This is a genomic window from Pseudomonas sp. GM102, assembly GCF_000282555.1.
Taxonomy (GTDB): domain Bacteria; phylum Pseudomonadota; class Gammaproteobacteria; order Pseudomonadales; family Pseudomonadaceae; genus Aquipseudomonas.
In genome coordinates this window covers 1-44,693 of record NZ_AKJB01000149.1, presented here as the reverse complement: position 1 = coordinate 44,693, position 44,693 = coordinate 1, and the positions used below count along the sequence as shown (strand labels likewise).

34 protein-coding genes are annotated in these 44,693 nt (G+C 59.5%); 21 read left to right on the top strand and 13 right to left on the bottom strand.

Features of this window, described 5'->3' with window-relative positions:
- Nucleotides 1–2,369, bottom strand: a 2,369-nt coding sequence (gene acnA / locus PMI18_RS00485) for an aconitate hydratase AcnA (RefSeq protein WP_007907808.1), incomplete at its 3' end; no start/stop codon positions are given.
- Between the two features lie 222 nt (nucleotides 2,370–2,591).
- Here acnA and rlmM point away from each other — a divergent pair.
- Nucleotides 2,592–3,665 (top strand): 23S rRNA (cytidine(2498)-2'-O)-methyltransferase RlmM, encoded by a 1,074-nt coding sequence (gene rlmM / locus PMI18_RS00490; protein WP_007907807.1) that lies wholly within the window; start codon nucleotides 2,592–2,594, stop codon nucleotides 3,663–3,665.
- A gap of 180 nt (nucleotides 3,666–3,845) precedes the next feature.
- On the top strand, nucleotides 3,846–4,097 hold the full coding sequence (gene tusA, locus PMI18_RS00495) for a sulfurtransferase TusA (protein WP_007907805.1): 252 nt from the start codon (nucleotides 3,846–3,848) through the stop codon (nucleotides 4,095–4,097).
- Here tusA and PMI18_RS00500 read toward each other — a convergent pair.
- Nucleotides 4,094–5,503, bottom strand: a complete 1,410-nt coding sequence (locus PMI18_RS00500; RefSeq protein WP_033036920.1) for an MATE family efflux transporter — start codon at nucleotides 5,501–5,503, stop codon at nucleotides 4,094–4,096. The genes tusA and PMI18_RS00500 overlap by 4 nt on opposite strands.
- A gap of 341 nt (nucleotides 5,504–5,844) precedes the next feature.
- Here PMI18_RS00500 and pdxB point away from each other — a divergent pair, with 341 nt between their 5' ends.
- Nucleotides 5,845–6,987: a 4-phosphoerythronate dehydrogenase PdxB gene (gene pdxB / locus PMI18_RS00505; RefSeq protein ID WP_007907799.1), complete on the top strand. Its 1,143-nt coding sequence runs from the start codon at nucleotides 5,845–5,847 to the stop codon at nucleotides 6,985–6,987.
- Between the two features lie 174 nt (nucleotides 6,988–7,161).
- Here pdxB and PMI18_RS00510 read toward each other — a convergent pair whose 3' ends face one another.
- Nucleotides 7,162–7,341: a PA1571 family protein gene (locus PMI18_RS00510; protein WP_007907798.1), complete on the bottom strand. Its 180-nt coding sequence runs from the start codon at nucleotides 7,339–7,341 to the stop codon at nucleotides 7,162–7,164.
- A 258-nt stretch (nucleotides 7,342–7,599) separates the two neighbouring features.
- Between PMI18_RS00510 and PMI18_RS00515 the strand changes: the two genes are divergently transcribed.
- Nucleotides 7,600–9,387, top strand: a complete 1,788-nt coding sequence (locus PMI18_RS00515) for an ABC transporter transmembrane domain-containing protein (protein ID WP_162131380.1) — start codon at nucleotides 7,600–7,602, stop codon at nucleotides 9,385–9,387.
- Between the two features lie 214 nt (nucleotides 9,388–9,601).
- Here PMI18_RS00515 and PMI18_RS00520 read toward each other — a convergent pair whose 3' ends face one another.
- A complete protein-coding gene (locus PMI18_RS00520; RefSeq protein WP_007907794.1) occupies nucleotides 9,602–11,530 on the bottom strand; it encodes a transglycosylase SLT domain-containing protein in 1,929 nt (642 codons plus the stop codon).
- A gap of 213 nt (nucleotides 11,531–11,743) precedes the next feature.
- On the opposite strand from PMI18_RS00520, the gene PMI18_RS00525 reads away from it, so the two are divergent.
- On the top strand, nucleotides 11,744–13,663 hold the full coding sequence (locus tag PMI18_RS00525) for an ATP-binding cassette domain-containing protein (RefSeq protein WP_007907792.1): 1,920 nt from the start codon (nucleotides 11,744–11,746) through the stop codon (nucleotides 13,661–13,663).
- 191 nt (nucleotides 13,664–13,854) lie between these two features.
- On the opposite strand, the gene PMI18_RS00530 is transcribed toward PMI18_RS00525, so the two are convergent.
- Nucleotides 13,855–14,292, bottom strand: coding sequence for a universal stress protein (locus PMI18_RS00530; protein WP_007907790.1), 438 nt, complete (start codon nucleotides 14,290–14,292; stop codon nucleotides 13,855–13,857).
- A gap of 104 nt (nucleotides 14,293–14,396) precedes the next feature.
- Between PMI18_RS00530 and PMI18_RS00535 the strand changes: the two genes are divergently transcribed.
- The 7 genes from PMI18_RS00535 to PMI18_RS00565 all read left to right on the top strand — a co-directional run bounded on the left by PMI18_RS00535 (nucleotide 14,397) and on the right by PMI18_RS00565 (nucleotide 22,810).
- Nucleotides 14,397–14,834 carry a hypothetical protein gene (locus tag PMI18_RS00535; protein WP_007907788.1) on the top strand — a complete coding sequence of 146 codons (438 nt, stop codon included), beginning with the start codon at nucleotides 14,397–14,399 and terminating at the stop codon, nucleotides 14,832–14,834.
- A gap of 507 nt (nucleotides 14,835–15,341) precedes the next feature.
- Nucleotides 15,342–17,489, top strand: coding sequence for a fatty acid oxidation complex subunit alpha FadB (gene fadB, locus PMI18_RS00540; protein ID WP_007907785.1), 2,148 nt, complete (start codon nucleotides 15,342–15,344; stop codon nucleotides 17,487–17,489).
- A 30-nt stretch (nucleotides 17,490–17,519) separates the two neighbouring features.
- Entirely contained in the window at nucleotides 17,520–18,695 is a 1,176-nt protein-coding gene (gene fadA, locus PMI18_RS00545) for an acetyl-CoA C-acyltransferase FadA (protein ID WP_007907784.1), read from the top strand.
- 98 nt (nucleotides 18,696–18,793) lie between these two features.
- Nucleotides 18,794–19,030: a DUF1653 domain-containing protein gene (locus PMI18_RS00550; RefSeq protein WP_007907781.1), complete on the top strand. Its 237-nt coding sequence runs from the start codon at nucleotides 18,794–18,796 to the stop codon at nucleotides 19,028–19,030.
- Nucleotides 19,031–19,144: 114 nt separating this feature from the next.
- Nucleotides 19,145–21,772 (top strand): type I DNA topoisomerase, encoded by a 2,628-nt coding sequence (gene topA, locus PMI18_RS00555; protein WP_007907779.1) that lies wholly within the window; start codon nucleotides 19,145–19,147, stop codon nucleotides 21,770–21,772.
- Nucleotides 21,773–21,910: 138 nt separating this feature from the next.
- Nucleotides 21,911–22,435, top strand: coding sequence for a DUF6586 family protein (locus PMI18_RS00560; protein ID WP_007907778.1), 525 nt, complete (start codon nucleotides 21,911–21,913; stop codon nucleotides 22,433–22,435).
- Between the two features lie 141 nt (nucleotides 22,436–22,576).
- Nucleotides 22,577–22,810, top strand: coding sequence for a hypothetical protein (locus PMI18_RS00565; protein WP_007907774.1), 234 nt, complete (start codon nucleotides 22,577–22,579; stop codon nucleotides 22,808–22,810).
- A 93-nt stretch (nucleotides 22,811–22,903) separates the two neighbouring features.
- Here PMI18_RS00565 and sulA read toward each other — a convergent pair whose 3' ends face one another.
- Both sulA and lexA read right to left on the bottom strand, forming a co-directional pair.
- Nucleotides 22,904–23,377 carry an SOS-induced cell division inhibitor SulA gene (gene sulA, locus PMI18_RS00570; protein WP_007907772.1) on the bottom strand — a complete coding sequence of 158 codons (474 nt, stop codon included), beginning with the start codon at nucleotides 23,375–23,377 and terminating at the stop codon, nucleotides 22,904–22,906.
- Nucleotides 23,378–23,387: 10 nt separating this feature from the next.
- The gene (gene lexA, locus PMI18_RS00575) at nucleotides 23,388–23,996 is read right to left on the bottom strand and encodes a transcriptional repressor LexA (RefSeq protein WP_007907770.1); all 609 of its coding nucleotides are present in this window, start codon (nucleotides 23,994–23,996) and stop codon (nucleotides 23,388–23,390) included.
- Between the two features lie 229 nt (nucleotides 23,997–24,225).
- Here lexA and PMI18_RS00580 point away from each other — a divergent pair, with 229 nt between their 5' ends.
- The 3 genes from PMI18_RS00580 to PMI18_RS00590 all read left to right on the top strand — a co-directional run bounded on the left by PMI18_RS00580 (nucleotide 24,226) and on the right by PMI18_RS00590 (nucleotide 26,852).
- Nucleotides 24,226–24,933: a TetR/AcrR family transcriptional regulator gene (locus tag PMI18_RS00580; RefSeq protein ID WP_007907768.1), complete on the top strand. Its 708-nt coding sequence runs from the start codon at nucleotides 24,226–24,228 to the stop codon at nucleotides 24,931–24,933.
- Nucleotides 24,934–25,091: 158 nt separating this feature from the next.
- On the top strand, nucleotides 25,092–26,102 hold the full coding sequence (nagZ, locus tag PMI18_RS00585; protein WP_007907766.1) for a beta-N-acetylhexosaminidase: 1,011 nt from the start codon (nucleotides 25,092–25,094) through the stop codon (nucleotides 26,100–26,102).
- A gap of 12 nt (nucleotides 26,103–26,114) precedes the next feature.
- Nucleotides 26,115–26,852, top strand: coding sequence for an S-methyl-5'-thioinosine phosphorylase (locus PMI18_RS00590; RefSeq protein WP_007907764.1), 738 nt, complete (start codon nucleotides 26,115–26,117; stop codon nucleotides 26,850–26,852).
- 133 nt (nucleotides 26,853–26,985) lie between these two features.
- Here the strand turns inward: PMI18_RS00590 and PMI18_RS00595 are convergent, their stop codons facing one another.
- From PMI18_RS00595 to mfd, 3 genes are read right to left on the bottom strand one after another with little or no spacing between them, the layout of a single operon-like run.
- Nucleotides 26,986–29,676, bottom strand: a complete 2,691-nt coding sequence (locus PMI18_RS00595) for a DEAD/DEAH box helicase (RefSeq protein WP_007907762.1) — start codon at nucleotides 29,674–29,676, stop codon at nucleotides 26,986–26,988.
- Between the two features lie 5 nt (nucleotides 29,677–29,681).
- Nucleotides 29,682–30,257, bottom strand: a complete 576-nt coding sequence (locus PMI18_RS00600) for a CsiV family protein (RefSeq protein ID WP_007907760.1) — start codon at nucleotides 30,255–30,257, stop codon at nucleotides 29,682–29,684.
- 9 nt (nucleotides 30,258–30,266) lie between these two features.
- Nucleotides 30,267–33,716, bottom strand: a complete 3,450-nt coding sequence (gene mfd / locus PMI18_RS00605) for a transcription-repair coupling factor (protein WP_007907758.1) — start codon at nucleotides 33,714–33,716, stop codon at nucleotides 30,267–30,269.
- Between the two features lie 354 nt (nucleotides 33,717–34,070).
- On the opposite strand from mfd, the gene PMI18_RS00610 reads away from it, so the two are divergent.
- Complete coding sequence (locus PMI18_RS00610) at nucleotides 34,071–35,534, top strand: glyceraldehyde-3-phosphate dehydrogenase (protein ID WP_007907755.1); 1,464 nt, start codon at nucleotides 34,071–34,073, stop codon at nucleotides 35,532–35,534.
- Nucleotides 35,535–35,744: 210 nt separating this feature from the next.
- On the opposite strand, the gene PMI18_RS00615 is transcribed toward PMI18_RS00610, so the two are convergent.
- Nucleotides 35,745–37,043 carry an MFS transporter gene (locus PMI18_RS00615; protein WP_007907754.1) on the bottom strand — a complete coding sequence of 433 codons (1,299 nt, stop codon included), beginning with the start codon at nucleotides 37,041–37,043 and terminating at the stop codon, nucleotides 35,745–35,747.
- Nucleotides 37,044–37,242: 199 nt separating this feature from the next.
- On the opposite strand from PMI18_RS00615, the gene PMI18_RS00620 reads away from it, so the two are divergent.
- Entirely contained in the window at nucleotides 37,243–38,292 is a 1,050-nt protein-coding gene (locus tag PMI18_RS00620) for an FAD:protein FMN transferase (RefSeq protein ID WP_007907753.1), read from the top strand.
- A 206-nt stretch (nucleotides 38,293–38,498) separates the two neighbouring features.
- Nucleotides 38,499–39,893 carry a Si-specific NAD(P)(+) transhydrogenase gene (sthA, locus tag PMI18_RS00625; protein ID WP_007907752.1) on the top strand — a complete coding sequence of 465 codons (1,395 nt, stop codon included), beginning with the start codon at nucleotides 38,499–38,501 and terminating at the stop codon, nucleotides 39,891–39,893.
- A 42-nt stretch (nucleotides 39,894–39,935) separates the two neighbouring features.
- Here sthA and PMI18_RS00630 read toward each other — a convergent pair whose 3' ends face one another.
- Together PMI18_RS00630 and PMI18_RS00635 are read right to left on the bottom strand one after the other, a co-directional pair.
- Nucleotides 39,936–40,658 (bottom strand): glycerophosphodiester phosphodiesterase, encoded by a 723-nt coding sequence (locus tag PMI18_RS00630; RefSeq protein WP_007907751.1) that lies wholly within the window; start codon nucleotides 40,656–40,658, stop codon nucleotides 39,936–39,938.
- 14 nt (nucleotides 40,659–40,672) lie between these two features.
- Complete coding sequence (locus tag PMI18_RS00635) at nucleotides 40,673–41,254, bottom strand: PilZ domain-containing protein (protein WP_007907749.1); 582 nt, start codon at nucleotides 41,252–41,254, stop codon at nucleotides 40,673–40,675.
- 94 nt (nucleotides 41,255–41,348) lie between these two features.
- Here PMI18_RS00635 and PMI18_RS00640 point away from each other — a divergent pair, with 94 nt between their 5' ends.
- The 3 genes from PMI18_RS00640 to PMI18_RS00650 all read left to right on the top strand — a co-directional run bounded on the left by PMI18_RS00640 (nucleotide 41,349) and on the right by PMI18_RS00650 (nucleotide 44,599).
- Nucleotides 41,349–42,599, top strand: coding sequence for a lipoprotein-releasing ABC transporter permease subunit (locus PMI18_RS00640; RefSeq protein WP_007907747.1), 1,251 nt, complete (start codon nucleotides 41,349–41,351; stop codon nucleotides 42,597–42,599).
- Nucleotides 42,600–42,606: 7 nt separating this feature from the next.
- Complete coding sequence (gene lolD, locus PMI18_RS00645; RefSeq protein ID WP_162831701.1) at nucleotides 42,607–43,290, top strand: lipoprotein-releasing ABC transporter ATP-binding protein LolD; 684 nt, start codon at nucleotides 42,607–42,609, stop codon at nucleotides 43,288–43,290.
- A gap of 64 nt (nucleotides 43,291–43,354) precedes the next feature.
- Nucleotides 43,355–44,599, top strand: a complete 1,245-nt coding sequence (locus PMI18_RS00650; protein WP_007907744.1) for a lipoprotein-releasing ABC transporter permease subunit — start codon at nucleotides 43,355–43,357, stop codon at nucleotides 44,597–44,599.
- Nucleotides 44,600–44,693: the final 94 nt, after the last annotated feature.

Sequence of the window (44,693 nt, the reverse complement as noted above, 5' to 3'; positions counted from 1 at the left end):
TCTTGCCCGGCGATCACCACCAGCGGTGTCCCCGACGCCTGGTAACGCATGGCAGCGTCGTAGATTGGCAGCTTTTCCCCGGTCGGCATATAAATTGTGTTGCCGCCTTCTTCGCCGCCGAGCATCTCGTTGCGAATGCGGATGTTGGCGAAGGTGCCGCGCATCATCACTTGATGGTTGCCGCGACGGGAACCGTAGGAGTTGAAGTCCCGCGGTTCCACCCCTTGCTCGCGCAAATAATGGCCGGCAGGGCTGTCAGCCTTGATGTTGCCGGCCGGGGAGATGTGGTCGGTGGTCACCGAATCGCCAAGCAGTGCGAGGACTTTCGCCCCTTCGACGTCCTTGACCACCGGCGCAGGGCCACCGATGTCATCGAAAAATGGCGGATGCTGGATATACGTCGAATCGTTGTTCCAGACATAAGTCGCCGCCTGTGGCACTTCGATCGCCTGCCACTGCTCGTCGCCGGCAAACACTTCGGCGTACTCCTTGTGGAACATGGCGGTGTTCACCTGAGTTACCGCGTCGGCGATTTCTTTGGTGCTTGGCCAAATGTCTCGCAGATAAACCGGGTGACCGTCCTTGTCGTTGCCCAATGGCTCGCTGCTGATGTCGATGCGTACCGTCCCGGCCAACGCATAGGCGACGACCAGAGGCGGGGAGGCCAGCCAGTTGGTTTTCACCAGCGGATGCACGCGACCTTCAAAGTTGCGGTTGCCCGAGAGCACCGAGGCAACCGTCAAGTCGGCTTTCTGAATGGCTTTTTCGATCGGCTCCGGCAACGGCCCGGAGTTGCCGATGCAGGTGGTGCAGCCATAACCGACTAGCGCAAAACCGAGTTCCTCAAGGTATTGGGTCAGGCCCGCTGCCTTGTAGTAGTCGGTGACCACTTTCGAACCGGGAGCCAGCGAACTCTTGACCCATGGTTTGCGCTTCAGGCCTTTCTCCACGGCTTTCTTCGCTACCAGCCCGGCCGCCATCATCACGCTGGGGTTGGAGGTGTTGGTGCAGGAGGTGATCGCGGCGATCACCACCGCACCGTTTTTCAGCCGATAAGTACTCCCTTCGTGGTGGTAATCCGCTTCGCCGATCAGATCGGCGTTACCCACCGCGACGCCACCGCCACCCTCACTTTCGAGGCGACCTTCTTCCTTGCTGGGCGGTTTGAATTGCAGGCCGAGAAAGTCAGTGAACGCTTGCCCGACATTCGGCAACGAGACGCGGTCCTGCGGGCGTTTTGGCCCGGCGAGGCTGGCTTCGACGCTGCCCATGTCCAAGGCCAGGCTGTCGGTGAACTCCGGCTCCTTGCCGGGCAGGCGCCACAGGCCCTGGATCTTGCTGTAGGCCTCCACCAGTTTCACGGTTTGCGGGGTGCGGCCGGACAGGCGCAAATACTCCAGTGTCACCTCGTCCACGGGGAAGAAGCCGCAGGTGGCACCATACTCCGGGGCCATGTTGGCGATGGTGGCGCGGTCGGCCAGCGGCAGGTCGGAGAGGCCGTCGCCGTAGAACTCGACGAATTTCCCGACCACACCTTTCTTGCGCAGCATCTGGGTGACGGTCAGCACCAGATCGGTGGCGGTAATGCCTTCCTTGAGCTTGCCGGTGAGTTTGAAACCGATCACTTCCGGAATCAGCATCGACACCGGTTGGCCGAGCATCGCTGCTTCCGCTTCGATCCCGCCGACGCCCCAGCCGAGCACGCCGAGGCCGTTGATCATGGTGGTGTGAGAGTCGGTGCCAACCAGGGTGTCGGGGAAGGCATAGGTGCGACCGTCCTCGTCCTTGGTCCAGACCGTGCGGCCCAGATACTCGAGGTTGACCTGGTGGCAAATGCCGGTGCCCGGTGGCACCACGCTGAAATTGTTAAAGGCGCTCTGACCCCAGCGCAGGAAGGCGTAACGCTCGTGGTTGCGCTGCATTTCGATGTCGACGTTTTGTCCGAAGGCGCTTGCACTGGCGTATTTGTCGACCATCACCGAGTGGTCGATCACCAGGTCCACCGGCGACAGCGGATTGATTCGCTGCGGGTCGCCGCCGGCCTTGGCCATGGCGGCGCGCATGGCGGCCAGGTCGACCACGGCGGGGACGCCGGTAAAGTCCTGCATTAATACCCGCGCCGGGCGGTACTGGATTTCGCGATCGGAGCGACGCTCCTTGAGCCAGGCGGCAATCGCCTTGAGATCAGCGTCGGTGACGGTTTTTTCGTCCTCCCAGCGCAGCAGGTTTTCCAGCAACACTTTCAACGACATCGGCAGCTTGTCCAGATCGCCCAGGCTTTTGGCGGCTTCGGGCAGGCTGAAATAGTGATAGGTCTTGTCGTCGACTTGTAAGGTTTTAAGGGTTTTCAGGCTATCGAGGGACGGCATTGAAATGACTCCTTTAAATCCGCACGGCTACGGACTGACGGGAAGGACAGAGCTCTAAACCTAGCCCTGTTTATACGTTAAGGCTAATAACTGGACTCTACGGGCAAGTCCAAGGTTCCGATCTCGGCTATCATGCGCCGGTTTTCGTGACAGGCTTTGCTTCAACGCAAGTCTGGGCATCGCGCAGTGGCTGAATTTCTCGCCATCTGCCCAGGAGTAAGAATGAACACCCTCTTTATGCATTGCCGGCCGGGCTTCGAAAGCGAAGTCTGTTCCGAGATTTCCGAACATGCCGCGCGGCTGAACGTGGCCGGTTATGCCAAGGCCAAGACCGCCAGCGCCTGCGCCGAATTTATCTGCACCGAAGAAGACGGCGCCGAGCGCCTGATGCGTGGCCAGCGCTTCGCCGATCTGATCTTCCCGCGCCAGTGGGCTCGCGGGATCTTCATCGATCTGCCGGAAACCGACCGTATCAGCGTGATCCTCGCGCACATGGCGGATTTCCCTCTGTGCGGCAGCCTGTGGCTGGAAATGGTCGACACCAACGATGGCAAGGAACTGTCGAACTTCTGCAAGAAATTCGAAGGCCACCTGCGCAAGGCGCTGATGGCGGCCGGCAAACTGGTGGAAGACGCCCACAAGCCACGCCTGCTGCTGACCTTCAAGAGTGGCCGCGAAGTGTTCATGGGCCTGGCGGAATCGAACAATTCGGCGATGTGGCCAATGGGTATTCCACGCCTGAAATTCCCGCGTGAAGCGCCGAGCCGTTCGACCCTCAAGCTGGAAGAGGCCTGGCACCATTTCATCCCTCGGGATCAGTGGGACGAGCGCCTGCACAGCGACATGACCGGTGTCGACCTCGGCGCCGCACCCGGTGGCTGGACCTGGCAACTGGTCAACCGCGGCATGCTGGTGACCGCCATCGACAACGGCCCGATGGCCGAAAGCCTGATGGACACCGGTTTGGTGCAGCATTTGATGGCTGACGGTTTCACCTTCAAGCCCAAGCAACCGGTGGACTGGATGGTCTGCGACATCGTCGAGAAACCGGCGCGCAACGCGGCGATGCTGGAAGAATGGATCGGCGATGGGCATTGCCGGGAAGCAGTGGTCAACCTCAAGCTGCCGATGAAGCAGCGATATGCCGAAGTGAAGCGCTTGCTGGAACGTATTGCCGACGGGTTCAAGGCGCGGGGCATTCGGGTCGAGATCGGCTGTAAGCAGCTGTATCACGACCGTGAGGAAGTGACCTGCCACCTTCGCCGGCTCGACGTAAAGAAACCCAAGTCCCGTTAAGCTACACCACCCCCCTGTAGGAGCGAGGCTTGCCCGCGAAGGCTGCAGCGCGGTCCCATAGATACACCGCAGCGCGGCCTTCGCGGGCAAGCCTCGCTCCTACAGGGCGGCGGCGTTCTGCCACAGGTGACCGAACACCCGGCAATGCGCGACAATGCCGGCAAGTTTCAGGAGTAAACCATGAGTGAAATGATCGATACGCCGGTCGACGGCACCCTCGACGCCACTGGCCTCAATTGCCCGGAACCGGTGATGATGCTGCACCAGCACATCCGAGATCTGGTGCCAGGCGGCCTGCTGAAGGTGATCGCCACCGACCCGTCGACCCGTCGCGACATTCCGAAGTTTTGCGTGTTTCTCGACCACGAACTGGTCGCGCAGCATGAAGAGGCAGGCACCTACCTCTACTGGATCCGCAAGAAACTCGCTTAACCCGCTGAACGACTGATGCGGATCCGCTTGCGTGCACTGCGCGTCAGGCGGATCGACAGCATCAGCGCCGCGCAACTCAAGCCTACGATCAAACCCTGCCACAGCCCGCTCGGGCCGCTCGGTGCACCGAGCCAGTCGGTCAGGCCCAAGGCGTAACCCACCGGCAAACCAATCCCCCAGTACGCGAACAGCGTCAGGATCATCGTCACCCGCGTGTCCTGATAGCCACGCAGTGCGCCTGCCGCCGTCACCTGGATCGCATCGGAAAACTGGAACAGCGCCGAATACACGATCAGCATCGCGGCCACCTGAATCACTGTCGGGTCGGCGGTGTAAATCGCAGCGATGGGTTCGCGCAGCAACAACATCATGCTCGCCGACAGGCACGCATAAGCCAGGGCAGTGCCCATGCCGACACCGGCGGCGAAGCGGGCTTCGCGTGGTTCCTCACGGCCCAGTGCCTGGCCGACACGCACGGTCACGGCCATGCCCAGGGAGTAGGGGATCATGAACACCAGCGAGCTGAAGTTCAGCGCAATCTGGTGCCCGGCGACCACGGTGGCGCCGAGGCTGCCGATCAGCAGGGCGATCACGGCGAAGATGCTCGACTCGGCGAACACCGCGATACCGATTGGCAGGCCGATGCCCAGCAGACGCTTGATCACCGACCACTGCGGCCAGTCGAAACGGCTGAACAACTGGCTCGACTGATAGGCCGGCGCCCAGCGCTCCCAGCCGGCCATGCCCAACGCCATCACCCACATCACGATCGCCGTGGCCCAGCCGCAGCCGACCCCGCCCATGGCCGGCACACCAAAGTGGCCGTAGATGAAGATGTAATTGAGTGGAATGTTCAGCGCCAGCCCGCACAGGCCAAGGACCATGGCCGGGCGGGTGCGACCCAGGCCATCACTGAAACAGCGCAGCACGTGATAGAGCGCGACGGCGGGCAGGCCGCTGGCGATGCCGTGCAGATACTGCATGCATGGGCCGATCAGCTCGGGGTCGACCTTCATGATGTGCAGGATCGGTTCGGCGCTGAACAGCATGCCGGTCGCCATCAAACCCACCACCAGCGCCAACCACAACGCCTGGCGTACGATCGGGCCGATCTCGCTGTGCGTGCCGGCGCCGAAGCGCTGAGCGACTTTCGGGGTGGTGGCCAGCAGTGTGCCGGTCATCAGCAGAAACACCGGCACCCAGATCGAGTTACCCAGCGCGACGGCCGCCAGATCTCGAGGCCCGACCCGGCCGGCCATCACCGCATCGACGAAGCCCATAGCGGTGGTCGCCAGTTGCGCGATCATGATCGGCAACGCCAGGCCAAGCAGGTTTTTCAGCTCCAGGCGAACCCGGGCCGGGCGATTGAGGGAAATAGCGGCTGGGTGGTCAGTCACGGAATTCAAGGGCGAAACGTCCAGAAGATTTTGATGCGCAAGGCGGCGCATTCTACGCCTTGACGCAGTGGTCAGGAAAAGTTCTGTGTTAGGGATTTGTAATCAGCTTGTTTCGACATTCCTGTGGCGAGGGAGCTTGCTCCCGCTGGGCTGCGTAGCAGCCCCAAAATCAGCAACCCATTTCCTTCAGGCACACCGCGGCATCAGTCTTTACGACTGCTTCGCAGCCGGACGGGAGCAAGCTCCCTCGCCACAGGGCCCGTGTTGCCCTTCACATCAATACGAACAATGCCCGCTGGCCCATCACGGTCATCTACGCCTAAACTGCCGATCCGCCAAAGGAGCCTGCCATGTTGATTGTTGCCGACGAAAATATCCCGCTGCTCGATGCCTTCTTCGCAGGTTTCGGTGAAATCCGCCGGGTGCCGGGACGTGCCATCGACCGCGCCACTGTCGAGCAGGCCGATGTGCTGTTGGTGCGGTCGGTGACCAACGTCAACCGCGCATTACTTGAAGGCAGCAAGGTACGCTTTGTCGGCACCTGCACCATCGGCACTGATCACCTGGATCTGGATTACTTGCAACAGGCCGGCATTACCTGGTCCAGCGCCCCAGGCTGCAATGCCCGGGGTGTGGTCGATTACGTGCTGGGCAGTCTGTTGACCCTGGCCGAAATCGAAGGTACCGACCTGACTCAACGCACCTACGGTGTGGTCGGTGCCGGTGAAGTGGGCGGGCGGCTGGTCAAGGTTCTGCAAGGTCTGGGCTGGAACGTGCTGGTCTGCGATCCCCCAAGGCAAGCGGCCGAAGGGGGCGATTACGTCAGCCTCGAGCAGATCATCGAGCAATGCGACGTCATCAGTCTGCACACTCCGCTGGACAAGCAAGGCCCACAGGCGACCTGGCATCTGTTCGATAAAACCCGCTTGAATCAACTCAAGCCCGGCACTTGGCTGATCAACGCCAGTCGTGGCCCGGTCATCGACAATGCCGCTCTGCGCCAGGTGCTGTTGGAACGTGAAGACCTGCAAGCGGTGCTGGATGTCTGGGAGGGGGAGCCTGAGGTCGATGTGGCATTGGCCGAGTTGTGTGTGCTGGCGACGCCGCACATCGCGGGTTACAGCCTCGACGGCAGACAGCGCGGGACGGCGCAGATCTATCAGGCGCTTTGTGAGTTCCTTGGGCAACCGGAACAGGTCCACCTGAACGATTTGCTGCCGGCACCGTGGTTGTCGGCGGTGACGTTGAACGCCGACAGCGATCCAGCCTGGGCGCTGGCGATGTTGTGCCGTGGCGTATACGACCCACGCCGTGACGATGCGAATTTCCGTCGCAGCCTTGTAGGCAATGTGAGCGAGCAGCGTGCGGCGTTCGATGCACTGCGCAAGCATTACCCGCTACGGCGTGAGATCGATGGGTTGAAGGTGCGGATCGAGGGGGATTCGCCAGCGTTGCAGCGGATCGTGGCGGCGTTGGGGGCTTCGGCTGTCTGAGTACCGCGTTGGCCTTATCGCGGGCAAGCCACGCTCCCACAGGTCATGCGTCAATTTTGAAATCGCGGTAATCCTGTGGGAACGGGCTTGCCCGCGATAGGGCGCGCAGCACCCTCAAAAGGCACCCATAAAAAACCCGGCTAAAAGAGCCGGGTCAAGAAGACGGTGGCTACATCACTCTTGTTCGGCAGGCTTGACCAATCGCTTCTCCAGTTCGCGGCAAGCGTCCTGGATCATGTTTTCAGTGATCGGTACTTCGTGCCCATCCTTATCAATAATCGAGCAACCCAGAGACTGGTCTGGCTGCGTGCGGATCACTGGAATCTTGTCATCGCTGCTGTTTTGCAAGGACATGGCCTGTCTCCTCATCAGGTTGTGTGCTTACTGTAGAACCGCCAGGTGACCGGGCTGTGACAACTCCCTGCGATCTTTCAGGTCGGCATCTTCAGTCCATCAGAAATACCCTGACGTTTCCACCCGGACTTTAGACCAATAATCTCTAGCCACTAGTCTTGGCGGTCATAATTAACCTGACTCATTATGATTTACCGCGTTCAATCCCGTTGGGCGGTGTAGGCTTGGTCGAGTTAAAGCCATTGGTTGCGCCATCGGATGATCTTCATGCTCTCTTCCCGTCACCGCCGCGCCATTCGTCTGGCCAGCCGTTTCCTCGCGCCTTATCGCTGGCCGGCCTTGGGGGCCTTGCTGGCGTTGATCGTCACTGCCGGCATCACCTTGTCCATGGGGCAGGGGATTCGCCTGTTGGTGGACCAGGGTTTCATGACCCAGTCGCCGCATTTGCTCAACCGATCCATCGGTGTGTTCATGCTGCTGGTGGTCGGTCTGGCGATTGGCACCTTTGCGCGGTTTTACCTGGTGTCGTGGATCGGCGAGCGCGTCGTCGCCGACATCCGCCGACGGGTGTTCAACCATCTGGTCTACCTGCATCCGGGGTTCTATGAAGACAACCGCAGCTCCGAGATCCAGTCGCGGCTGACCGCCGACACCACGCTGTTGCAATCGGTAATCGGCTCTTCGCTGTCGCTGTTCCTGCGTAATGGGCTGATGGTGATCGGCGGGATAGTCTTGCTGTTTATCACCAACCCCAAACTCACCAGCATCGTGGTGGTCGCGTTGCCGCTGGTGGTCGCGCCGATCCTGATTTTTGGTCGCCGGGTGCGCACCCTGTCGCGTCTGAGCCAAGACCGGATTGCCGATATCGGCAGCTATGTCTCTGAAACCCTGAGTCAGATCAAAACCGTGCAGGCCTACAACCATCAGGTTCAGGACGAGCAGCGTTTTGCCACGACCGTGGAAGAGGCGTTCAACACTGCCCGCAAGCGCATCTTCCAGCGAGCCTGGTTGATTACCCTGGTGATCCTGCTGGTGTTGGGCGCGGTCGGGGTGATGCTCTGGGTCGGGGGCATGGATGTCATCGCCGGCCGGATTTCCGCGGGCGAGCTGGCAGCGTTTGTCTTTTACAGCCTGATCGTCGGCGGTGCCTTCGGCACGTTGAGTGAAGTGATTGGTGAACTGCAGCGAGCGGCGGGGGCGGCGGAGCGGATTGCCGAGTTGTTACGCTCGGAAAACATCATCCAGCCACCGACCCAGGGCCTGGTGACTTTGCCTGAACGGGTAAAGGGCGATCTGGTACTGCACGATGTGCGCTTTTCCTACCCGTCGCGTCCGCAAAGCTATGCTGTCGATGGTTTGAATCTGACGATCAACGCCGGCGAAACCCTGGCATTGGTCGGACCGTCCGGTGCTGGCAAGTCGACGGTGTATGACCTGCTGTTGCGCTTTTACGACCCAGCCGAAGGACGCATCCTGCTGGACGGTGTGCCGCTGACCCAACTCGATCCTCTGGACCTGCGTCGCTGCTTCGCCCTTGTCTCGCAAACCCCGGCGTTGTTCTTCGGCAGTATCGAAGAGAACATTCGCTACGGTCACCCGACGGCGACGTTGGCCCAAGTCCAGGAAGCCGCGAAAATCGCCTACGCCCACGACTTCATCGAGCAAATGCCCAACGGCTACCAGACTCACCTCGGCGACGCGGGTCTCGGTTTATCCGGCGGGCAACGCCAACGCCTGGCCATCGCCCGGGCGCTACTGGTGGACGCGCCGATCCTGCTGCTGGACGAAGCCACCAGCGCCCTTGACGCCCAAAGCGAGCACCTGATCCAGCAAGCCCTGCCCAGCCTGATGAAAAACCGCACCACGCTGGTCATCGCCCATCGGTTAGCCACAGTGAAAAACGCTGACAGGATCGCGGTGATGGACCAAGGAAAACTGGTGGCAGTGGGGACGCATCAGGAGTTGATTGCAAGTAATGCACTGTATGCACGGCTGGCGGCGTTGCAGTTCAATGACGGCAAAGTCGAAACCGATCTGCGAGCGTAGACACTGTTGGTTCGGGACGATCTTTTCGATTCCCATCAAAGAAGAGCGACCCAGTAACCGATCAAGTAGCGAAATTGCTTCGGGCTCTCGAAGGGATCGGTCCGGTGAAAATCAGTGAGTGCTTTGAGCTGCAAACAAAAATGCCCGCCTTGAAAGAGGCGGGCATTTTTTACAGCGACGGAAAAAGATCGCAGCCTGCGACAGCGCCTACAGATTATTGATCGTCGAAATACCGCTCATGCCAATCCACCAGCGGCTGTGGTGAGTTGAGCTTCTGGCCGTAGATCACCGAGTACGACAGCACGTTTTGCACGTACTGTCGGGTTTCGTCGAACGGGATGCTTTCCACCCACACATCGAAGCTCAGGTGATCGGCGCCACGCAGCCATTGACGTACGCGGCCGGGGCCGGCGTTGTAGGCGGCGGAGGCGAGGACACGGTTGCCATTGAACTGGCTGTGGACCTGGCTCAGGTAAGCGGCGCCGAGCTGGATGTTCTTGTCTGGATCGAACACTTGCTGCGGCGATGCGAGGGGAATGTTGAACTTGCGCGCGGTTTCCTTGGCGGTGCCGGGCATCAGTTGCATCAGGCCGCTAGCACCGACGCCGGAGCGTGCATCGGCCATGAAAGCGCTTTCCTGGCGGGTGATGGCGAATACCCAACTCGAATGCAGGCCACGGACCTTGGCTTCACGGACCAGGGTTTCGCGGTGGGCCATCGGGAAGCGAATATCCAGGTCGTCCCAGTATTTCGCCTGACTGATGGTGCGGATCGCCGGGAAATACCATTTCAGGTCGTAAGCCAGTTTCGCCTGGGCGACCATTTCGTCACGGCTGAAGTGCCGGCTGACGTGGTACCACTCGCGACGACCGTCGACGATCTGCCCGCGGGCATGGAATTCCAGGGCGCGTCGGACGCCCGGAGTATTGCGCACCTTGTTGATCAGCGCCTGGCTGAGTACCAGCGGTTTGTTGTTCAGCGAATAAGGGGATTGAGAGCGATCAGCCGCCAGGAAACCGTAGAAGTCGCGCTCGCGAGCCAGGCCCTTATACAGCGTCTGCGCTTGCGGATTCTGTGGCTGCGCCAGCTCCAGGCTGCGAGCTTGCCAGTAACGCCAGCGGTTGGTGGTGGCCAAGTCCTGAGGCAGGCGGCGGGTCAGCTCATAGGCATCGTCCCAACGGGCCAGGCGCAACAGCAGGCGTAAACGCCATTCGGAAACGGTGTTGTCCCGCAGCTCCGGGTCGTATTTGGTCATTACGTCCAGCGCGCGGCTGTCGAAACGTCGAGCGAGGGTCAGCCCGATTTCCCGGGCAATCGCGACTTTTTCGTCGCGGGAGAAGTGCATGCTGCTGGCGTAACCGTCGAGCAGGGCCATGGCCTTGTCCGGATCCTGACGGGCCAGGCGGCGCAGGCCGAGGCTGACGATGTCGGACATCGGTTCATCCGCCGGGGTGAAGCGCGACGGCTGATTGAGCAGCTCGGGTTTCTGCGCCACATCCACCAGCAATCGACCGCGCGGGGCGAGTGTCGTCAGGCCATTGATCAGGCTGTTGGCCAGCGGATAGTTGCGTGCCTGGGCGGCGAGCTTGGTGCGTTCCCAGCGTTTCTGTTCAGTCAGTTGACCATCGGCGGCCCACATGCCGAACACAGCATCGCAAGCGTCGGGTTGTGTTTTACCGGTCAGCCAGAGTTTATCGGCGTTGGCGTAGCCTTCAGCCTTGCGGTTATGGCTGATCTGATACTGCGCGTTCAGGCAGTCCAGCTCGGTGAAATTGAGCTTGGGGTCATAATATTTAACGAAGGTTGCCCAATCGCCGCGTTCGGTCAGCCAGCGCAGCCAGCGTAACTTCATCCAGTTGGCTTGGGGCAGGTCACCGTGTTCGGCGAGGAATTTCTCGATTTCGGCGTTGCTTGCGGTTTTCAGGCGTGCGGTCAGTTCGTCATAAGCCAGATAGGGCTCCAGCGGATAATCGCTCAGAGCCTGGCTGTAACGGAAATAAGGTCCGGAATCGCCTTTGGCCAAGGCGCGCTTGGCTTCATCGTAGTACTGGCGTTGGGTGGACAGGTCCACCGCCTGGGCGGATTGAGCGGCAGCGGCTGTAAGAAGCAAACACGAAAAAAGATTGAAAAGGCGACTGCGCATGAGACGTCCGGGCAGAGAAATCATGACAAGTGCCGGCGAGAGCGGCACTGAATTGTCTGTAGCTTAGCCTTTTGCCAGCAGCGGGCGAAAGCTTTGCCGAGCTGTCGGCACAAGTTCGCAACAATTGTTGTGCAGAGTGCTTCGACATTGAAATTGCCGGCCTTCTGAAGCCTCAAGTCAGGTAGAATGCGCGCCCGGTTTTTGGAGAAGCTCATGACCCTGCTCAAATTCAGCGATGTGTCCCTTGCTTTCGGCGCTATGCCGTTGTTGGACAAGGTGTCCTGGCAGATCGCCCGTGGTGAGCGGGTGTGCATCATCGGCCGCAACGGCACTGGAAAGTCCAGCATGATGAAGCTCGTCAAGGGCGACCAGAAGCCTGATGACGGCTCTGTTTGGCGCGCACCTGGCCTGAAAATTGGCGAATTGCCGCAAGAATTGCCGGTAGCCGACGAGCGGACCGTGTTCGACGTGGTTGCCGAAGGCCTGGACGGTGTTGGCGAGCTGCTCGCGCAGTATCACCACCTGAGCCAGAATATCGTCACCGACGCCGACCTGGACAAGCTGATGCACGTCCAGCACGACCTCGAAGCCCGCGACGGCTGGCGCTTGCAGCAATTGGTCGATAGCACCTTGAGCCGCTTGCAACTGCCGGCCGACAAGACCCTCGCCGAATTGTCCGGCGGCTGGCGTCGCCGCGTCCTGCTGGCTCAGGCCCTGGTTTCCGAACCGGATCTGCTGTTGCTCGACGAACCGACCAACCACTTGGACATTGGCGCCATTGCCTGGCTCGAAGAAGCGCTGAAGGATTTCCAGGGCGCCGTGCTGTTCATCACGCACGACCGTTCATTCCTGCAGAACCTTGCGACCCGCATCCTGGAACTGGATCGTGGCGGTCTGATCGACTGGAACGGCGACTACGCCAGTTTCCTCGTGCACAAAGAGGCGACTCTGGCTGCTGAAGAAACTGCCAATGCGCTGTTCGACAAGAAACTGGCCCAGGAAGAAGTCTGGATCCGCCAGGGCATCAAGGCTCGCCGCACCCGTAACGAAGGCCGCGTCCGCGCCCTGAAAGCCCTGCGCGTTGAGCGTAGCGAGCGTCGTGAGCGCACCGGCAAGGCCAACATTCAGCTGGACACTGCTGACAAGTCCGGCAAGCAGGTGATGGTCCTCGAGAACGTGAGCTTCGCTCATCCGGGTGGCCCGTTCCTGATCAAGGATTTCTCGATGGTCCTGACGCGCGGCGACCGTATCGGTCTGCTTGGCGCCAACGGTACCGGCAAGACCACGCTGCTGAAACTGATGCTCAGCGGTCTGCAACCGACCAGCGGCAAAGTGGAAGAGGGGACGCGCATCGACGTGGCCTACTTCGACCAGTTGCGCCATCAGTTGGACCTGGAAAAGACCGTGATCGACAACGTGGCCGAAGGTCGCGACTTTATCGATATCGATGGTCAGAGCCGCCATGTGCTGAGCTACCTCGGCGACTTCCTGTTCAGCCCGCAGCGTGCCCGCACGCCGGTCAAGGCGCTGTCCGGTGGTGAGCGTGCCCGTCTGTTGCTGGCCAAACTGTTCAGTAAGCCGGCGAACCTGCTGGTACTCGACGAACCGACCAACGACCTGGACGTGGAAACCCTCGAGTTGCTGGAAGAGGTCCTGTTGACCTTCAACGGTACTGTCCTGATGGTCAGCCACGACCGGGCATTCCTCGACAACGTGGTCACCAGCACCCTGGTCTTCGAAGGCGAGGGCAAGGTTCGCGAATACGTCGGTGGTTATCAGGACTGGCTGCGTCAGGGCGGCTCGCCGCGCCTGTTGGGCGTGACCGAGAGCAAGTCCGGCAAGGCCGACCTGAACTCGGCTGTCGTCACTGCTGAACCAGCGCCAGTCGCTGCGGTAGTAGAGGCGCCGGTGGCAAAGAAGAAGCTCAGCTACAAGTTGCAGCGTGAGCTGGAAATGTTGCCGAGTCAGATCGAAGCCATGGAGCAGCAGATCGCGGTGGTTGAAGCGCAGATGGCGGATGCCGGTTTCTATCAGCGCCCTGCTACGGAGACAGCAGCAGTGATCACTCAGTTGGAGCAGTTGCAGGCTGAACTCGACGTGATGGTCGAGCGCTGGGCCGAGCTGGATGCCTGATTGATCCGGCGATAAAAAAGCCCGGCGTTCAGTGATGAGCGCCGGGCTTTTCGTATGAAATGCGATCTACTGGCCGACATAGATTCACTGTGGGAGCGGGCTTGCTCGCGAAGGCTGCTTAACATTCAACAAAGATGTCGACTGTCACGCCGCTTTCGCGAGCAAGCCCGCTCCCACATTGTTCCGTGTTATCAGCTTTTGATCAGGCGCACTGCCAGCACATCGCAGGGCGCACCATGCAGCACGTCATTGGCAGTCGAGCCCAGCAGCAGTGCCAAGCCGTGTCGGCCATGACTGCCCACCACGATCAGGTCGCACGTTTGCTCCTTGGCGAGGTGGTGAATCTCCTGGCGCGGCTGGCCGTAGGTCAAGTGACTGTATTCCTTGGAGAGTTCCGGGTATTTCACGATCAATCGTTCAAGGCGCTCTTTGGCCTGATCGAATTGTTGCTGCTGCAACTGGGAAAGGTCCATCGGCACGTCGCCGCCAAAGGCCATGGCCATCGGTTCGACGATATGCACCAGGGACAGCTTTGCGCCATTGCTCACCGAGAGCTCGCGAGCCCGGTGGATGACAGGATCGCACTCTTCCGTTAGGTCTACAGCGACCAGAATGTGGTTGTAGGGCATGAGGTGCTCCTCCTGAGGATTGCAATATTGGTAAGTATGGCTGGTTTCAAGCGCATTGGTTTCAAAGTGACTCAATGGGCTCATCAAGAATCGGGAGTACAGATATGACGGTCTGGATAGTGGTGTCAATCCTGCTGGTGGTCTTGAGCCCGCTGGCCTGGTTACGACCCTCTCGTACTCAGAGCGGGCGCATGGCCCTGCGCATGGAGGCGCGGCGCATTGGCCTGGCCATGCAGCTGGCGCCCCAGGAATGGCCGCACTGGCTGAGCGAGGAGCCGCCGAGCCCTTGCGCGCAGTACCATCGGCCGCGCCGTGGCACGCGACCGGCGTGCTGGAGTTACTGGCAGAAGGCGCCGGGTGTGTGGGTCAATCAGTGGCAGGAGATCTGTGAGGATGGAATGCTGCTGAATCATTTAGAAAAATTGCCTGCCAACGTCTACAAGGTCGAAGCAGACAAGCAAATGATTGCCTTGTATTGGGGCGAGAAGGGCGAGGCCGAGGTTCTGCAACAGATCGATGCCACGCTCAAAGCGCTCGCCTGAAACCCGATCCGTAGCAGGCAATAAAAAGCCCGACATCATCATCGGGCTGAGGTTGGCCAGGCAGGCCGGTAATTCTGTGTGGCTGATCTTACGCTGGGCATTCGTCAAAGCGTTCAAATTTTTTCTTCAGGGTCCCGCCAGCGTAGCTTGTTAAACACAGGCTGCCGGTAATTAGGGCGACTTTTCTAACTATTGATTCTATGAATGGCCTCACATGCATGAGCGTGTTGCAGGGCTTCGTGGTACGGAAGTGACCGGAAAGTCGCGTTTCAACCAGTATTTTGGGCGATTGACAATTGCCGGAAATTCCGTGAAGGTGACATACCCAAATCAAACGGGCGTATGAATTGAGCGTTTGTATTACAGAGCGCTCCTACAGAATCCCGACTATCGCGTTGGCGGGTGTGCCGGGTGAATTGGCGTAGCATCGACGATAAACGTCCTTGCCGAGCCAGTCGCCTGCGTCCGACGTGTACTGTTCAGCTTCCATATCGTGGAGATCAGTTGATGATTTACGAAGGTAAAGCCATCACGGTTAAGGCTCTTGAAAGTGGCATCGTCGAATTGAAATTCGACCTCAAGGGTGAGTCCGTCAACAAGTTCAACCGTCTTACCCTGAACGAACTGCGTCAGGCCGTAGACACCATCAAGGCAGATGCTTCGATCAAGGGTGTGATCGTCAGCAGTGGCAAGGACGTGTTCATCGTCGGCGCCGACATCACCGAATTCGTCGACAACTTCAAGCTGCCGGATGCAGAGCTTGTCGCTGGTAACCTCGAAGCCAACAAGATTTTCAGCGATTTCGAAGACCTCAACGTCCCGACTGTCGCCGCTATCAATGGCATCGCACTGGGTGGCGGTCTGGAGATGTGTCTGGCGGCAGATTTTCGCGTCATGGCCAATACCGCCAAAATCGGTCTGCCGGAAGTCAAGCTGGGCATCTACCCAGGCTTCGGCGGTACTGTGCGTTTGCCGCGCATCATCGGTGCCGACAACGCCATTGAGTGGATTGCCGCCGGTAAGGAAAACCGCGCTGAAGACGCGCTGAAAGTCGGTGCTGTCGACGCCGTGGTCGCCCCGGAGAAACTGCAGGAAGCGGCTCTGAACCTGCTCAAGGGCGCCATCTCTGGCGAATTTGACTACAAGGCCAAGCGTCAGCCGAAGCTCGAAAAACTCAAGCTCAACGCCATCGAACAAATGATGTCGTTCGAAACCGCCAAAGGTTTCGTGGCCGGTCAAGCAGGCCCGAACTATCCGGCACCGGTCGAAGCGATCAAGACCATCCAGAAAGCCGCGAACTTCGGTCGCGACAAGGCACTGGAAGTCGAAGCCGCCGGTTTCGTCAAACTGGCCAAGACCTCTGCCGCGCAGAGTTTGATCGGTCTGTTCCTGAACGATCAGGAGCTGAAGAAAAAGGCCAAGGCCTACGACGAAATCGCCAAAGACGTGAAGCAGGCCGCCGTATTGGGCGCCGGCATCATGGGTGGCGGTATCGCTTATCAGTCGGCCTCCAAAGGTACGCCGATCCTGATGAAAGACATCAACGAGCACGGCATCGAGCAAGGTCTGGCCGAAGCCGCCAAGTTGCTGGTGGGCCGCGTTGATAAAGGCCGCATGACCCCGGCGAAAATGGCCGAAGTGCTCAATGGCATTCGTCCGACCCTGTCCTACGGCGATTTCGGTCACGTCGACCTGGTCGTCGAAGCCGTTGTCGAGAACCCGAAGGTCAAGCAAGCCGTTCTGGCCGAAGTTGAAGACAAGGTCAAAGAGGACACCATCCTCGCGTCCAACACTTCGACCATTTCCATCACCTTGCTGGCCAAAGCCCTCAAGCGTCCGGAAAACTTCGTCGGCATGCACTTCTTCAACCCGGTGCACATGATGCCGCTGGTTGAAGTGATCCGTGGCGAGAAGTCCAGCGAAGTGGCCGTTGCCACCACCGTTGCCTACGCCAAGAAAATGGGCAAGAACCCGATCGTCGTCAATGACTGCCCGGGCTTCCTGGTCAACCGCGTACTGTTCCCGTACTTCGGCGGTTTCGCCAAACTGGTCAGCGCCGGCGTGGACTTCGTCCGCATCGACAAGGTCATGGAAAAATTCGGCTGGCCGATGGGCCCAGCGTACCTGATGGACGTGGTCGGCATCGACACCGGTCACCACGGTCGTGACGTCATGGCTGAAGGCTTCCCGGACCGCATGAAGGACGATCGCCGTTCGGCCGTCGACGTGCTCTACGAAGCCAAGCGCCTGGGCCAGAAGAATGGCAAAGGCTTCTACGGCTATGAGACCGACAAGCGCGGCAAGCAGAAGAAAGTTGCCGATCCTTCGGTACTGGAAGTGCTCAAGCCAATCGTGTTCGAACAGCGCGAAGTCACTGACGAAGACATCATCAACTGGATGATGATCCCGCTGTGCCTGGAAACCGTGCGTTGCCTGGAAGACGGCATCGTCGAAACCGCCGCCGAAGCCGACATGGGCCTGGTCTACGGTATTGGTTTCCCTCCATTCCGTGGCGGTGCGCTGCGCTACATCGACTCGATCGGTGTTGCAGAGTTCGTTGCCCTGGCTGACCAGTACGCTGATTTGGGCGCGCTGTACCACCCGACCGCGAAGCTGCGTGAAATGGCCAAAAACGGTCAGAGCTTCTTCGGTTAAGCGCCCACACTAGAGCGAGAGTGAAAGTATATGAGCTTGAATCCTAGAGACGTCGTGATTGTCGACTTCGGTCGTACGCCGATGGGCCGCTCCAAGGGCGGCATGCACCGCAACACCCGTGCCGAAGACATGTCGGCGCACCTGATCAGTAAATTGCTGGAACGCAACGTCAAGATCGACCCGAGCGAAGTTGAAGACGTGATCTGGGGCTGTGTGAACCAGACCCTGGAACAGGGCTGGAACATCGCCCGCATGGCGTCCCTGATGACGCAGATCCCGCACACCGCGGCCGGCCAGACCGTCAGCCGTCTGTGTGGCTCGTCGATGAGTGCTCTGCACACCGCTGCGCAAGCGATCATGACCGGTAACGGTGACGTGTTCGTGGTGGGGGGCGTCGAGCATATGGGCCACGTGAGCATGATGCACGGTGTCGATCCTAACCCGCACATGTCCCTGTATGCGGCGAAAGCCTCGGGCATGATGGGCCTGACCGCGGAAATGCTCGGCAAAATGCACGGCATTACTCGCGAACAACAGGACGCCTTTGGCGTGCGCTCCCACCAGCTCGCCCACAAGGCGACTCTGGAAGGCAAGTTCAAAGACGAAATCATCCCGATGCAGGGCTACGACGAGAACGGTTTCCTGAAACTGTTCGACTACGACGAAACCATTCGTCCGGAAACCACCCTGGAAAGCCTGGCGGCTCTGAAGCCAGCGTTTAACCCGAAGGGCGGCACCGTGACAGCCGGTACTTCGTCGCAGATCACCGACGGTGCTTCGTGCATGATCGTGATGTCGGCGCAGCGTGCCCAAGACCTGGGTATCCAGCCGATGGCGGTGATTCGCTCGATGGCAGTGGCAGGTGTGGACCCGGCGATCATGGGCTATGGTCCAGTACCGGCAACGCAGAAAGCACTGAAGCGCGCGGGTCTTGGTATCAACGATATCGACTTCTTCGAGCTCAACGAAGCTTTCGCCGCACAGGCGCTGCCAGTGCTGAAAGATTTGAAAGTGCTCGACAAGATGAACGAGAAGGTTAACCTGCACGGCGGCGCGATCGCCCTGGGTCACCCGTTCGGTTGCTCCGGTGCCCGTATCTCCGGCACTTTGCTGAACGTGATGAAGCAGAATGGCGGCACCTTCGGGGTAGCCACCATGTGCATTGGTCTTGGCCAAGGCATCTCCACCGTCTTCGAACGCGTTTAAGCGTTTCGCTGATGGAAGCCGGGGCCAAGTGCCCCGGTTTTTGTTTTTCCGGATTTATTTTGTTTTTATTTTGAAAAAATTTGAGTGAGGGCCAAACCATGCCGATACAACCTGGGCTCTACGAACATTACAAAGGTCCGCAGTACCGCGTATTCGCTGTTGCGCGGCATTCGGAAACCGAAGAAGAAGTGGTCTTCTACCAAGCCCTGTATGGCGATTACGGCTTTTGGGTGCGCCCCTTGAGCATGTTCCTGGAGTCGGTCGAGGTTGACGGCGAACAGGTGCCACGCTTTGCTTTGGTGCAAGCCGAACCGAGCGTTTTTCCGCAGCCATAAGGGGAGTGCGCGCAGAACCCTGCGCTTGACCTCACCTTGTAGCCACTATATATAGCGGTGCCGCGTCAGGCGCCAACCGCCTTTCACTTCTAGAATTCAGGAATTTTCTGATCCATGGGCAAATCGCTGGTCATTGTGGAATCCCCGGCTAAGGCCAAGACCATCAACAAGTATCTGGGTAACCAATACGTGGTGAAGTCGAGTATCGGCCATATCCGAGACCTGCCCACCAGCGGTTCGGCTAGCGCCAGCAAAGAGCCTGCCGCCAAGCGCGGCAAGGCCGCCGCAGGTGAAGGTCCGGTGCTCACGCCGAAAGAGAAAGCGCGCAAGCAGCTGGTCTCGCGCATGGGTGTCGATCCCGATCATGGCTGGAAAGCCAAGTACGAGATCCTCCCGGGCAAGGAAAAAGTCATCGAAGAGCTGCGCCGACTCGCCAAAGATGCTGACACCATCTATCTCGCAACCGACTTGGATCGCGAGGGGGAAGCCATTGCCTGGCACCTGCGCGAAGCCATCGGTGGTGACGACAGCCGCTACAAGCGCGTGGTGTTCAACGAAATCACCAAGAAGGCCATCCAGGAAGCCTTCTCCAAACCGGGCGAGCTGGACATTGATCGAGTAAACGCCCAGCAGGCGCGTCGCTTCCTCGACCGCGTGGTGGGTTACATGGTTTCGCCGCTGCTGTGGGCCAAGGTCGCCCGTGGCCTGTCCGCCGGTCGCGTGCAATCGGTTGCCGTGAAGCTGGTGGTCGAGCGTGAGCGTGAAATCCGCGCGTTTAACCCGGAAGAGTACTGGGAAGTTCATGCCGACCTCGGCACCGCCAAGGGCGCGACTGTTCGTTTTGACGTGGCCCGTGAGAAAGGTGAAGCCTTCAAGCCGCTCAACGAAGCCCAGGCCATGGCCGCGCTGGAAAAGCTCAAGGCTTCCAGCTACAGCATCGTCAAGCGCGAAGACAAACCGACCAGCAGCAAGCCGTCGGCACCGTTCATCACTTCCACCCTGCAGCAGGCCGCGAGTAACCGCCTGGGCTTCGGTGTGAAGAAAACCATGATGATGGCCCAGCGTTTGTACGAAGCCGGCTACATCACGTATATGCGTACCGACTCCACCAACCTCTCGGTTGATGCCGTGGCGATGGCGCGTACCTATATTGAAGGTGAGTTCGGCAAGAAGTACCTGCCGGAAAACCCGAATGTCTACAGCAGCAAGGAAGGCGCACAAGAGGCTCACGAAGCAATTCGTCCCTCCGACGCCAATACCGAGCCAAGCAAGCTGTCGGGCATGGAACGTGATGCAGAACGGCTTTACGAGCTGATCTGGCGCCAGTTCCTGGCCTGCCAGATGTTGCCAGCGCAATACCTGTCGACCACGGTCACCGTCGGTGCCGGCGACTTCGAGCTGCGTGCCAAGGGCCGCATCCTGAAGTTCGACGGTTACACCCGCGTCATGCCGCAAATTGCCAAGCCTGGCGATGACGACGTGCTGCCGGACATGGCCCAGGGCGACGCGATGAAGCTGATCAAGCTTGATCCGACCCAGCACTTCACCAAGCCGCCGGCGCGTTACTCGGAAGCGAGCCTGGTTAAAGAAATGGAAAAACGCGGCATCGGTCGTCCTTCGACCTACGCGGCGATCATTTCGACCATCCAGGATCGCGGCTACGTGGCGCTGCACAACCGTCGTTTCTATTCGGAAAAGATGGGCGACATCGTCACCGAGCGTCTGGCCGAGAGCTTCTCCAATCTCATGGACTACGGCTTCACCGCCGGCATGGAAGAGAACCTCGATGACGTGGCTCAGGGCGAACGCGACTGGAAAAACGTGCTCGACGAGTTCTATGGCGACTTCAAGAAGAAACTTGAAGTAGCCGAAAGTCCCGAAGGTGGCATGCGCGCCAACCAGCCGGTGATGACTGACATTCCGTGCGTGTTGTGCGGTCGTCCGATGCAGATCCGTACTGCTTCGACAGGCGTATTCCTCGGTTGCTCGGGCTACAGCCTGCCACCGAAAGAGCGCTGCAAAGCCACCGTCAACCTGGTACCGGGTGATGAAATCGCCGCGGACGACGAGGGTGAGTCCGAATCGCTGGTCCTGCGTGGCAAGCATCGCTGCCCGATCTGCAGCACGGCCATGGACGCTTACCTGCTCGACGAGAAGCGCAAGCTGCACATCTGCGGTAACAACCCGGATTGCTCTGGCTACGAAATCGAAGAGGGCACCTATCGCATCAAGGGCTACGAAGGTCCGAGCCTGGAGTGCGACAAGTGCGGCAGCGAGATGCAGCTCAAGACCGGTCGTTTCGGTAAGTTCTTCGGTTGCACCAACGCCACCTGCAAGAACACCCGCAAGCTGCTGAAAAGCGGTGACGCGGCGCCGCCGAAGATGGATCCGGTGAAGATGCCTGAGCTCAAATGCGAAAAGGTCAACGACACCTATATCTTGCGCGACGGTGCTTCCGGCTTGTTCCTGGCGGCCAGTCAGTTCCCGAAAAACCGCGAGACTCGTGCTCCATTGGTCGTGGAGATCGTGCCGCACAAGGATGAGATCGATCCGAAGTACCATTTCCTCTGCGAAGCGCCGAAGAAAGATCCGGACGGCCTTCCTTCGGTAATTCGTTACAGCCGTAAGACCAAAGAGCAATACGTGCAGACTGAGGTTGACGGTAAACCGACTGGCTGGAAGGCGTATTACGACGGCGGCAAGTGGACGGTTGAAGACAAGCGTCCATCAGCCAAGGCTTAAAAGGCTGTACGCAAAAGGCCGCATGACAACCCACGGGTTTTCATGCGGCCTTTTGTTTTGGGCTTGCGGGAAGCTCAGGTGATCCACGACACTGTCTGACCTGCGTGAAGCAATTATTTCGTTGTGGAGGCTGCCGTCATGGCCCACGAACTCTATACCCGTACCAACCAGAAGATTTATTTCGCCGGCCTGTCGCTCGAAGCGCTTGCCAAAGCCGAAGAGGGGCGGGCGATGAACTCCCTCGCGTTGATTCAGGCCGGGCGCGAATCAGCGTTGTTTCACCTGTACGGTGCGCTGTTGGGACTGTGCCATGAAATCGCCGGTTTCTATCGCCTGCCTCAGGCCAATGCGCCGCGGGCAGAGATGCTGCTGACTCGCGAAGTGCTGGAAACCATCGCTATTCCGGAAATGGCCGAGATGGTTGAATTGGCGCAAAACCCTGAAACCTGGCTGGCCAAGCTGCTGTCGGCATATGCCGCACTGTTTCAGCCGCCTCGCGCGCCGCACAAGCCCAAGGGTGATGTGACGCAGCCGCTCATTCTGGCCGTTAATCTGGATGAAGAAGAGGCGCCGGAAGAGCTGAGTCGGGAAGAGCTGGAGAGCTGGCGTCAGAACCTTAAAGGCCTGGCGATTCGGTTTCGCGAAGGGTTGAACGAGTGCTGAAAGATTGAGTGTTTAGGGACGGATCTGCTCAAGGAAGAGTGATGTCAGAAATTTCTCTTCGTGATGGCATTTGGTCAAGATCCCGAGCGAAGCTTGGCTGATGCCTATATAATCCCCGCCTTTCGTGGAGAACAGACCTTTATGCCAACGTCCTTTCTAGAAATTGTCGAGTTACCAGACGGCCGAATCGAGCTGCGCAGGGCCGAGGACGAGGGTTCTCTGGTTACTTTGGATTTCTCCGAGGATGCCAAGGTTTTCCTGCAAGGCCAGCATGTGGAAGTCGCCAAGGCGATGTTGAGTGTCGGTGTTCAGATGGCAGGACGCCTGGTGGAAGGCGAATTTGATAAGGAAGAGGGGCCACGGGTTCTTCATTGATCCCGCCTGTCGGATTCTTCGAATACCTCTACAGATCGGCTTCTCTATCCTTGGAGAAGCCCCGCGCTGTTCAGCGCGCACAGTGTTTGTCAGTTAACCCAGTCGAATATTCAGACTTTGCGCATCCCCGATACGGGCAGCGCTGATCAACTGTTGCCGCGACGTTGTGCTCAGCGGGTTAAGCCAGCTGACGACCGTATGGCTGCGGCCAAGTCGCAAGGCTTCGCAGGTTAACTGCTGAGCGCTCTGCGTGCCGCGCGGTTGCAGGAGCAGAATGCGTTCACGGTTCAAGCCAGCGTCCCGTAACCAGGCTTGTGTCAGGCTGGCGGGCGGGGCGATCAGTGTCAGCCAGCGTGCATCTTGATCCTGACTCAGTTCCCTGAGGATCGGTGCCAAAAGGTTCAGGCAGTTCCCGGCCGCGCCGCGCAGTGATAGCTCGCTGAAGACTTCGGGTTCGGCGCTCCAGGGCGATTCGACCACGTCTTTCAGGATCGGCACCAATGGCTGCGCCATGAACGCCTCGAACAACGGCAGTTGGGCTTGCTGTGAGGTATGTGGGAACTGCATAAAGCCTCCTTTAGCGGCGAATCACGCCGACACTCAAGCCTTCGATAACCAGTTCCTGATCTTTCAGGTTGACTTCGATAGGGGCAAATTCAGGGTTTTCGGCAATCAACCAAACCTTGCTGCCGTCGCGCTTGAAGCGCTTGACGGTCACTTCGTCGCCGATTCGCGCCACCACGATCTGACCGTTACGGGCTTCACGGGTGGTGTGGACGGCCAGCAGGTCGCCGTCGAAAATGCCGACGTCCTTCATGCTCATGCCATGGACCCGCAACAGATAGTCCGCGCGAGGATGGAAGAACGAAGGGTTGATGTTGCAGGATTCCTCGATGTGCTGCTGGGCGAGGATCGGCGCACCGGCAGCCACCCGGCCAATGATTGGCAAGCTGGACTCGTCGGCCTTGGCTTCGAAGCCTGGGATGCGGATGCCGCGGGAGGCGCCCGGGGTCATCTCGATCGCCCCCTTGCGAGCCAGCGCCTTGAGGTGTTCTTCCGCCGCATTGGGCGACTTGAACCCCAGTTCCTGAGCGATTTCCGCGCGGGTCGGCGGGTAGCCGTTGTCTTCAAGGCAGCGTTTGATGAAGGCCAGAATCTCTGCTTGGCGTGGCGTCAGCTTTAGCATATTGATCGCTCTGTCTTTTTATACAGTGACTGGGATTATATACAGTGAACCGGTCTTGGCAATGCCCCTTTTTTCGCCGGGCGCTGGACGGTCATTTTGCTCGCTGATTGATGCGCTGCTGTTGTATGGTTAAATACCTGACCGACCATTCCCAAAACGAACCGCCAGACTTGACAAGGCCAAGGCTGAAACGTATGTTTCAAACAAGTGTTTGTCAGGCGGAGTAGCCATGGCCCAGTCGGAAACCGTTGAACGCATTCTCGATGCTGCCGAGCAGTTGTTCGCGGAAAAAGGTTTTGCTGAAACCTCATTGCGTCTGATCACCAGCAAGGCCGGTGTCAATCTGGCGGCGGTGAATTATCACTTCGGCTCGAAGAAGGCGCTGATCCAGGCGGTCTTCTCGCGTTTTCTCGGGCCATTCTGCCTCAGTCTCGATAAAGAGCTGGAGCGCCGTCAGGCCAAACCCGAGAACAAGCCGACCCTTGAAGAGTTGCTGGAGATTCTGGTCGAGCAAGCTCTGGTGGTGCAGCCACGCAGCGGCAACGACCTGTCCATCTTCATGCGTTTGCTGGGGTTGGCGTTCAGTCAGAGCCAAGGGCACTTGCGTCGTTATCTGGAAGATATGTACGGCAAGGTGTTCCGCCGCTACATGATGCTGGTCAACGAGGCCGCGCCGCGCATTCCCCCGATCGAACTGTTCTGGCGTGTGCACTTCATGCTGGGTGCCGCGGCGTTCAGCATGTCGGGGATCAAGGCCTTGCGTGCGATTGCCGAGACCGATTTCGGCGTCAACACTTCCATCGAACAAGTAATGCGTCTGATGGTGCCGTTCCTGGCCGCTGGCATGCGGGCAGAAACCGGCGTCACTGACACTGCCATGGCCACCGCGCAGTTGCGTCCGCGCAGCAAATCGGCCCCGGTAGCCGCCAAGGTTTAACCGCACACGGGTGGGCGCGGCAGCTGACATCCGCTAAGCTAGCCGCCCATGCCGACTCTCGTTCTGAACCCGCTCCTCATTGATATCGCCGACCCGCCGGGCACAGCCCATGGCGGCGAATTCGTGCGAGCCGGGTTTATCGTAATCAAGGAATCTCTATGACTGCTGGCCTGCAAGGCTCGTTGATGGTGGACGTCGCCGGTACCTGGCTGACGGCTGAAGATCGCCAATTGTTGCGCCAGCCCGAAGTGGGCGGCCTGATCATTTTTGCCCGCAACATCGAGCATCCTCGCCAGGTGCGCGAATTGAGCGCTTCGATCCGCGCCATTCGTCCCGATCTGCTGCTGGCGGTGGATCAAGAGGGCGGTCGGGTTCAGCGGCTGCGTCAAGGCTTCGTGCGACTGCCAGCCATGCGTGCCATCGCCGATAACCCGAATGCCGAGGACCTGGCCGAGCAGTGTGGCTGGATCATGGCGACCGAAGTGCTCGCGGTCGGTCTCGACTTGAGCTTCGCCCCGGTGCTGGACCTGGATTACCAGCGCAGTGCAGTGGTCGGCACCCGTTCGTTCGAAGGTGATCCCGAGCGCGCCGCCTTGCTCGCCGGTGCATTCATCCGTGGCATGAATAGCGCGGGAATGGCCGCCACCGGCAAGCATTTTCCGGGTCACGGTTGGGCCGAAGCCGATTCCCACGTCGCGATTCCCAACGACGAGCGCAGCCTCGACGAAATCCGCGCCAACGATCTTGTGCCATTTGCGCGATTGAGCAAGCAACTGGCCGCCGTCATGCCAGCCCACGTTATTTATCCGCAAGTCGATTCCCAGCCTGCAGGTTTCTCCCGTCGCTGGTTGCAGGACATCCTGCGTGGCGAGTTGCAGTTCGATGGCGTGATCTTCAGCGATGACCTGTCCATGGCCGGTGCCCACGTGGTCGGCGATGCTGCCAGCCGTATCGAAGCGGCGCTGACGGCCGGTTGCGACATGGGCCTAGTGTGCAATGATCGCGCCGCTGCCGAGCTGGCCTTGAGCGCCGCCCAGCGCTTGAAGGTCAAACCGTCGGCGCGTATTGCGCGGATGCGCGGGCAGGCGTACGCCAGCACCGAATATCGTCAAGACCCACGCTGGCTGGCGGCCATCGGCGCGCTCAAAGAAGCTCAATTGATTGATTAAGGACTTCTCGTCATGACGGTTTACGCGATTATCGGTGGCACCGGCCTGACTCAACTCGAAGGCTTGAGCATTCGTCAGTCATTGGCGGTGGACACGCCTTACGGTACGCCTTCGGCCGAAGTGCAGATCGGTGAGTATGCTGGCAAGGAAGTGCTGTTTCTCGCGCGTCATGGGCACCCACACCGTTTTCCGCCGCATCAGGTGAACTACCGCGCCAACCTGTGGGCCTTGAAGCAGGCCGGTGCCGAAGCGATTCTTGCGGTCAACGCCGTGGGCGGGATTCATGCCGAGATGGGCACCGGACATTTCTGCGTGCCACATCAATTGATCGACTACACCAGCGGCCGCGAACACACCTATTTCGCCGATGATCTGGAGCAGGTTACACACATCGATTTCAGCTACCCCTACAGCGAGCCCCTGCGTCAGCAATTGATCGCGGCGTTGGCGGCTGAAGGCGTTGGCTTCAGCAGCCAAGGCGTGTACGCCTGCACCCAGGGCCCACGTCTGGAAACAGTGGCTGAAGTCGCGAAGCTGGAGCGTGACGGTTGCGACATTGTCGGCATGACCGGAATGCCGGAAGCGGCGTTGGCCCGCGAGTTGGAACTGGATTACGCCTGTCTGGCGCTGGTGGTGAATCCGGCGGCAGGCAAGTCGACAGCGGTGATCACCATGGCCGAGATTGAGCAGGCATTGCGTGACGGGATGGGCAAGGTGAGGTCGGCGTTGGCGCGGGTGCTCAAGGGCTGATCGATCATTAAACCGAACCGACCCCTTCGCGGGCAAGCCTCGCTCCTACGGATATGGGTCGTTCGCCGACAATGCGAACGACTCAAGTCTGTAGGAGCGAGGCTTGCCCGCGAAGGCAATCTACCTATCGCTGCTACTTATCAATTTTTTCCGGCAACGGCGCAAACAGCGCCTCGATATCATCGCTCTGCAACTTCCAGTCTCCGGTTTTGCGCCCATCCAGCACGCCTGCGGCAAGATCGGATTTTTCCTTCTGCAGATGCTGGATTTTCTCTTCCACCGTGCCCCTGGCAATCATCTTGTAGACGAATACCGGCTTCTCCTGACCAATGCGATACGCACGATCAGTCGCCTGATTTTCCGTCGCCGGGTTCCACCAGGGATCGTAGTGAATCACCGTATCGGCTTCGGTCAGGTTCAGCCCCACACCGCCGGCCTTCAAGCTGATCAGAAAGATCTGACGCTTGCCGCTCTGGAATTCCTTCACCGGCGTGCGTCGGTCGCGGGTTTGTCCGGTCAGGATCGCATACGCCACGCCGCGTTTTTTCAGCTCGTCCTCGATCAACGACAGCATTGAGGTGAACTGCGAAAACAGTAGAATTCGCCGACCTTCTTCGAGCAACTCTTCCAGCATTTCCATCAGGCTATCAAGCTTGCCGGAAGTGCTCCCGCGCGCGGGCAGGGCGGCATCGTTGACCAGGCGTAAATCGCAGCACACCTGACGCAGTTTCAGCAGGGCCTCAAGAATGATGATCTGGCTGCGCGCCACGCCTTTGCGAGTGATCTCGTCGCGGACTTTCTTGTCCATGGCCAGGCGCATGGTTTCGTACACGTCGCGCTGGGCTTCGTTGAGCTCGACCCAATGGATGATCTCGGTTTTCGGCGGCAGTTCGGTGGCCACCTGTTCCTTGGTCCTGCGCAGCAGGAATGGTTTTATCCGACCGTTGAGGTGCTGGAGTCTTACTTCGCTGGCACGCTTTTCTATTGGTACGCGGTAATCGCGGTTGAAGCTTTTCACGTCACCGAGCCAGCCGGGCAGCAGGAAGTGGAACAGCGACCACAACTCACCGAGGTGATTTTCCAGTGGCGTGCCACTCAGGCACAGGCGCTGGCGAGCATTCAGATCGCGGGCGGCATGGGCGGCCTTGCTGTTGGGATTCTTGATGTACTGTGCTTCATCCAGCACCAGTACATGAAACGGTTGCGCGGCCAGGCGCTCGACATCCTTGGGCAGCAGCGCATAGGTGGTCAGAATCAGGTCGTAATCGGCCAGGTGCTCGAAATGCTTTTTGCGACTGGCACCGTACAGCGCCAGCACTTTGAGCTGAGGCGTGAAATGCGCGGCTTCGTCGAGCCAGTTGGGGATCAGGCTGGTGGGCATGACCACCATGCACGGCCGATCGAGGCGCCCGGCATTCTTCTCGCTGAGAATATGCGCCAGGGTCTGTAGGGTTTTGCCCAGGCCCATGTCGTCCGCGAGAATCCCGCCGACTTCCAGTTGTCGCAACGACTGCATCCAGCTCAGGCCTTCCAGCTGATACGGGCGCAAGGTGGCATTCAAGCCTTCGGGTGCCACTGCGGTGTGGTCTTTGATGTCACGCAGGCGCTGGGCAAAGGTGCGGATCTGCTCGCCACCTTCCCAGAGCAACGGCAGGCCTTCCAGCGGATTCAGTCGCGTGGCGTCGGCCTTGCTCAGGCGCAGCGTGGTTTCGCCGGGTTCTTGCAGATAAAACTCGCCGAGGGTGGCCAGCACCGGTTTCAAGCGGCCGAAGGGCAGGGCGACCTGCAACGGGCCTTGGTCGGTGCTGCGACGCTGCGGGATGTTCACCAGTATCAGTTCGTCATCGCGACGTCGGGCGAGCCGTTCCGGGTTGAGGATCTCGGTGTGGGAGCGCATCAGGTTCAACAGGATCGGCAGCAGGCTCAGTCGCTCGCCGTTGACGATGATCCCCAATTCCAGGTCGAACCAATCACGCTCCGGTGCCTGCTCGACAGTGGCGTACCAGTCGTCCACGGCGGTCAGGTCGAAGCCGAAATCCTCGTCGATCTGCAACTCCCACCCTTGGGTGCGCAGCTTCGGCAGTTCGTTGAGGGTGAAAGTCAGCCAGGCGCTGTCGTTGACCATCTCGTAGAGTTCGCCGGCACTTTCCGGCAAAGCCTTGCTTTGTCGGGTGGCGACCTTGAAACCGAGGATTCGCAGCTGTTCCCTGTAGGCCTGTTCGACTTCCGGGTGACGTTTTATCCGCAGCGTCTGCGTCTCCTGGCGAATCAGGATGTCAGTGTTTTTCTGTCCGCTGACGTATTCGTCCAGATAACTGAAGGACAGCGCCGCGCGATGCTGGATGTAACGCTGCATCTTGCCGTTGCGTGGTTCAAAGGCACTGAATTCGATACTTGCCAGCCACAGGCGCGGCACCGGTTGCACGTTGTCCACCAACACTTGCGGCGGCGCTTTCGGGCTACGGTTTTCCAGTACGGCCTGAAGTTTTTCCAGCAGTTCAGCGTCTTTGGCAGCCGCTGGGTAGGCGAGGGTTTCCTGCACTTGCAGCAACACCGCCGCGCAATGTTTGCAGTTGCTATGAACCGGACAGGTGCATGTGGCGTCGATCATCAGCAAGGTGCCTTTGGCCGACTCGCGCAGGCGAATGGTCTGACGGTAAACGTTGCCGCCAGAGCCTTCGCAACTGGCGGTGATGGTGGCGTCGCCGACTTCGACGATTCTGACGCGGTTTTCCAGCGCGTAGCGGCGGCCACGCTCCAGACTCTGTTCCTTGAATCGGCTGACCCAGGATGTTGCCAGGGGTTTGCTCAGGGTCGGGGGCACGTCAATTAGTCCGGAACGACTTCTGGAGCTTCCCGTGGCGCGGGCGCTGTGAGCGAGGTGATCTTGATCAGCAGGCCCAGGTGGCCGTTGTCGAGGAAGTTCAGCTGGCCGTTCTTGGTGTGGCTTTCCTGCTTCAGACGTTCGCTGGCGGTGACCAGGCCGTTGGCATCAATCTGGTTGACCCAGAAGTCGGCGTCGACGTCGGTGAAGCGCCCCAGTTTCAGGCTCAGAGTGCCTTCGATCGGGAACTGGCCAAACTGTTCCTTGCCCTCGCTGATCGCCACTTTGCTGGCTTCTTCCCCCAGGTTCTGTTGCCAGGCCTTGTGCAGCAACACCGTGTATTCGTTGCTGGCGGTGAGCTTTTCCACTTCGGGATTAAGGCTTGGCGTGCGGAAGCTGTCGGGGTTGATGCGTTGGGCGCCGGCATCCCAGTCTTCCGGCGCGGCGCGGCTGACGATGGCGGGCACGGCGTTTTGCCGCACCAGAATCATTTCGACCTGATACAGATCATCAGCAAACGCCGTCGAGGCGAACGGCGAAAACAACGACATCAACAAGGTCAGTGAGCGAAACAGGCGCATGCGGCGTCCTTAAGCAGTGGTCGGAATGAGGCGCTCGAACAGCGCTTCTACAGTATTAAAACGCTCTTGCGGGCTTTCCATCGGCACCTGGAACTTGAACATCGTGGCGCCTTCGAATTTGTAGCGTTTGGGCTGGCTCTGGATCAGTTTGATCAGTGTCAGCGGGTCGACCGGTGTCTGTGCCGCGAACTCGATACGACCGCCTTGCGGGCCGCCGTCGACTTTCTTGATGCCCAGCTGTTCAGCCTGCAATTTCAACGCCGTGATCCGCACCAGGTTTTTGGTCGGCTCCGGCAGCAGGCCGAAACGGTCGATCATCTCCACTTGCAGATCCTTGAGGCCTTCCTCATCGGTGGCCGAGGCAATGCGTTTGTAGAGAATCAGTCGCGCGTGAACATCCGGTAGATAGTCCTCGGGAATCAGCGCCGGTACCCGCAGATTGACTTCGGGACCACCGCCCAGCGGTTGATCGAGGTTCGGTTGTTCGCCCTTGCGGATCGACTTCACTGCACGCTCGAGCATTTCCATGTACAGCGTGAAACCGACGGCCTGGATCTGCCCGCTCTGCCCGTCGCCCAGCAGTTCGCCGGCACCACGGATTTCCAGGTCGTTGGTGGCGAGTACGAAGCCCGCGCCGAGGTCCTGGGTATTGGCAATCGCTTCGAGGCGCTTTTCCGCGTCGGGAGTGATTTGCTGGCGCGGCGGTGTCAGCAGGTAAGCATACGCCTGGTGGTGGCTGCGACCGACGCGGCCGCGCAATTGGTGCAGCTGAGCCAGACCGAACTTGTCGGCACGCTCGATGATGATGGTGTTGGCGCTCGGCACGTCAATGCCGGTCTCGATGATGGTCGAGGCGATCAGCACGTTGAAGCGCTTGTGGTAGAAGTCGCTCATCACCTGTTCGAGATCGCGTTCACGCATCTGCCCGTGGCCGATGCCAATCCGCGCTTCCGGCACCAGTTCGGCGAGGTCGGCGGCGCATTTCTCGATGGTCTTCACGTCGTTGTGCAGGTAGTAGACCTGACCGCCACGCAGTAACTCACGCAGCAGGGCTTCTTTGACCGTGCTCTTGTTCTGCTCCATGACGAACGTGCGCACCGACAGGCGACGGGCCGGTGGCGTGGCGATGATCGACAGATCACGCATGCCCGACACCGCCATGTTCAGCGTGCGCGGAATCGGCGTAGCAGTCAGCGTCAGGATGTCGACTTCACTGCGCAGCGCCTTGAGCTGTTCTTTCTGACGGACACCGAAACGGTGCTCTTCGTCGATGATCACCAGCCCGAGGTTTTTGATCTTCACGTCGTCTTGCAGCAACTTGTGTGTGCCGATGACGATGTCGATCTTGCCTTCGGCCAGGTCCGCGACCGCAGCGTTCACTTCTTTGGTCGACTTGAAGCGGCTCATCACTTCCACGCTCACCGGCCAGTCGGCGAAGCGATCGCGGAAGCTGTTGTAGTGTTGCTGGGCGAGCAGGGTGGTCGGCACCAGAATCGCCACCTGACGACCGCCGTGCACCGCAATGAACGCCGCACGCATCGCCACTTCGGTCTTGCCGAAACCGACGTCGCCGCAGACCAGTCGATCCATCGGTTTCGGTGCAAGCATGTCGGCGCGCACCGCTTCGATGGTGGTTTGCTGGTCCGGGGTTTCTTCGAACGGGAAACCGGCGCTGAAGGTCGCGTAATCGGCTTTCGGGTCGGCGAAGGCATAGCCCTCGCGAGCGGCGCGGCGGGCATAGATGTCGAGCAACTCGGCCGCCACGTCGCGCACCTGTTCGGCGGCTTTGCGCTTGGCTTTCTGCCAGGTCTCGGAGCCGAGGCGGTGCAGCGGCGCCAGGGCATCGTCGCTGCCGGTGTAGCGGGCGATCAGGTGCAGGTTGGCTACCGGGACGTACAGCTTGGCGTTCTCGGCATATTCAAGGGTCAGGAATTCGGCAGCTTGATTGTCGATTTCCAGGATCGTCAGCCCCAGATAGCGGCCGACACCATGATCGATGTGCACCACCGGTGCGTTTTCGCGCAGCTCGGTGAGGTTCTTGATCACCGCATCGTTGTTGGCGTCGGCGCGTTTCTCGCGGCGACGGCGCTGCATTACGCGCTGACCGAACAACGGGCTTTCAGCGACCAGGGCCAGGGCTGGATCGTCCAGCAACAGACCTTCGTCGAGCGGTGCGATGGTGATCGCCAAGCGCTCCTTACTCGCAACAAAGTCTGGCCAGCTGTCGACGGTTTTCGGCCGCAGTTTCAGGCGTTCCAGCAATTCCAGCAGCACTTCACGACGGCCCGCGGACTCGGCGGTGAACAGCACGCGGCCAGGGAATTCGTCGAGGAAACCGGCCAGCGCCGCCAACGGCTGAGTGGCCTTGGCTTCGATGGCCAGGTTCGGCAGCGACTGAGCCGGGAAGCGCTCGCGACCGACACCGGTTTCCACGTCCTGTTGACTGGCAACCACGCGGGGCCAGCTCTTCAGGCGGGCAAAGCAGTCTTCCACGGGCAAGAACAGCTCGGCCGGTGGCAATAAAGGACGGGATGGGTCGACGCGGCGCTCTTCGTAACGATTGCGCACGTCGTTCCAGAAATTCTCCGCCGCCTGTTCGATGCCCGGCAAAGAGAACACTTGTGTGTCCTGGGGCAGGTAATCGAACAGCGTGGAGGTTTCATCGAAGAACAGTGGCAAGTAGTACTCGATACCGGCCGGTGTAATCCCGCTGCTCAAATCCTGAAAGATCGGGCAGCGACGGAAATCGACATCGAAACGCTCACGAAAACGCGCCTTGAAGCGGGTGACCGCGTCCTTTTGCAGCGGGAATTCCCGTGCCGGCAGCAGGCGAACAGTGTCCACCTTGTCGATGGAGCGCTGGTTTTCCGGATCGAAGGTACGCAGAGTTTCGATTTCGTCGTCGAACAGATCGATGCGGAAGGGCAGTTTGCTGCCCATCGGGAACAGATCGATCAGCGAGCCGCGCACGGTGAATTCGCCGTGCTCATAGACTGTATCGACGTAACGATAGCCGCTGGCCTCAAGCCGGGTGCGCATTTGCTCGACGTCGAGCTTCTGGCCGACATCCAGCACCAGGCTGCTGCCGAGCAGGAATTTGGTCGGCGCCAGGCGGTGCAGGGCTGTGGTGATCGGCACGACCAAAACACCATGACTCAGTTCCGGCAACCGATACAGGCTGGAGATGCGCTGAGAGATGATGTCCTGATGTGGCGAGAACAGGTCGTAGGGCAGGGTTTCCCAGTCAGGGAAATGCAGAACAGGCAAATCCGGGGCGAAGAAACTCAGCTCCTGTTCCAGCCGTTCGGCACTCTGGCTGTCGGCGGTCAGTAGCAGGGTAAAGCGCTTGGCAGCGCTGGCGGCCTCGGCGATGGCCAGGCTCAGGGCGGCACCGGGCAGGTTGCCCCAGTGCTGTTTACCTGCCGCGGCAGGGAGAAGCGGTAGACGCAGAACGGGCACGGAAGGTTGAGCTCCAAGCGTTGCGACAAAGTCGACAATTGTAACGGCCTCTGGTGCCGGCTGTCAGTTGCAGACTGTGTCTATATGCACAGGTTGGGTGAAATGTAGTGGTAATGACAAAAACTGGCGGTTTGATACTGAAAATGTAGTGCCAAAACCGCCCAGTGTTACGGAGGGTTACGGACACGGTAGCGTTATCGTCGAAAAATTGACTGTGCTGAAAGCCCCGGTTTTACTGGGTTGGCGCGGGGCGTAATTTTTTTGAACAGGATTTTGTTACCGCTTGTGCGACAGGCGCGCATTGCTACGGGAGGCACTCGGCGGCATAATGTAGCCCCTTTTTTCTGCCCCTACATGTGGAAGGTTCCCGTGACTCAGAAGCCCGACCAGTGTCTTGGTGAATGGATCGACCGTGAAGCACTCGCAGAAGCGATGATTCCGCTTATCGGTCAGCTCTACCGCAATAACAACGTGGTGAGCTCGATCTATGGCCGCAGTCTGATCAACCAGTCTGTCATCGCGATTCTCAAAGCTCACCGCTTTGCTCGCCATCGCCAGTCCGATGACAGCGAATTGTCCGTCCACGAAACATTCCCTCTGCTCAAAGCGATGAGCGAGCTCAAGCTCGGCGCTGCTTCGGTAGACCTGGGCAAACTGGCCATCAAGTTCAAGGCCGAAGGCAATGGCCGTAGCGCCGAAGAGTTCGTCCGTGACGAACTGGCCGATGTGGTCGGCAAGCAGAATGGTTCCGGTCGTACCGGCACCGACGTTGTCCTGTACGGTTTCGGTCGTATCGGCCGTCTGCTGGCGCGCATCCTGATCGAGAAAACCGGTGGTGGCGACGGCCTGCGTCTGCGCGCCATCGTTGTCCGCAAGGGCGCCGAAAACGATCTGGTCAAACGCGCCAGCCTGCTGCGCCGCGACTCGGTGCACGGTTCGTTCAATGGCACCATCACCATTGATGAAGCCAACAACACCATCACCGCCAACGGCAACCTGATCCAGGTTATCTACGCGAAGAACCCGACTGAGGTGGACTACACCCAGTACGGCATCAAAAACGCGTTGCTGGTGGATAACACCGGTGTATGGCGTGACGCCGACGGCCTGGGCCAGCACCTGGCCTGCCCGGGTATCGACCGCGTTGTCCTGACTGCGCCTGGCAAAGGCAAGCTGAAGAACATCGTTCACGGCATCAACCACGGCGAAATCACCGCTGACGACAAGATCGTTTCCGCCGCTTCCTGCACCACCAACGCCATCGTGCCGGTGCTGAAAGCTGTCAACGACAAGTTCGGCATCATCAACGGTCACGTCGAAACCGTTCACTCGTACACCAACGACCAGAACCTGATCGACAACTTCCACAAGGGTGATCGTCGTGGTCGTAGCGCCGCGTTGAACATGGTCATCACCGAGACTGGTGCTGCCACTGCTGCCGCCAAGGCGCTGCCTGAGCTGGCCGGCAAGCTGACCGGCAACGCGATCCGTGTTCCGACGCCGAACGTGTCGATGGCCATTCTCAACCTGAACCTTGAGAAAGCCGCCACCCGTGAAGAGATGAACGAGTACCTGCGCTACATGGCGCTGCACTCCGATCTGCACAAGCAAATCGACTACGTCAATTCGCAGGAAGTGGTTTCCACCGACTTCGTTGGCTCGCGTCACGCAGGCGTTGTGGACGCTGAAGCGACCATCGTTCAGGACAACCGCGTTGTTCTGTACGTTTGGTACGACAACGAGTTCGGTTACAGCTGCCAGGTGGTTCGCGTGATGGAAGACATGGCCGGTGTAAACCCGCCAGCGTTCCCGCGCTAAGCCTTAGCCGCACATGAAAGCGCCCCGACTTTGGTCGGGGCGTTTTTGTTTGTGGGTGATCGTTCCCACGCTCTGCGTGGGAATGCCTCAACGGACGCTCTGCGTTCGGCTTTGGAAGGGACGCGGAGCGTCCTGGGCTGCATTCCCACGCAGAGAATGGGAACGATCCTCTTCTCTGTAGGAGCGAGGCTTGCCCGCGAAGGCTATCGATCAGGCGCCACCCACTACTGCTGCCTGCGCAGTCCGCAGTTCATGACGGTTGCCGCGGAACAACACCAGCGTCGCAATCAACCCCAACACCGCCGCGCCACTGAGCCAGATCCCCGGTGCCGCATTGTTGTCCAGCACATGGATCAGATACGTGCAGGCCGCTGGTGTGAAACCACCAAAGGTCGCGGTCGCCAGGCTGTAGGCAAGGGAGAAACCGGTCGTGCGAACTTCCACCGGCATGATCTCGGTCAGGGCCACTACCATGGCACCGTTGTACGAGCCATACAGGAACGACAGCCACAACTCGACGATCAGCAGATGGCTGAAGCTCGGGTTCGCAACCAGCCATGACAGCGCTGGATAAGCCGTGAGGATCGCCAGAATCGTCGCCGCCAACAGCAGGGGTTTGCGCCCGATTCTGTCAGACACTGAACCCATCACCGGCAGCCAGAAGAAATTCGACAGGCCAATGCACACGGTCACCAGCAACGTATCCAGATCCGACAGATGCAGTTCGGCTTTGCCGAAGGTCGGGGTGTAGGCGGTGATCAAGTAGAACGACACAGTGGTCATCACCACCAGCGCCATGCCGGCGAGGACGATGCCGAAGTTCTGACCAATCGAGCGGACAATGTCTTGCAGGGTAGGGCGGTGCTTACGCGCCTGGAACTCCGGGGTTTCTTCCAGCGAGCGGCGGATCACGAAGATCACCGGCACGATCATGCAGCCGATCAGGAACGGCACACGCCAGCCCCATTCACCCATTTCTTGCGGGCTGAGCCAATGGTTCAAACCCACGCCGAGCAGGCCGGCGAATACCACCGCGGCTTGCTGACTGGCGGACTGCCAACTGACAAAGAAGCCTTTGCGCCCTGGTGTGGCGATCTCGGCGAGATACACCGACACACCACCCAGTTCCACACCCGCCGAGAAGCCTTGCAACAGGCGACCGAGCAATACGATCAGCGGCGCCGCGACACCCAGCGTGGCATAACCCGGCACGCAGGCAATCAATAGTGTGCCGGCGGCCATCATTGCCAATGTGATGATCAGGCCTTTGCGGCGGCCGTGACGGTCGATGTAAGCCCCGAGGAAAATCGCCCCCAACGGACGCATCAGGAAGCCGGCCCCGAAAGTGGCCAAAGACAGCATCAGGGACGCGAAAGCGCTGTCGGCAGGGAAGAAGGTTTTAGCAATGGCCGTTGCGTAAAAGCCGTAGACCATGAAGTCGAACATCTCCAGGAAGTTTCCGCTGACGACGCGAAAAATTGCTTTGCCGTTGCTCGTATTGGAAGACATTTGTAGGTACTCACGCTGGTAAATCTTGTTTGAAAACGCTGCACCTGTGGGAGCCTGCTCGCGATAGCGGTGACCGGATTTACGATGGCTTCGCAATCGGACGGGGGCAAGCCCCCTCGCCACACAGGCTCGCACACAGGTTTTGCGTCTGACTGACGGGCGCTGGCAGACCTCGCTCCCATGCGCTCTGAGGCCCATAATGGCGGGCGCGGTTTTGAGGGGAGATGAAGATTTGTTAACTGGACGGTGGGGTGGACTTGTGGTGCTGGCCGGTGTTTTGGCTGGTTGCGGCAACGGTGACAGCCTGGAGCGCTTCGACGGCCCGACCATGGGCAGTCGTTATTCCATTCAATACGTAAGACATTCCTCCACGCCCGGGCCGAAAGCGGTGCAGGCTGAAGTAGAAAATATCCTCACCGAAGTGGATCGACAATTCTCGACCTATCGCAGTGACTCCGACACCGAACGTTTCAACGCATTGCCCGCCGGCCGCTGTCAGGTCATGCCTGGCCCGATTCTCGAATTGGTCCGTGTGGGCGAGCGATTGTCTTCGCAAAGCGAAGGCGCCTTCGACCTGACGGTGGAGCCGCTGCTCAACCTATGGGGATTCGGCCCGCAGGCACGGGAGGAAAAAGTCCCGACCGCCGAAGCGCTGGCCGAAGTGAGGCAACGCGTCGGTCATACCCATCTGCGAATCGACGGTGATCAGCTGTGCAAAGACGTTGCAGTCGAGCTCGACTTCAACAGCATCGCTGCCGGTTACGCGGTCGATACGATTGCCGCAAAACTCGAAGGAATGGGTATCCACAGTTACCTGGCTGAAGTCACAGGTGAACTCAAGGCCGCCGGCAAAAAACTCGATGGCTCGCCTTGGCGCATCGCCCTGGAAGAGCCCCGAGACGATCAGCAAGTCGCGCAAAGAGTCATCGCCATCGACGGCTACGGCGTGTCCACGTCCGGCGACTACCGCAATTATTTTCAACAGAACGGCCAGCGCTATTCCCACACCTTCGATGCCCGCACCGGTGCGCCGGTCCTACACACCTTGGCGTCAGTCACGGTTATTCATCCTTCCGCGTTGATGGCCGATGGCCTATCGACGCTGTTGCTGATTCTCGGTCCTGAACGGGGTTGGGACTATGCCCAAACTCATGACATAGGTGCATTCTTTGTGATTCGTGCCGATACAGGTTTTGTCACCCGCACCAATCAGGCTTTTGAGCGCCTGGTGGGTGAGAAAACCAAGTGATTACGGCATCAAAAGCGTTTTTGATGGCGTTGTAGTGCAGGCAAAACTAGCCTACGACGCGACCAAGGGTTAATGTGCCCGGCGTTGACGCTTCTATAGACTGTGTCCGGGTTCTGCACTGGCCCCAAATTGTTCCTTCACGCCGCAGATCGGCGTGATTTAGCCGCAGGTGCCGAGGGCGCCGCGGCCTGTTCTGAGGAGTATGCATGGCTGTCTACAACTACGACGTGGTGGTGTTGGGTTCCGGCCCGGCGGGAGAAGGTGCGGCAATGAATGCCGCCAAGGCAGGGCGCAAGGTGGCGATGGTCGATAGTCGTCGCCAGGTCGGCGGCAACTGCACCCACCTGGGCACCATCCCGTCCAAGGCTTTGCGTCACTCGGTCCGGCAGATCATGCAGTTCAACACCAACCCGATGTTCCGGGCGATTGGTGAGCCGCGCTGGTTCTCGTTCCCGGACGTTTTGAAAAGCGCCGAAAAAGTCATCTCCAAACAAGTCGCCTCGCGCACCGGCTACTACGCCCGTAACCGTGTCGACGTGTTCTTCGGCACCGGCAGCTTCGCTGACGAGCAAACCATCGAAGTGGTCTGCGCCAACGGCGTGGTTGAAAAACTGGTGGCCAAGCACATCATCATCGCCACCGGTTCGCGCCCTTATCGCCCGGCGGACATCGATTTCCATCACCCGCGTATCTACGATAGCGACACCATCCTCAGCCTCGGCCACACCCCGCGCAAGCTCATCGTTTACGGCGCTGGCGTGATTGGTTGCGAATACGCCTCGATCTTCAGTGGTCTGGGTGTGCTGGTCGAGCTGGTGGACAACCGCGGTCAGTTGCTGAGCTTCCTCGACTCGGAAATTTCCCAGGCGTTGAGTTACCACTTCAGCAACAACAACATCACGGTTCGCCACAACGAAGACTACGACCGCGTCGAAGGCGTGGACAACGGCGTGATCCTGCACCTCAAGTCCGGCAAGAAGATCAAGGCCGATGCCTTGCTCTGGTGCAACGGTCGTACCGGCAACACCGATCAGTTGGGTCTGGAAAATATCGGCGTGAAGGTCAACAGCCGTGGCCAGATCGAAGTCGACGAAGCCTACCGCACCTGCGTACCGAACATTTACGGTGCCGGTGACGTGATCGGCTGGCCGAGCCTGGCCAGTGCCGCGCACGACCAGGGCCGTTCGGCTGCTGGCAGCATCGTCGATAACAACAGCTGGCGCTTCGTCAACGACGTGCCGACCGGTATCTACACCATTCCGGAGATCAGCTCGATCGGCAAGAACGAGCAGGAACTGACGCAGGCCAAGGTGCCGTACGAAGTCGGCAAGGCATTCTTCAAGAGCATGGCGCGTGCACAGATTGCCGGCGAGCCGCAGGGCATGCTGAAGATCCTGTTCCACCGTGAAACCCTGGAAGTGCTGGGCGTTCACTGCTTCGGTTATCAGGCGTCGGAGATCGTTCACATCGGTCAGGCGATCATGAGCCAGCCGGGCGAACTGAACACCCTGAAGTACTTCGTCAACACGACGTTCAACTACCCGACCATGGCTGAAGCCTATCGGGTAGCGGCATACGATGGCCTCAACCGGCTTTTTTGAGCGGCTCCGGCCGGTGGCCTGAGCCGGCCGGGGAGACCGATTTCAGCAATTCTCGAGCGTGGCAGTGGCCAAACCGGGAAAGTCTGTAATCAGGCTGTCAACGCCGAAGTCGGCGAGTCTGCGCATCAGCGCGGGCTCGTTGACTGTCCACACCGACACATGCAGCCCTTGACGCTGCGCCTTCTGCAGGCGCTCTGGCGTACACAGGGTCCAGTTCAGTGCCAGAATCTCACAGCCATAGTTTTGCGCGACCTTCAACGGGTCGAGCCAGGCGTACTCGGCCACCAAACCGCGAGACACGTCCGGCACCAGGTCCAGCGCGGCTTTCAACACTTCGCGTGAACTTGACGTAATCGTGATCTTGTCCCGCATACCGAAACGCTGCGCCATTTCGCGAATCGCCAGCACGGTGGTCGCGGCACGGGTGCGTGAAGCGCTTTTGACTTCCAGTTGCCAGTGATCGAAATCGCATTTCTCGAACAATTCTTCCAGCGTTGGAATCGGGCAGGGTTTGATCCAGCCCGGGCCACCCTTGCGCGCGTCGTAGGTCACCAGCTCCGCGGCGGTATGTTCGACTACTTTGCCGCGGCGCTCGGTGGTGCGTTTGAGGGTCGGGTCGTGAATCACCATCAACTCGCCGTCCCTGGACAGGTGCAGGTCCAGTTCACAGCGTCGTACGCCGTGCTTGAGGCATTCCTGAAAGCTGGTCAGGGTGTTTTCCGGTGCTTCGCCCTTGGCGCCGCGATGGCCGTAGATGAGAGTCACGGTTCTTCCTTAAATTAAATGCCTGAGTCGTTTTGTTCGCGGGCCAGGCGTCGTTCTTGTGCCTGTCGCTGCAAGATGTAACGGGCCAGCAATTGCCGCTGGGCATCGGACGGGTATTCGAACTCGGTGCCAATGTCGTAGCCGTCGCCCTTGCGGTCGCAATGGGTGACGCGGGCACGCAGCAGCAGGCCAAGGGCTTGCGGCATGAGTACCAGCTTGACCGACAGGTGCGCGCCAGTGGCGATGGGCGTCGGATGCTGAAAGTCGATGCCCCCTTCGGAGAGGATCACCGGCTGCGGTTCGCCGATCTGTCCGAGCACGGTCAGGGCGACCACCTGGCTCAGCAGATCGATGCGTTTGTTCTGGGATTTCAGGAACGCGGCGATGGTCCGGTCGCGTTCGCTGATCTGTCGCAGCAGGTGTTGCGACTCGAATTCGCTCAGGTGCAGTTCGCTGAGCAGGTTGAACAGTGGGGAAGCATCCTGCAACACTTCCTGGCCTGCGGCTTCGGGAGCAGACAGGGGCCGAATTTCCAGTGCGATCGTGTCCTCGATACGGTAGTATTCGCGGCGATCTTCTTCATCTAATGTCGACATGGCGAACCCATGGTAGCGGCGGTGGTCTGAGTGTAAAGCTGGTTATCGACCCCCGCCACAAGGACGTTCCTTTTCCCTCCGAACAAGCCCCGACATGTTCAGACCTCTCTTCGTATTTATTGGCACGCGTTATACCCGTGCAAAGCGTCGCAATCATTTTGTGTCGTTCATTTCCCTGACCTCGATGATCGGACTCGCCCTTGGCGTGGTCGTGATGATCGTCGTGCTGTCGGTCATGAACGGCTTCGATCATGAGATGCGCACCCGCGTGCTGGGCATGGTGCCCCACGCGACCATCGAGTCCGGTGAGCCGATCAGCGACTGGCAAAGCCTGGCCGCCAAGGTCAAGCAGAACCCGCAGGTGGCGGCGGTTGCGCCCTTCGTCCAGATGCAGGGCCTGCTGACCAACAACGGCAAGGTCTCCAAGGTGCTGCTAAATGCCATCGACCCTGTGCAGGAACGGCAGGTGTCGATCATTGATAACTTCATGCAGCAGGGCAAACTCGATGACCTGGCGCCGGGCAGTTTCGGCATCGTCATCGGCGACAAGGCCGCGGCCAAGCTTGGCGTGGCGGTCGGCGACAAACTGACGTTTGTCGCGCCGGAAGTCACCGTGACCCCGGCCGGGATGTTCCCGCGCATGAAACGCTTTACCGTGGTCGGCATCTTTCATGTCGGCGCCGGTGAGATCGACGGCTATCTGGGCATCACCAATCTGCAGGATCTGGCGAAGCTGCACCGCTGGAAGCCGGATCAGGTTCAGGGCTTGCGCTTGAAGTTCGACGATCTGTTCCAGGCACCACGCGTGGCGTGGACCATTGCTCAGCAACTTGGCGAAGACCAGTATTACGCCCGTGACTGGACCCGCACCCACGGCAACCTGTATCAGGCAATCCGCATGGAAAAAGCCATGATCGGCCTGCTGTTGCTGCTGATCGTCGCTGTTGCGGCGTTCAACATCATTTCCACGCTGGTGATGGTAGTGAATGACAAGAAGGGCGACATCGCGATTTTGCGCACCCTTGGCTCCACGCCGGGGCAGATCATGGCGATCTTCATGGTCCAGGGCACGGTCATTGGTGTGGTCGGTACGCTGATCGGCGCTGTGGTCGGGATCTTTGCCGCGCTGAACGTCAGCGCCGCGATCTCGGCCCTTGAAGGGCTGATCGGCCACAAGTTCCTCAACGCCGACGTGTACTTCATCGATTACCTGCCGTCGCAAGTGCAGAGCCAGGACGTGTTGATGGTCTGCGCCGCCGCGTTGGTTCTGAGTTTCCTCGCCACCCTGTATCCAGCCTGGCGTGCCGCGCGCACCCAGCCTGCGGAGGCGCTACGTTATGAGTGAGTCGGGCATGAGTGATAAAGCAATCTTGAGCTGCCGCAACTTGGGCAAATCCTACGTGGAAGGCCCGGAATCGGTAGAGGTTCTGGCCGGTCTGCAACTGGAGCTGCACCCTGGTGAGCGCGTGGCGATCGTCGGTACGTCGGGTTCGGGCAAAAGTACCTTGCTCAACCTGCTGGGCGGCCTCGATACGCCGACCAAGGGCAGCGTCTGGCTGGCCGGTGAAGAGCTCTCGGCGCTGAACGAAAAGGCCCGTGGCCTGCTGCGCAATCGGTCGCTGGGTTTCGTTTACCAGTTCCACCACTTGCTGCCTGAGTTCACCGCGCTGGAAAACGTCTGCATGCCGCTGCTGATCGGTAAAACCGCGATCCCTGAAGCACGTCAGCGTGCGACGGCGTTGCTGGAGCGGGTAGGGTTGGCCCATCGTCTGGAGCACAAACCGGCGGAACTGTCCGGTGGCGAACGCCAGCGTGTGGCCATTGCCCGTGCCCTAGTGAACAAGCCAGGCCTGGTGATGCTCGACGAGCCGACCGGCAACCTCGACTCCCACACCGCCCAGGGCATTCAGGATTTGATGCTGGAACTCAGCACCTCGATGCGCACAGCGTTCCTGGTGGTGACCCACGACATGAACCTGGCTCGCCAGATGGATCGCGTCCTGCATTTGCAGGAAGGTTACCTGACACCCATCTGATTGACCGAAACCCGACGTACTGAACAGTACGTCGGGTCTTTTATTTTTATACGGTGCCCAGCGAATGTTCAGACCGTTATCGATCTTTATCGGCGCACGCTATACCCGCGCCAAGCGCCGCAATCGCTTTGTTTCCTTCATCTCGATGACCTCGATGATCGGCCTCGCCCTGGGCGTGCTGGCGATGATCGTGGTGCTGTCGGTGATGAATGGGTTCCAGCGCGAAATGAGCTCGCGCATCCTCGGCATGGTGCCCCACGCGACCATCGTCGGCGTGAACCCTATCGACGATTGGCAGCCGGTGGCCGCCGCGGCGATGAAAAATCCTGAAGTGACGGCGGCGGTGCCGTTCACCGAGATGGAAGGCATGCTGTCCTACAAGGGTACGATGCAGCCGATTCAGGTCAGCGGTGTCGACCCGGCGCTGGAAGGCAAGGTGTCGATCGTTGCCAAGCACATTGTTCAGGGACGTCTCGATGCCTTGAAGCCGGGCGAGTTTGGCGTGGTGATCGGTGAGATCACCGCAAGACGCTTTCGCTTGAATGTCGGCGACAAGATCACCCTGATCGTGCCGGAAATCAGCACCGCACCGGGCGGCATCACCCCGCGAATGCAACGACTGAACGTGGTGGGCGTATTCAAGGTCGGCGCTGAGCTGGACGGCTCCATGGCGCTGATCCACGTCGCCGATGCCGCGCAGATGCAACACTGGCAGCCGAATCAGGTGCAGAGCGTGCGCCTCGCGGTGAAGGATCTGTATGCCGCGCCGCAAGTGTCGAGCGACATCGCGACAGGCCTGGGCGCTGCCTACAAGGCTGACGACTGGACCCACACCCAGGGCAGTCTGTTCAGCGCGATGAAAATGGAAAAAACCATGATCGGCCTGCTGTTGCTGATGATCGTCGCGGTGGCGGCGTTCAACATCATCGCCACCCTGATCATGGTTGTGAACGACAAGGGCGCGGACATCGCAATCCTGCGTACCATCGGCGCGACACCTCGGCAGATCATGGCGATCTTCATGGTGCAGGGCACGGTGATCGGGGTTGTCGGTACCTTGATTGGCGGCGTGCTGGGCGTGATTGCAGCGTTGAACGTCAGTGAACTGGTAGGCTGGATGGAGCGGGTGAGCGGGCAGCACATCTTCAGTTCCGATGTGTACTTTGTCAGTAACTTACCGTCGGAACTGCAGGGCGCGGATGTGTTGTTGATCTGTTCCGCCGGGTTCATCATGAGCTTTTTGGCGACGGTGTATCCGGCGTGGCGGGCGGCGAAAGTCGAGCCAGCTACTGCGTTGCGGTATTCGTAAGCCTGTAGATCGCTATCGCGGGCGAGCCCGCTCCCACAGTGACCGAGTTGAATCACAATGATGTGAACGACTCAAAACCTTGTGGGAGCGGGCT

What these genes read in the sequence shown, in the direction of transcription:
- sthA (WP_007907752.1), top strand. Translation starts at nt 38,499, where the DNA reads ATGGCTGTCTACAACTACGACGTGGTGGTGTTGGGTTCCGGCCCGGCG.
- fadA (WP_007907784.1), top strand. Translation starts at nt 17,520, where the DNA reads ATGAGCTTGAATCCTAGAGACGTCGTGATTGTCGACTTCGGTCGTACG.
- PMI18_RS00590 (WP_007907764.1), top strand. Translation starts at nt 26,115, where the DNA reads ATGACGGTTTACGCGATTATCGGTGGCACCGGCCTGACTCAACTCGAA.
- nagZ (WP_007907766.1), top strand. Translation starts at nt 25,092, where the DNA reads ATGACTGCTGGCCTGCAAGGCTCGTTGATGGTGGACGTCGCCGGTACC.
- PMI18_RS00525 (WP_007907792.1), top strand. Translation starts at nt 11,744, where the DNA reads ATGACCCTGCTCAAATTCAGCGATGTGTCCCTTGCTTTCGGCGCTATG.
- PMI18_RS00520 (WP_007907794.1), bottom strand. Translation starts at nt 11,530, where the DNA reads ATGCGCAGTCGCCTTTTCAATCTTTTTTCGTGTTTGCTTCTTACAGCC.
- pdxB (WP_007907799.1), top strand. Translation starts at nt 5,845, where the DNA reads ATGTTGATTGTTGCCGACGAAAATATCCCGCTGCTCGATGCCTTCTTC.
- lolD (WP_162831701.1), top strand. Translation starts at nt 42,607, where the DNA reads ATGAGTGATAAAGCAATCTTGAGCTGCCGCAACTTGGGCAAATCCTAC.
- rlmM (WP_007907807.1), top strand. Translation starts at nt 2,592, where the DNA reads ATGAACACCCTCTTTATGCATTGCCGGCCGGGCTTCGAAAGCGAAGTC.
- PMI18_RS00615 (WP_007907754.1), bottom strand. Translation starts at nt 37,043, where the DNA reads ATGTCTTCCAATACGAGCAACGGCAAAGCAATTTTTCGCGTCGTCAGC.
- tusA (WP_007907805.1), top strand. Translation starts at nt 3,846, where the DNA reads ATGAGTGAAATGATCGATACGCCGGTCGACGGCACCCTCGACGCCACT.
- PMI18_RS00565 (WP_007907774.1), top strand. Translation starts at nt 22,577, where the DNA reads ATGCCAACGTCCTTTCTAGAAATTGTCGAGTTACCAGACGGCCGAATC.
- PMI18_RS00640 (WP_007907747.1), top strand. Translation starts at nt 41,349, where the DNA reads ATGTTCAGACCTCTCTTCGTATTTATTGGCACGCGTTATACCCGTGCA.
- fadB (WP_007907785.1), top strand. Translation starts at nt 15,342, where the DNA reads ATGATTTACGAAGGTAAAGCCATCACGGTTAAGGCTCTTGAAAGTGGC.
- PMI18_RS00515 (WP_162131380.1), top strand. Translation starts at nt 7,600, where the DNA reads ATGATCTTCATGCTCTCTTCCCGTCACCGCCGCGCCATTCGTCTGGCC.
- PMI18_RS00610 (WP_007907755.1), top strand. Translation starts at nt 34,071, where the DNA reads ATGTGGAAGGTTCCCGTGACTCAGAAGCCCGACCAGTGTCTTGGTGAA.
- PMI18_RS00620 (WP_007907753.1), top strand. Translation starts at nt 37,243, where the DNA reads ATGGCGGGCGCGGTTTTGAGGGGAGATGAAGATTTGTTAACTGGACGG.
- PMI18_RS00535 (WP_007907788.1), top strand. Translation starts at nt 14,397, where the DNA reads ATGACGGTCTGGATAGTGGTGTCAATCCTGCTGGTGGTCTTGAGCCCG.
- PMI18_RS00550 (WP_007907781.1), top strand. Translation starts at nt 18,794, where the DNA reads ATGCCGATACAACCTGGGCTCTACGAACATTACAAAGGTCCGCAGTAC.
- sulA (WP_007907772.1), bottom strand. Translation starts at nt 23,377, where the DNA reads ATGCAGTTCCCACATACCTCACAGCAAGCCCAACTGCCGTTGTTCGAG.
- PMI18_RS00530 (WP_007907790.1), bottom strand. Translation starts at nt 14,292, where the DNA reads ATGCCCTACAACCACATTCTGGTCGCTGTAGACCTAACGGAAGAGTGC.
- PMI18_RS00635 (WP_007907749.1), bottom strand. Translation starts at nt 41,254, where the DNA reads ATGTCGACATTAGATGAAGAAGATCGCCGCGAATACTACCGTATCGAG.
- PMI18_RS00650 (WP_007907744.1), top strand. Translation starts at nt 43,355, where the DNA reads ATGTTCAGACCGTTATCGATCTTTATCGGCGCACGCTATACCCGCGCC.
- PMI18_RS00580 (WP_007907768.1), top strand. Translation starts at nt 24,226, where the DNA reads ATGGCCCAGTCGGAAACCGTTGAACGCATTCTCGATGCTGCCGAGCAG.
- PMI18_RS00510 (WP_007907798.1), bottom strand. Translation starts at nt 7,341, where the DNA reads ATGTCCTTGCAAAACAGCAGCGATGACAAGATTCCAGTGATCCGCACG.
- PMI18_RS00600 (WP_007907760.1), bottom strand. Translation starts at nt 30,257, where the DNA reads ATGCGCCTGTTTCGCTCACTGACCTTGTTGATGTCGTTGTTTTCGCCG.
- lexA (WP_007907770.1), bottom strand. Translation starts at nt 23,996, where the DNA reads ATGCTAAAGCTGACGCCACGCCAAGCAGAGATTCTGGCCTTCATCAAA.
- PMI18_RS00560 (WP_007907778.1), top strand. Translation starts at nt 21,911, where the DNA reads ATGGCCCACGAACTCTATACCCGTACCAACCAGAAGATTTATTTCGCC.
- topA (WP_007907779.1), top strand. Translation starts at nt 19,145, where the DNA reads ATGGGCAAATCGCTGGTCATTGTGGAATCCCCGGCTAAGGCCAAGACC.